The sequence below is a fragment of the Stenotrophomonas sp. YJH_SMC_4 genome, assembly GCF_059371575.1.
The window spans coordinates 1-56,650 of sequence record NZ_JCAFUR010000009.1 but is presented as its reverse complement, the minus strand read 5'-3'; the positions used below and the strand labels follow the sequence as shown (position 1 = coordinate 56,650).

At 67.1% G+C, this 56,650-nt stretch carries 49 protein-coding genes and 1 riboswitch (1 of these 50 cut by a window edge); of the genes, 20 read left to right on the top strand and 29 right to left on the bottom strand.

Features of this window, described 5'->3' with window-relative positions; genetic code table 11:
- Positions 1–443 carry the 5' end (the start) of a bifunctional biotin--[acetyl-CoA-carboxylase] ligase/biotin operon repressor BirA gene (birA, locus tag AC5P9F_RS14135; protein WP_043035430.1) on the bottom strand. It extends 523 nt beyond the left edge of the window, so only the first 443 of its 966 coding nucleotides appear in the window; it begins with the start codon at positions 441–443; the stop codon falls past the left edge of the window.
- A gap of 144 nt (positions 444–587) precedes the next feature.
- Between birA and AC5P9F_RS14130 the strand changes: the two genes are divergently transcribed.
- Positions 588–866, top strand: a complete 279-nt coding sequence (locus AC5P9F_RS14130) for a hypothetical protein (protein ID WP_005411956.1) — start codon at positions 588–590, stop codon at positions 864–866.
- Positions 833–1,624 (top strand): M90 family metallopeptidase, encoded by a 792-nt coding sequence (locus AC5P9F_RS14125; protein WP_164281618.1) that lies wholly within the window; start codon positions 833–835, stop codon positions 1,622–1,624. The genes AC5P9F_RS14130 and AC5P9F_RS14125 overlap by 34 nt, the downstream gene beginning before the upstream one ends.
- 85 nt (positions 1,625–1,709) lie before the next feature.
- Here AC5P9F_RS14125 and AC5P9F_RS14120 read toward each other — a convergent pair whose 3' ends face one another.
- From AC5P9F_RS14120 to dusA, 4 genes are all read right to left on the bottom strand, one after another.
- Complete coding sequence (locus tag AC5P9F_RS14120; RefSeq protein ID WP_032953760.1) at positions 1,710–3,134, bottom strand: ATP-binding protein; 1,425 nt, start codon at positions 3,132–3,134, stop codon at positions 1,710–1,712.
- A gap of 25 nt (positions 3,135–3,159) precedes the next feature.
- The gene (locus AC5P9F_RS14115; protein WP_004136763.1) at positions 3,160–3,843 is read right to left on the bottom strand and encodes a response regulator transcription factor; all 684 of its coding nucleotides are present in this window, start codon (positions 3,841–3,843) and stop codon (positions 3,160–3,162) included.
- Between the two features lie 73 nt (positions 3,844–3,916).
- Complete coding sequence (locus AC5P9F_RS14110; protein WP_043035428.1) at positions 3,917–4,291, bottom strand: hypothetical protein; 375 nt, start codon at positions 4,289–4,291, stop codon at positions 3,917–3,919.
- 213 nt (positions 4,292–4,504) lie between these two features.
- Entirely contained in the window at positions 4,505–5,536 is a 1,032-nt protein-coding gene (gene dusA / locus AC5P9F_RS14105) for a tRNA dihydrouridine(20/20a) synthase DusA (RefSeq protein ID WP_043035427.1), read from the bottom strand.
- A 217-nt stretch (positions 5,537–5,753) separates the two neighbouring features.
- On the opposite strand from dusA, the gene AC5P9F_RS14100 reads away from it, so the two are divergent.
- Together AC5P9F_RS14100 and AC5P9F_RS14095 are read left to right on the top strand one after the other, a co-directional pair.
- Entirely contained in the window at positions 5,754–6,173 is a 420-nt protein-coding gene (locus AC5P9F_RS14100) for a lysozyme inhibitor LprI family protein (RefSeq protein WP_219625293.1), read from the top strand.
- Between the two features lie 42 nt (positions 6,174–6,215).
- Positions 6,216–7,997 (top strand): peptidoglycan-binding domain-containing protein, encoded by a 1,782-nt coding sequence (locus AC5P9F_RS14095; protein ID WP_100438230.1) that lies wholly within the window; start codon positions 6,216–6,218, stop codon positions 7,995–7,997.
- A 293-nt stretch (positions 7,998–8,290) separates the two neighbouring features.
- On the opposite strand, the gene AC5P9F_RS14090 is transcribed toward AC5P9F_RS14095, so the two are convergent.
- Positions 8,291–8,479 carry a sulfate transporter gene (locus AC5P9F_RS14090; RefSeq protein WP_224119324.1) on the bottom strand — a complete coding sequence of 63 codons (189 nt, stop codon included), beginning with the start codon at positions 8,477–8,479 and terminating at the stop codon, positions 8,291–8,293.
- Positions 8,480–8,574: 95 nt separating this feature from the next.
- Here AC5P9F_RS14090 and AC5P9F_RS14085 point away from each other — a divergent pair, with 95 nt between their 5' ends.
- Together AC5P9F_RS14085 and AC5P9F_RS14080 are read left to right on the top strand one after the other, a co-directional pair.
- Positions 8,575–9,555, top strand: a complete 981-nt coding sequence (locus AC5P9F_RS14085) for a cation diffusion facilitator family transporter (protein ID WP_005407688.1) — start codon at positions 8,575–8,577, stop codon at positions 9,553–9,555.
- A 111-nt stretch (positions 9,556–9,666) separates the two neighbouring features.
- The gene (locus AC5P9F_RS14080; protein WP_014035621.1) at positions 9,667–10,092 is read left to right on the top strand and encodes an organic hydroperoxide resistance protein; all 426 of its coding nucleotides are present in this window, start codon (positions 9,667–9,669) and stop codon (positions 10,090–10,092) included.
- A gap of 148 nt (positions 10,093–10,240) precedes the next feature.
- On the opposite strand, the gene mmsB is transcribed toward AC5P9F_RS14080, so the two are convergent.
- Genes mmsB through AC5P9F_RS14055 form a run of 5 tightly spaced genes read right to left on the bottom strand, consistent with a single transcriptional unit; the run spans position 10,241 to position 15,780 of the window.
- Positions 10,241–11,131 carry a 3-hydroxyisobutyrate dehydrogenase gene (gene mmsB, locus AC5P9F_RS14075; protein WP_099484571.1) on the bottom strand — a complete coding sequence of 297 codons (891 nt, stop codon included), beginning with the start codon at positions 11,129–11,131 and terminating at the stop codon, positions 10,241–10,243.
- Positions 11,128–12,303 carry an enoyl-CoA hydratase/isomerase family protein gene (locus AC5P9F_RS14070; RefSeq protein WP_100438229.1) on the bottom strand — a complete coding sequence of 392 codons (1,176 nt, stop codon included), beginning with the start codon at positions 12,301–12,303 and terminating at the stop codon, positions 11,128–11,130. The genes mmsB and AC5P9F_RS14070 overlap by 4 nt, the downstream gene beginning before the upstream one ends.
- Positions 12,300–13,097, bottom strand: a complete 798-nt coding sequence (locus AC5P9F_RS14065; protein ID WP_100438228.1) for an enoyl-CoA hydratase — start codon at positions 13,095–13,097, stop codon at positions 12,300–12,302. The genes AC5P9F_RS14070 and AC5P9F_RS14065 overlap by 4 nt, the downstream gene beginning before the upstream one ends.
- Positions 13,094–14,260 (bottom strand): acyl-CoA dehydrogenase family protein, encoded by a 1,167-nt coding sequence (locus AC5P9F_RS14060; protein ID WP_033833499.1) that lies wholly within the window; start codon positions 14,258–14,260, stop codon positions 13,094–13,096. Before AC5P9F_RS14060 ends, AC5P9F_RS14065 begins: the two co-directional genes overlap by 4 nt.
- A 14-nt stretch (positions 14,261–14,274) precedes the next feature.
- A complete protein-coding gene (locus AC5P9F_RS14055; RefSeq protein ID WP_012478809.1) occupies positions 14,275–15,780 on the bottom strand; it encodes a CoA-acylating methylmalonate-semialdehyde dehydrogenase in 1,506 nt (501 codons plus the stop codon).
- A gap of 115 nt (positions 15,781–15,895) precedes the next feature.
- Between AC5P9F_RS14055 and AC5P9F_RS14050 the strand changes: the two genes are divergently transcribed.
- The gene (locus AC5P9F_RS14050) at positions 15,896–17,263 is read left to right on the top strand and encodes a helix-turn-helix domain-containing protein (protein ID WP_012478808.1); all 1,368 of its coding nucleotides are present in this window, start codon (positions 15,896–15,898) and stop codon (positions 17,261–17,263) included.
- Between the two features lie 328 nt (positions 17,264–17,591).
- Here the strand turns inward: AC5P9F_RS14050 and AC5P9F_RS14045 are convergent, their stop codons facing one another.
- Entirely contained in the window at positions 17,592–19,484 is a 1,893-nt protein-coding gene (locus AC5P9F_RS14045) for a patatin-like phospholipase family protein (protein ID WP_274850014.1), read from the bottom strand.
- 193 nt (positions 19,485–19,677) lie between these two features.
- Between AC5P9F_RS14045 and AC5P9F_RS14040 the strand changes: the two genes are divergently transcribed.
- The 4 genes from AC5P9F_RS14040 (at position 19,678) to pncA (ending at position 24,093) form a co-directional block, all read left to right on the top strand.
- Positions 19,678–20,727: a bifunctional nicotinamide-nucleotide adenylyltransferase/Nudix hydroxylase gene (locus AC5P9F_RS14040; protein ID WP_005411941.1), complete on the top strand. Its 1,050-nt coding sequence runs from the start codon at positions 19,678–19,680 to the stop codon at positions 20,725–20,727.
- Positions 20,728–20,791: 64 nt separating this feature from the next.
- The gene (locus tag AC5P9F_RS14035) at positions 20,792–22,201 is read left to right on the top strand and encodes a nicotinate phosphoribosyltransferase (RefSeq protein ID WP_308679652.1); all 1,410 of its coding nucleotides are present in this window, start codon (positions 20,792–20,794) and stop codon (positions 22,199–22,201) included.
- Between the two features lie 133 nt (positions 22,202–22,334).
- A riboswitch (cobalamin riboswitch) is annotated at positions 22,335–22,564 on the top strand.
- Positions 22,565–22,724: 160 nt separating this feature from the next.
- Positions 22,725–23,411, top strand: a complete 687-nt coding sequence (locus AC5P9F_RS14030; protein ID WP_005407678.1) for an epoxyqueuosine reductase QueH — start codon at positions 22,725–22,727, stop codon at positions 23,409–23,411.
- 55 nt (positions 23,412–23,466) lie between these two features.
- Complete coding sequence (gene pncA / locus AC5P9F_RS14025; RefSeq protein ID WP_060381061.1) at positions 23,467–24,093, top strand: bifunctional nicotinamidase/pyrazinamidase; 627 nt, start codon at positions 23,467–23,469, stop codon at positions 24,091–24,093.
- A gap of 287 nt (positions 24,094–24,380) precedes the next feature.
- On the opposite strand, the gene purU is transcribed toward pncA, so the two are convergent.
- Positions 24,381–25,232 carry a formyltetrahydrofolate deformylase gene (gene purU, locus AC5P9F_RS14020; protein ID WP_005411937.1) on the bottom strand — a complete coding sequence of 284 codons (852 nt, stop codon included), beginning with the start codon at positions 25,230–25,232 and terminating at the stop codon, positions 24,381–24,383.
- A 114-nt stretch (positions 25,233–25,346) separates the two neighbouring features.
- On the opposite strand from purU, the gene AC5P9F_RS14015 reads away from it, so the two are divergent.
- Complete coding sequence (locus tag AC5P9F_RS14015; protein ID WP_012478804.1) at positions 25,347–26,258, top strand: LysR family transcriptional regulator; 912 nt, start codon at positions 25,347–25,349, stop codon at positions 26,256–26,258.
- Between the two features lie 3 nt (positions 26,259–26,261).
- Here the strand turns inward: AC5P9F_RS14015 and AC5P9F_RS14010 are convergent, their stop codons facing one another.
- From AC5P9F_RS14010 to AC5P9F_RS14000, 3 genes are all read right to left on the bottom strand, one after another.
- Complete coding sequence (locus AC5P9F_RS14010) at positions 26,262–27,362, bottom strand: NADH:flavin oxidoreductase/NADH oxidase (protein ID WP_100438226.1); 1,101 nt, start codon at positions 27,360–27,362, stop codon at positions 26,262–26,264.
- Positions 27,363–27,483: 121 nt separating this feature from the next.
- Entirely contained in the window at positions 27,484–28,299 is an 816-nt protein-coding gene (locus AC5P9F_RS14005; protein ID WP_100438225.1) for an NAD-dependent protein deacetylase, read from the bottom strand.
- Between the two features lie 55 nt (positions 28,300–28,354).
- Positions 28,355–28,756, bottom strand: a complete 402-nt coding sequence (locus AC5P9F_RS14000; RefSeq protein ID WP_005407672.1) for an acyl-CoA thioesterase — start codon at positions 28,754–28,756, stop codon at positions 28,355–28,357.
- Between the two features lie 152 nt (positions 28,757–28,908).
- Here AC5P9F_RS14000 and AC5P9F_RS13995 point away from each other — a divergent pair, with 152 nt between their 5' ends.
- A complete protein-coding gene (locus AC5P9F_RS13995) occupies positions 28,909–29,544 on the top strand; it encodes a LysE family translocator (protein ID WP_005407671.1) in 636 nt (211 codons plus the stop codon).
- A 39-nt stretch (positions 29,545–29,583) separates the two neighbouring features.
- On the opposite strand, the gene AC5P9F_RS13990 is transcribed toward AC5P9F_RS13995, so the two are convergent.
- The 5 genes from AC5P9F_RS13990 to AC5P9F_RS13970 form a co-directional block, all read right to left on the bottom strand.
- Positions 29,584–29,841 carry a hypothetical protein gene (locus tag AC5P9F_RS13990; RefSeq protein WP_005411932.1) on the bottom strand — a complete coding sequence of 86 codons (258 nt, stop codon included), beginning with the start codon at positions 29,839–29,841 and terminating at the stop codon, positions 29,584–29,586.
- 363 nt (positions 29,842–30,204) lie between these two features.
- Entirely contained in the window at positions 30,205–31,224 is a 1,020-nt protein-coding gene (locus AC5P9F_RS13985) for a ribonucleotide-diphosphate reductase subunit beta (protein ID WP_005407669.1), read from the bottom strand.
- Between the two features lie 144 nt (positions 31,225–31,368).
- Positions 31,369–33,771 carry a ribonucleoside-diphosphate reductase subunit alpha gene (locus AC5P9F_RS13980; RefSeq protein WP_005407668.1) on the bottom strand — a complete coding sequence of 801 codons (2,403 nt, stop codon included), beginning with the start codon at positions 33,769–33,771 and terminating at the stop codon, positions 31,369–31,371.
- 632 nt (positions 33,772–34,403) lie between these two features.
- Positions 34,404–35,504: a cell division protein ZapE gene (gene zapE, locus AC5P9F_RS13975; protein ID WP_274850013.1), complete on the bottom strand. Its 1,101-nt coding sequence runs from the start codon at positions 35,502–35,504 to the stop codon at positions 34,404–34,406.
- The gene (locus AC5P9F_RS13970; RefSeq protein WP_060380667.1) at positions 35,501–36,172 is read right to left on the bottom strand and encodes an alpha/beta hydrolase; all 672 of its coding nucleotides are present in this window, start codon (positions 36,170–36,172) and stop codon (positions 35,501–35,503) included. The genes zapE and AC5P9F_RS13970 overlap by 4 nt, the downstream gene beginning before the upstream one ends.
- A gap of 43 nt (positions 36,173–36,215) precedes the next feature.
- Between AC5P9F_RS13970 and AC5P9F_RS13965 the strand changes: the two genes are divergently transcribed.
- The gene (locus AC5P9F_RS13965; protein ID WP_133050854.1) at positions 36,216–37,073 is read left to right on the top strand and encodes an EamA family transporter; all 858 of its coding nucleotides are present in this window, start codon (positions 36,216–36,218) and stop codon (positions 37,071–37,073) included.
- Between the two features lie 301 nt (positions 37,074–37,374).
- On the opposite strand, the gene AC5P9F_RS13960 is transcribed toward AC5P9F_RS13965, so the two are convergent.
- The 3 genes from AC5P9F_RS13960 to AC5P9F_RS13950 form a co-directional block, all read right to left on the bottom strand.
- Positions 37,375–38,820: an ExeM/NucH family extracellular endonuclease gene (locus AC5P9F_RS13960; RefSeq protein WP_049460116.1), complete on the bottom strand. Its 1,446-nt coding sequence runs from the start codon at positions 38,818–38,820 to the stop codon at positions 37,375–37,377.
- 382 nt (positions 38,821–39,202) lie between these two features.
- Complete coding sequence (locus AC5P9F_RS13955; RefSeq protein WP_005407662.1) at positions 39,203–39,721, bottom strand: c-type cytochrome; 519 nt, start codon at positions 39,719–39,721, stop codon at positions 39,203–39,205.
- A gap of 205 nt (positions 39,722–39,926) precedes the next feature.
- Positions 39,927–40,535, bottom strand: a complete 609-nt coding sequence (locus tag AC5P9F_RS13950; protein WP_005407661.1) for a TetR/AcrR family transcriptional regulator — start codon at positions 40,533–40,535, stop codon at positions 39,927–39,929.
- A 160-nt stretch (positions 40,536–40,695) separates the two neighbouring features.
- On the opposite strand from AC5P9F_RS13950, the gene AC5P9F_RS13945 reads away from it, so the two are divergent.
- From AC5P9F_RS13945 to AC5P9F_RS13935, 3 genes are read left to right on the top strand one after another with little or no spacing between them, the layout of a single operon-like run.
- On the top strand, positions 40,696–41,859 hold the full coding sequence (locus AC5P9F_RS13945; protein ID WP_005407660.1) for an isovaleryl-CoA dehydrogenase: 1,164 nt from the start codon (positions 40,696–40,698) through the stop codon (positions 41,857–41,859).
- Between the two features lie 10 nt (positions 41,860–41,869).
- Complete coding sequence (locus AC5P9F_RS13940) at positions 41,870–43,480, top strand: carboxyl transferase domain-containing protein (RefSeq protein WP_180872359.1); 1,611 nt, start codon at positions 41,870–41,872, stop codon at positions 43,478–43,480.
- 8 nt (positions 43,481–43,488) lie between these two features.
- Complete coding sequence (locus AC5P9F_RS13935) at positions 43,489–45,504, top strand: acetyl/propionyl/methylcrotonyl-CoA carboxylase subunit alpha (protein WP_414487302.1); 2,016 nt, start codon at positions 43,489–43,491, stop codon at positions 45,502–45,504.
- A gap of 21 nt (positions 45,505–45,525) precedes the next feature.
- Here AC5P9F_RS13935 and AC5P9F_RS13930 read toward each other — a convergent pair whose 3' ends face one another.
- Positions 45,526–46,695, bottom strand: a complete 1,170-nt coding sequence (locus tag AC5P9F_RS13930) for a putative peptide maturation dehydrogenase (protein WP_043035409.1) — start codon at positions 46,693–46,695, stop codon at positions 45,526–45,528.
- 143 nt (positions 46,696–46,838) lie between these two features.
- Between AC5P9F_RS13930 and AC5P9F_RS13925 the strand changes: the two genes are divergently transcribed.
- Complete coding sequence (locus AC5P9F_RS13925) at positions 46,839–47,144, top strand: NHLP-related RiPP peptide (protein ID WP_033833258.1); 306 nt, start codon at positions 46,839–46,841, stop codon at positions 47,142–47,144.
- Here the strand turns inward: AC5P9F_RS13925 and AC5P9F_RS13920 are convergent.
- The 4 genes from AC5P9F_RS13920 to aceB all read right to left on the bottom strand — a co-directional run bounded on the left by AC5P9F_RS13920 (position 47,117) and on the right by aceB (position 54,119).
- The gene (locus AC5P9F_RS13920) at positions 47,117–49,654 is read right to left on the bottom strand and encodes a putative peptide modification system cyclase (protein WP_062606038.1); all 2,538 of its coding nucleotides are present in this window, start codon (positions 49,652–49,654) and stop codon (positions 47,117–47,119) included. The genes AC5P9F_RS13925 and AC5P9F_RS13920 overlap by 28 nt on opposite strands.
- Positions 49,655–49,671: 17 nt before the next feature.
- Positions 49,672–50,712: a GGDEF domain-containing protein gene (locus AC5P9F_RS13915; RefSeq protein ID WP_024956231.1), complete on the bottom strand. Its 1,041-nt coding sequence runs from the start codon at positions 50,710–50,712 to the stop codon at positions 49,672–49,674.
- A 418-nt stretch (positions 50,713–51,130) separates the two neighbouring features.
- Complete coding sequence (gene aceA / locus AC5P9F_RS13910; RefSeq protein ID WP_005407653.1) at positions 51,131–52,432, bottom strand: isocitrate lyase; 1,302 nt, start codon at positions 52,430–52,432, stop codon at positions 51,131–51,133.
- Positions 52,433–52,496: 64 nt separating this feature from the next.
- Positions 52,497–54,119, bottom strand: coding sequence for a malate synthase A (gene aceB / locus AC5P9F_RS13905; protein ID WP_043035407.1), 1,623 nt, complete (start codon positions 54,117–54,119; stop codon positions 52,497–52,499).
- 110 nt (positions 54,120–54,229) lie between these two features.
- Between aceB and AC5P9F_RS13900 the strand changes: the two genes are divergently transcribed.
- Together AC5P9F_RS13900 and AC5P9F_RS13895 are read left to right on the top strand one after the other, a co-directional pair.
- The gene (locus AC5P9F_RS13900) at positions 54,230–55,198 is read left to right on the top strand and encodes a LysR family transcriptional regulator (RefSeq protein WP_005407651.1); all 969 of its coding nucleotides are present in this window, start codon (positions 54,230–54,232) and stop codon (positions 55,196–55,198) included.
- Between the two features lie 409 nt (positions 55,199–55,607).
- Complete coding sequence (locus AC5P9F_RS13895; protein ID WP_062606042.1) at positions 55,608–56,525, top strand: LysR family transcriptional regulator; 918 nt, start codon at positions 55,608–55,610, stop codon at positions 56,523–56,525.
- Positions 56,526–56,650 lie beyond the last annotated feature (125 nt).

The window sequence follows — 56,650 nt, the reverse complement described above, 5'->3', positions numbered from 1 at the left end:
GCCAGGCGACCGAGGCCACCGGAAAACAGCCGCAGCACCGACAGGTAGATATGCGCGGCCAGCGGCGACGCCCACGTACGGCCGCGACGGCCGCGGCCGCCGGTCTGGCGCTCGGCCAGCAGGACGCTCACCCCGCGCTGGGGCGCGCTGCAACGCAGCAATTCGGCGTTGGTCGAGTCCACTGTCCAGGCGACCTGCAGGTCGTGCAGCAGGGCTTGGACGCCGGCAGGCAGGCCGGCACGGATCGCGTCCGGGTCCAGTAGGTCGACCGGGCGGGTCAGGCCATAGCCCTCACCTGCACGCCCCTCGATGTCTACACCGGCGGCTCTAAGTCCTTGAATACGCTTCCAAATGGCCGCCCGGGTCTGGCCCAGCTCACGGGCCAGGGCGTCGCCGGAGAGGCGACCGGCAGCGAGTTTGGCCAGCAATTGGCGGTCGTCCACGGCAGCTTCCACGAAGTCAGGAAGGAATTATGCGGGAAAGCCGCCAGCGGCGCCCGCCACGCTGGGTTCCGCGGGGGCTTCCAACGGGGCGCCGGGTTCGGGCTAGAATCGGGAACTCACCTTCCCTTAACGTGGATGTCGTCAATGCGCCGTTATGCCCATTGCCTGATCCTGCTGACGATGCCCTTCGCGGCGTCTGCGACGGCAGCGCTGGACGACAGCCGCGGCGCCTGCGTGTCCTCCAACGGCGATGCCGCTTCGCAGCGTGCACCGACCGCGACCGCTTCGGCCGCCACCACCAAGCCGGCACCGGTCCGCCCGGCAGCCAACACCAGCACGGGCGGCGGTGGCAGCGATGACGACGTGCTGCAGCGCATCCGCGCACCGAAGTGGCACAGCTACCTGCCGGGAATGTTCCGCTGATCAAGTCGCTGCTGCAGTGGCTGCGGCCTGCGCCGCGGCCGATCGACGATGTACTGTGGAATGAGGCCTGCCGCCGCGCCGCCTGGCTGCACGGTCTGGACGACGAACGCCGCGCGCGATTGCGCCTGCTGGCCACGCGCTTCCTGCACGAGAAGACCATTACCCCGATCAGCGAGCTGCAGCTGCATGCCGGCGATGGCGTGCTGCTGGCGGCACTGTGCTGCCTGCCGCTGCTGGAGTTCGGCAAGGTGGGTCTGGAAGGCTGGTCGCAGCTGATCGTCTACCCCGATGCATTCCGCGTACATCGCAGCCACATGGATGCGGCCGGCGTACTGCATGAGTGGGATGACGAACTGATTGGCGAGTCGTGGGACAGCGGTCCGTTGATCCTGTCGTGGGCCGATGTGCAGGCCGACCTGGCGACGCCGCACGAGGGCTACTGCGTGGCGGTGCACGAGATGGTGCACAAGCTGGATGCGCTGGATGGCGCGATGGACGGCACGCCGCCACTGCCGCGCGAGTGGCAGCGCGAGTGGGCAGCCACCTTCCAGCGTTCCTACGACGCCTTCTGCGCGCAGGTGGATGCCGGCGAGGAGACGTTGATCGACCCGTACGCGGCCGAGGCGCCGGAAGAGTTCTTCGCGGTGGCCAGCGAGTATCACTTCTCGGCACCGGATCTGCTGCAGCAGGCGTTGCCGGAGGTCGCCGCGCAGCTGCGGCGGTTCTACGGCGAGCCGCCAAAGATCGAAACACGGTAGTGCCGGCCGCTGGCCGGCAACCTGGCAATGCCACCGAAGATCATGAGGGTGCCGGCCAGCGGCCGGCACTACCGATTGCGAAGGTTTACGGCCCCGGCGGCAAACGCACTTCGAAACGGGCGCCGCCCAGTTCGCTGGAACGGCCGACGGCCAGTTCGCCGCGGTAATCCTTGATCAGGTCCTGCACGATCGACAGGCCGATGCCGTGGCCCTGCACGCGCTCGTCGCCACGCACGCCACGCTGCAGCACCTTGCCGATGTCGTCCGGGGCAATGCCCGGGCCATCGTCGTCCACCGCCAGCAGCAGGCCTGCGCGGCGCGCGTTCGGTGCAGGCAGCGGCTGCGCGGTCAGCAGCACGCGGCGGTTGGCCCATTTGAAGGCGTTTTCCAGCAGGTTGCCGAGCAGTTCCTGCAGGTCGCCCGGTTCGCCGTGGAAGCGCGCGGCCGGATCGATGTCGAACTCGCACAGCACGCCCTTGGAGGCGTAGACCTTCTCCAGGCCACGTACGATTTCCTCAGCGTTGGACTCGATCGGCAGCGGCGCGGAGAACAGCTTGTGGCCCGACGACGCAGCACGTGCCAGCTGGTACGAAACCAGGTTGTTCATGCGCTGCAGCTGCACGTCCAGCTCCTCGCGCAGCGCGCCATCGCCCGCGCCGCTGTCCATCTGCGTGCGCAGCACCGCAATGGGCGTCTTCAGGCTGTGTGCCAGGTCGGCCAGGGTATTGCGCTGACGCTCGAGGTTCTCGCGCTCGCTTTCAATGAAGGCGTTGATGCTGTCGGTCAGCGGTTCCAGCTCGCGCGGGTGGCGCTCGCTCATGCGCTCGGTCTCGCCGCGCTGCACCTTGGTCAGCTCGGTGATCACCCGACGCAGCGGACGCAGGCTCCACTGCAGGATGACGGTCTGCAGCAGCAGCAGGATCAGGCCGATGCCGCCCAGGTAGAACCAGACACGGCCGCGGAACACGCGCAGCTGCGCACCCAGCGCGCGCGAGTCTTCCATCACATAGATGGTGTACGGGAATTCGGTGGCCGGGTCGGCGTCGGCGTCCCACACCAGGCCCAGGCCATAGCGGTACACCGAGCCCTGGCTGCCGTCGATCTGGATCATCGGCAGCGGGCCTTCGAACACTTCCTGGCGTGGCGCCAGCAGGCCGCCGCCGACGGTGGGCAGCATCGGGCCTTCGGCGGACATCGAATTGCCCTTGCCGTGCGGCATCACTACCTGCAGGTACAGGCCACTGCCCGGCACGTCGAAGCGCGAATCCGGCGGCTGCTCGCGGATGTACAGCGAGCGGTCGCGGGTGAAGTCGATGCCGGCCGCGTACGCGGTGGCGTAGTTCTTCAGGCGCTCACGCAGGTTCGCCTTCGCCGTATCGGCGAAGGCGGCGTCGAGTGCGTAACCGGCCAGGGCCAGGAACGCGACCAGGCCCACGGACGCGGCAAGCATCTGGCGCGCCTGCAGGGAGCGCGGCCGCCAGCGTCGGAAGAACCACAGACGGCCGGACATCATGGTCTCGCCAGGCTGAGCCGGCTCAGCCCTCGTTGCGCGGAATCGCGAAACGGTAGCCGCGGCCGCGCACGGTCTCGATCGGCTTCAGTTCGCCATCCGGGTCCAGCTTCTTGCGCAGGCGGCCGATGAACACTTCCAGCACGTTCGAGTCGCGGTCGAAGTCCTGCTGGTAGATGTGCTCGGTGAGGTCGGCCTTGGAGACCAGTTCACCGGCGTGCATCATCAGGTACTCCAGCACCTTGTATTCGTAGCTGGTCAGGTCGACATTGCTGCCGGCCACGCTGACGGTCTGCGCAGCCAGGTCCAGGGCGACCGGGCCGCATTCCAGGGTCGGCTTGCTCCAGCCGGCAGCGCGGCGCAGCAGCGCGTTGACGCGGGCCAGCAGCTCTTCGACGTGGAACGGCTTGACCAGGTAGTCGTCGGCGCCCTGCTTCAGGCCTTCGACCTTGTCCTGCCAGCTCGAACGCGCGGTCAGGATCAGCACCGGGAACTTCTTGCCTTCGTCACGCAGGGCCTTGATCAGCTCCATGCCCGACATCTTGGGCAGGCCGAGGTCGATGATGCCGACATCGAACGGAACTTCGCGCCCCATGTAGAGGCCTTCCTCGCCGTCCTGCGCAGCATCGACGGCAAAGCCTTCGCGCTTGAGCCGGGCTGCCAGGGTCTCACGCAGCGGGGCTTCGTCTTCGACCAGAAGGATACGCATGAACTCTCCCTAGTGTCCTGGGTGTGGCCCGGAGGCCTGTGGGGTACGGGTTGATAGCGACAACTATCCCTGTTCAGGGGTTATCGCCGCGTAGTGATGACATATCCGACCGCGGCGTGCGCGGCTGTGAACGCGACGGTGCGGGGTCGTCCATGTAGCGGACCCGGCCCCGGTCGTCCATGTACTTCACCCGGTTGATGTCACGCCCATCGAACGGCACGCGCTCGGCGCCGAGGATGTGGCCGCCGGTGGTGCGCTGCACGCGGCGCACGGCATCGGACAGCGAGCGCTCGTCGCCACGGCCACCGCGCTCGCCCCGCTCCATCATCTCCGCGCGCCCCTGATCGCCACGCGGCGGCTGTTGCGCCAGCGCCGAAGACAGCGGCGCAGCCGCCAGCACCACGCAGGTGGCCAGGGCAATGCGGCGATGGAGGGGAGCGGAAGACATCGATGCGATCCTAGCCGAGCACGGCGATTCGTTCAAAAGTCGTAAATCCGGGAGCCGGGTTCGGGACCCGGCGCTTTACAAATCCTTTGCAAATTCTTGGTTTGGGGCAGTGAATCCGGTCTGAACTTTTCCGGCCCTGCGCTCGCGTCGTTCATCTAGGTGAACATTCGGGACGAATCGCCGCCCCTTGTCAAGTCAGGACTGTGACCGACGTCACGCTGCGGTGCGATCAGCTTCGCGTTCGGTGACCGCCAAGGCCTGTTCGATCAGGCTCCAGCCGGCGCCCGGGCGGTGTGCGCCCTCGCTCAGCACCTGGCGGAATGCGCGACCACCGGGCTGGCCATGGAACAGGCCGAGCAGATGGCGGGTGATGTGCTTCAGCGCCAGGCCTTCGCCCAGCCGCGCCTCGATGTAGGGGCGCATCGCGCGCAGCAGGTCACCACGTGCCTGTAGCGGGGCGCCGGTGTGCAGCGCCTCCAGCTGATGCAGCAGATAGGGGTCGTGATAGGCCGCCCGGCCCAGCATCACGCCATCGACGTGCGCGGCCTGCGCCTGTACCGCCTCGATGCTGGCCAGGCCACCGTTGATCACCACCGGCAGTGCCGGGCGCTCCTGCTTCAGGCGGTAGGCCCAGTCGTACTTCAGCGGCGGAACCTCGCGGTTCTCCTTCGGCGACAGGCCCTTCAGCCACGCGTTGCGGGCATGCACCACCACCATCGCCGCACCAGCGGCGACCTGGCGGTCGACGAAGCTGGCAAACACGTCGTAGTCGTTGTCCTCGTCCACGCCCAGGCGGCACTTCACCGTTACCGGGATGTCGACCGCATCGACCATGGCCGCCACGCACTCGGCCACCAGTACCGGCTCGCGCATCAGGCAGGCGCCGAAACGCCCGGCCTGCACGCGGTCGGACGGGCAGCCGCAGTTGAGGTTGACCTCGTCGTATCCCCACTCGGCGGCAATGCGCGCAGCCTGCGCCAGCAGGGCCGGATCGCTGCCGCCCAGCTGCAGCGCCAGCGGCTGTTCGCTGCGGTCGAAGCCGAGCAGGCGCTCGCGGTCGCCGTGGATGACCGCGTTGGCGTGCACCATCTCCGTGTACAGGCGTGCACCCGGCGCCAGCACGCGATGGAACACGCGGCAATGGCGGTCGGTCCAGTCCATCATCGGGGCAACGGACAGGCGCAGGGAATCAGCGTAACGGGCGGTGGCGGACGTCATCGGGGTGTTGATCGTGGAGACTAGCATTGCCAGTGAGATCAATAGTTTACACCGCCCGGCTGAATGGCGGCGGCTGGCGCCCGGATAGCGGGGCGCCCGGGCCCGAGGGCCGTCCGCAAGCCGGGCGGCGCCACCCCACAATGACGGGCAACCGGTCACAGTTGTCGCGATTCGTTGACGACGACGAAATATTGACGCCGTTATAGTCCGTCGCTCGCAATGGATTAGACGTGTGGAGCAGATGATGCAGCACAAGCGTTTGAGCAGGACCCTCGCCACCGCGCTGGCGGTCGCCGTACTGGCCATCGGCACGGCAACCGCAGCACCGGCTGCCACCGGGCTGAGCCCGGCCTTCACCACCTGCCGTGACAAGGCACAGGGTGCGATCGAGCAGGCCGCCTGCCTGACCTCGGAAAGCGCACGCCAGGACCAGCGCCTGAACCAGGCCTACCGCCAGCTGCAGGCAAAGCTGACTGGCGCAAAGAAGACCAAGCTGGTGAATGCCCAGCGCGCGTGGCTGCAGTCGCGCAGCCGCGATGGCGAACTGGATACCGCGCTGTACGACGATTCGCAGCCCGGCAACCTGCAGGGCGAGCTGAACGATGTGATGCGCCTGAGCGCGCGTGCCGACCAGCTGCAGAAGTATCTGCAGCTGCTGGACTGACCCTTGAGGGGCAGACCCTCTGACTGCACAAGGATGTAAGACATGCCAACCAACATCGATACCCATGATCTCGATGCCACCTCCGGCGCCGTGTATTTCGCCGTCGGCCGTGGTACCGAAGGTGGCCCCGCCTCCTATCATCTGGCCATCGCCGGCATCACCCAGGGCGTGACCGAACCGCACTGGGGCACGGTGAACAAAGTCGCGCAGAACAGCGGTTACAGCCTGGGCGCGATCCAGGTCGACTTCGGCCAGCGCGGCGAGTGGGCGCTGGGCGCCATCGACGGCCACGCACTGAAGGCGGGCGAGACGACCTATGTCGACGCCGTGATCGATCAGGCCAGCACCTATGCCAAGGCGCACAACCTGCCCTTCACCCAGGACCACGCCGACCTGCGCCGCGACCTGCTCAGCCACGGCAATGGCCTGAGCGGGCGCAGCTCGATCCAGTTCATCGATACCAACACGCGCGACAGCATCAACGCCTGGGCCGGTTCGGCCGAGGGCAAGCAGTGGATCCACGCGAACATCGACTACCCGCAGGTGCGCAACGCCACACGGATCGGCATGGCGATGGTGGACGCACACGGCAGCGGCATCGCCGAGGAAAACCGCTTCGAAGCGATCAGCCTGATCGCCAAGACCGCCAACCAGTTGCCCAGCCAGCTGCCCAAGCTGCAGAAGGTGCTGGAAGAAGGCGGTGACTACGAGGCGCTGCGCGCGAAGGCCGGGCAGATCCGCGAGACCTACCAGTACTTCGACGCGCCCAAGGCCGGCGACATCGCCGTGCGCTACGAAAATGCCTATGCCAACAACAAGGACGCAATGGACCGCGCCCATGCCAAGGTCAGCAGCCGCGACTACTCGCCCGCTGGTGAGCACAATGATGCGGACATCAAGGTGGCGCTGGACCAGATCGGCGCACCGCGCCAGCAGGCCGGTTCGCAGACGTTGAAGGAAGGGTCCAGCGGCCGTGACGTGCTGAAGCTGGAGAGCAATCTGGTCACGTTGGGCTATGCCAGTGCTGGCGGCCAGCAGACGCTGAATCCGGACCGGCGCTTCGATGCCACCACCCGCAAGGCGGTGGAAGACTTCCAGCGCGCACACAACCTGGACCCGGTGGACGGCAAGGCCGGGCCAGCCACGCTGGCCGCGATCGACCGCGACGCGCGCGAACTCCAGGGCAACCTGGCCGCGCTGGGGCTGACCGACGCCAAGGGCCAGGCCATCGGTAGCGATGGCTATCTGGGCGGTGGCAGCCGCCATGCGATCAACGCTTTCCAGCAGCAGCATGGCCTGCCTGCGACCGGCATTGCCGATGCGGAAACCCGCCAGGCGCTGGCCAATGAAGTGCAGCAGCGTGCGCAGGCGCAGGGCAACACCCCGGAACAGCAGGCAGCGGACGAGCCTGCACGCGAGACGGTGTACCCGATGTCCGACCCGCGCAGCCCGCAGAACTGGCTGTACACCGAGACCCTGGTGCAGGTGAAGTTCGCCGAGGAAGCGCGTGGCCTGCCCTCCGGCGAGCACAGCGAGAAGCTGGCTGCTGCGCTTACCGTGGAAGCTGCACGTGCCGGCCTGTACCGGGTTGATCGCGTTGAGCTGAACCAGGATGGCTCGATGGCGCGCGCGGTGCAGGCCAATGCACTGCACGACGAAAGCGCGTTGAACCGCAATACCGCGCCGGTATCGACGGCGGACGCGATGCGCCAGAGCGTGCAGGAAAACAGCGAGCGGGCATTGCAGGTGAGCGATCAGCAGCGCGAGCAGCAGAAGATCGACCAGCAGACCCAGCAGCACGGCCCGCGGGCCATGATGGCGTAAGAGAGCGGGCCCACGGGCCTGCGAGTGCCATTGCCTTGCTCACCCCTCGTCGGCTTGAGGCCGACGAGGGCGTTGGTTGAGGTGCGTCGAGGATTGTCGCAAATGCGAGGTCTTGCGCCCCGGAGCGTGCCCACGCTTCGAGGGAGTCGGTCTCGAGGTGTAGCCGATCCGGTTTGATCGCGTCGGCGCTTTGACGACAGATAAGTCCGTCCGTAGCTTTTCCTAAGTGATCAGTACCCGCCATCCATAGGCGGTCTGCTTCTTGAAACACTGCCGCCTCAGGCGGTCAGGTCTCACGGGTGGGCGTCGCGCAGATCAATCTGTACCTTCGGCGTCACGTGCTGGTAATCGAACACCGTACCCAGAGGGCCGGCCGAGGCAAGGAACACCTGCCCACGCACGCGGTAGACCTGCGTGTCACCGGCATCGTAGCGCTGCATATCCAGCATGCGGCCGAGGAATTCGATGACCAGGTTGGCCATGCCCTGGGCGACGCATTCGCGATCACGCTCGCTGGGCGTCTCGGCGATGTCCTCGACGTTCTGCGACGATGCCGGACAGCGGAAGGCAGCGAAGCATGCCGCCGCTCTACAATCGGGCCATGGCCACCCACCGCCCGCAGTTCTTCGACCCCGCAACCGAACAGGGCGTGCTGCGCCTGTCGATCGCCGCCTCGCTGCTGCTGGCCGCCGCCGCAGTGGTATTCGGCCTGCTGGCCAATTCCTCGCTGATCATCTTCGACGGCATCTACGGCCTGATCGATGTGGTCATGACCTGGCTGTCGCTGCTGGTGGCACGCCTGATCGCGCTGTCCACCCAGACCGATGCGTTGCAGTCGAGGCTCAACCAGCGCTTCACCATGGGCTTCTGGCACCTGGAACCGATCGTGCTGGGGGTCAGCGGCACGCTGATGATCGGTGCGGCACTGTATGCCCTGGTCAATGCGGTGGATGCGTTGATGTCCGGTGGCCGCCACATCGCACTGGGCCCGGCCATCGCCTTCGCCGGGCTGTCCATCGTCGGCGAAGGCGCACTGGCCTGGTTCATCCTGCGCGCCAACCGCCGCATCGGCTCGGAGTTCATCGCACTGGATGCGAAGAACTGGGTGATCGCGGCCAGCATGTCGGCATGCTACCTGCTGGCCTTCCTCGGCGGCGTGCTGGTGCAAGGCACGTCCTGGGCCTGGGTCGGGCCGTACATCGACCCGGCCATCCTTGCCTTCGTCTGCGTGCTGGTGATGATCGCCCCGCTCGGCACCGTGCGCCGGGCGCTGGCCGGCATCCTGCTGGTCACCCCGCCGGAGCTGCAGGCGCACGTGGATGCCGTGGCACGCGCGATCGTGGCCAAGCATGGCTTCGTCGAGCACCGCAGCTACGTGGCGCAGGTGGGGCGAGGTGAGCAGATCGAGCTGTTCTTCGTGGTGCCGGAAAACGACCCACCGCGGCCGCTGGTGGAATGGGACCAGCTGCGCGACGAGATCGGCGACGCGCTGGGCGAGGCCTCGCCGGACCGCTGGCTGACCATCATGTTCACCACCGATCGCGAGTGGACGATCTAGGCCGACAGGACGATCTATCAAGTTTTTCGTACGCCCTGCAACCCAACGTACGCGGAAAGCGGGCAAAGTAGGCTCCAACGCAACACCCACCCACCGACCAGGAGCATCCCGATGTCCATCGAAAAGGTTCTGTACACCGCCCAGGCCACCTCCACCGGCGGCCGTGAAGGCCGTTCCGTCTCCTCCGACAACGTGCTGGACATCCAGCTGTCGACCCCGCGCGAGCTGGGCGGCGCCGGTGGCCCGGGCACCAACCCGGAACAGCTGTTCGCCGCCGGCTACTCGGCCTGCTTCCTGGGCGCGCTGAAGTTCGTGGCCGGCCAGGCCAAGGTCGCGCTGCCGGCCGACACCACCGTCACCGGCAAGGTCGGCATCGGCCAGATCCCGACCGGCTTCGGCATCGAAGCCGAGCTGACCATCAGCGCTCCGGGCGTACCGCGCGAGCAGCTGGAAGAGCTGGTGCAGAAGGCGCACATCGTGTGCCCGTACTCCAACGCCACCCGCGGCAACATCGACGTGACGCTGATCGTTGCCTGATGGGGTGCTGCCGGCCAGCGGCCGGCACTACCAACGTGAAGAGCAAAAAAATGGGCGGATGCCGGTCGAAACCGAACATCCGCCCATCCCACCTTCGTTGTCCCACAGGGGGGCATGAGGTTGCCGGCCAGCGGCCGGCACTACCAGGTCACTTCTCGCTCGTGATGAGCTGCACGACGCTGGAGAAATCCAGCTTGCCGCGGCCGGCCTGGTGGTTCATCGAGTACAGGTTGCGGGCTACTTCGCCCAGCGGAATCGAGGCGCCGACACTCATCGCCGCTTCCACTGCCAGGCCCATGTCCTTCAGCATCAGATCGCTGCCGAAGCCACCGCTGTAACCGCGCGAGGCCGGCGCGTTTTCCAGCACGCCCGGCCAGGGGTTGCACACTTCGGTGGCCCAGCTGCGGCCGGTGCTGACCGCCATCATCTGCGACAGCACCTTCGGGTCCAAGCCGTGCGCCACGCCGAGTGCGATGGCTTCACCGGTCACCGCCATGATCACGCCCAGCGCCATGTTGTTGCACAGCTTGGCGACCTGGCCAGCGCCGCTGGCGCCGACGTGGAAGGTGTTCTTGCCCATCGCCTGCAGCACCGGGCGTGCGCGTTCCAGCGCGTCTTCCTCGCCGCCGACGATGAAGGTCAGGGTGCCGGCCTGGGCGCCGGCGGTACCGCCGGACACCGGTGCGTCGATCATCTGCAGGCCACGTGCGGCGGCCGCTTCCGAGACCTTGCGGGCGCTGGCCGGTGCGATCGTGCTGCAGTCGATGACCAGTGCGCCGGCCGGAATCGCGGCAAGAATGCCGTCGTCGCCCAGATACACGCCTTCGACGTGGCGGCTGGCCGGCAGCATCGAGATCACCACCTCGGCATCGGTCAGGGTGTCGCGCGCCGACGACGCAGCACTGGCACCGGCGTCAACGGCGGCCTGCACCGCGGCCGGGACCAGATCGAACACGCGCACGCTGTGGCCGTTCTTGACCAGATTGGCGGCCATCGGGCCACCCATGTTGCCCAACCCGATGAATGCAATGCGGCTCATGCAAGGCTCCTTTCAACAAGGGGAGTGCCCAGGTCGGCCAGCGGATGCGCGGCATCGGCCCAGGGGGAAGCGAAGAAGGTGTCGGCCCACGCGCCGGTGGCCTCGGCCAGGGTGGCCGGGTTCCACTGCGGATTGCGGTCCTTGTCGACCAGCAACGCGCGGATGCCTTCGGCGAAATCACCGTGGGCGGCGCAGTGCAGGGCGACGATGTACTCCAGGCGATAGATCGCGGCCAGGTCCTGGCCGGCACTGCGGCGCTGCAGTTCGTACGCCAACCGTGCCGAACCGGGTGCACCGGCGGCCAGGGTCTTCTGTGCCGCCTGCAGCCAGGCATCGTCGGTCTGCAGCGTGCTGATGCGATCGATGATCGCGGGCAGGTCATCGCCCTCGCACAGCGCCTCGACCTGCGCGGCATTGGCCAGCAGCGGGCCGGTGGCGGCATCGCTGGCATGCGACTGCAGCAGATGGGTCAGGCGTTCGTGGTTGTGTGCGGAATCACTGGACCAGGCCACCTGCAGCAGCGCATCGAACACCGCGCTGCGGCGTTCTTCGGCCACGTGCACGTCGGCCAGGCCGGCGTAGATGGCGTCGCCCGGGTTGAGCAGCGCGCCGGTCAGCGCCAGGAACAGGCCGCCCTTGCCCGGTACGCGCGGCAGCAGCCAGCTGCCACCGACATCGGGGAACAGGCCGACGGTGATTTCCGGGAATGCCAGCTTGGAGCGCTCGCTGACCACGCGGTGGCTGGCGCCGGACATCAGGCCGATGCCGCCGCCCATCACGATGCCATGGCCCCAGCACAGGATCGGCTTGGCGTAGGTGTGGATGAGATGATCGACGCGGTATTCGACGTCGAAGAACTCGGCGGCGTAGTCGTTCTCGCGGATGTCGCTGCAGCCGGCCTCGCGGAAGGCGACCATGCTCTTGTACAGGCTGTGCAGGTCGCCGCCGGCGCAGAACGCCTTCTCACCGGCACCCTGCAGCACCACCATGGCGATGCCGTCGTCATCGGCCCAGGCCTTCAGCTGCTTCAGCAGCAGGTGCGCCATCGGCAGCGAGAAACCATTGAGCGTGCGCGGCGCGTTGAGCGTGGCGATGCCGATGCGCGTGCCGTTGCCGGCCACGCGCTCCTCGAACAGCACCGGTGCGTCGTCGGCAGCGGTGTCGATGCTCATGCGTTCTTCCACTGCGCGGTGCGCTTTTCCAGGAAGGCGGTCACGCCCTCGACCTGGTCGGCGGTGTCGAACAGGTCGACGAAGGCTTCACGCTCGGCCACCAGCGCCGAGGCGTGGGTGCCGGTGCGGGTGGACTGCACCAGGGTCTTGCAGGCGGCGATGCTGGTCGGGCTCTGCTTGCCGGCCTTCTTCGCCCATTCCAGGGCCAGTGCCTTGGCTTCGCCCTTGCCGACCTTTTCTTCGGCCAGGCCAATGCGCAGTGCGGTCTCGGCATTGATGCGCTCGCCCAGCAGGATCATGCGCTTGGCCCAGCCCTCCCCGACCAGGCGCGGCAGGTTCTGGGTGCCACCGGCACACGGCAACAGGCCGACGGTGGCCTCCGGCAGCGCCACCTGGGCGTGGTCTTCGATGATGCGCAGGTCGCAGGCCAGTGCGCATTCCAGGCCACCGCCCATGGCGTAGCCGTTGATCGCGGCGATCGACACGCCGCGGAAACCGGACAGCGCTTCGAAGGCTTCACCGAAGCGGCGCGCGGCCTCGCGTGCAGCGGCCTTGTCGCCGGAGGCGAACTGGTTGAGGTCGGCACCGGCGGAGAAGAACTTCTCGCCGTCACCGGTGATCACCAGCGCGTAGATGTCGCGGTCTGCGTTGAGCGCACCCACCACGTCGCGCAGCGCCGACAGGCTGTGCACGGTCCAGGTGTGCGCCGGCGGGTTGTTCAGGGTGACCACGGCGGTGTGGCCATCCACCTCCACCTTCAGGCCCACGTGCTCCTGGGTACGCCAATCCTTCATCGCAGTTCCTCTTCGGTGTTGAGCAGGTGACGGGCAACGATCACCCGCATGATCTCGTTGGTGCCTTCCAGGATCTGGTGCACGCGGCAGTCACGCAGCAGGCGCTCGATCGGGTATTCGCGGATGTAGCCGTAGCCGCCGTGGATCTGCAGCGCTTCGTTGCAGACGTTGAAACCGGCATCGGTGGCGAAGCGCTTGGCCATCGCGCACCACACGTTGGCGTCGCTGGCACCGGCATCGAGCTTGCGCGCGGCGGTGTGCACCATCTGCCGGGCGGCGACCAGCTGGGTGACCATGTCGGCCAGCTTGAACTGCAGCGCCTGGAACTCGGCCAGCGCCTTGCCGAACTGGCGGCGCTCGCCCATGTAGCGGCGTGCGGCATCCAGCGCACCCTGCGCGGCACCCAGCGAGCAGGCGGCGATGTTGATGCGGCCGCCGTCCAGACCCTTCATCGCCAGCTTGAAGCCGCCGCCTTCCTCTCCCAGAAGGTGGCTGACCGGCACGCGGACGTTTTCGAAGGTGATGCCACGGGTGGGCTGGCTGTTCCAGCCCATCTTCTCTTCCTTGCGGCCGAAGCTGATGCCCGGCAGGTCCGACGGCACCGCAATGGCGCTGACACCGCCGGCACCGGGGCCACCGGTGCGCGCCATCACCACCAGCAGCTCGGTGGCACCGGCGCCGGAAATGAAGGCCTTGGAGCCATTCAGCACATAGAAGTCGCCATCGCGCACGGCGGTGGTCTTCAGCGACGCCGCATCGGAACCCGCACCCGGTTCGGTCAGGCAGTACGAGGCCAGCTTGCTGCCCGAGGACAGATCGGCGCCCCACGCATCGCGCAGGGCCGGCTGGCCCCACTTGGACACCATCCACGAGGCCATGTTGTGGATGCTGATGTACGCCGCGGTCGACGGATCGACGTTGGCGAGCTCCTCGATGACGACGGCGGCGTCCAGTCGGCTCAGGCCGCTGCCGCCCACTTCCGGGTCCATGTACAGGCCGCAGAAGCCCAGTTCACCGGCCTTGGCGATCGCCTCGCGCGGAAAGATGCCCTCCGCATCCCATCGCGCGGCGTGCGGCGCCAGTTCGGCCTGTGCGAAGTCGCGCGCCGCCTCGCGGTACGCCTGCTGTGCTTCTTCCAGTTCCGTCGTCATCGAGTGGCTCATGGCTGCTCCTGCCGTTACTTCAGGCTGATCGTGGTGTTGACGCCGTGGCTCAGCGTCTCGTCATCGAACCAGCGCGCGGTGACCGTCTTGGTCTGGGTATAGAACAGCACCACCTGCTTGCCGTACGGGCCCAGGTCACCCAGCTTGGAGGCGCGCGAACCGGTGAACGAGAACAGCGGCACCGGCACCGGGATCGGCACGTTGATGCCGACCTGGCCGACGTCGATGTCTTCCTGGAACTTGCGCGCGGCCGCGCCGGACTGGGTGAACAGTGCGGTGCCGTTGCCGTTCGGGTTGCTGTTGACCATCGCGATGGCGTCTTCCAGCGTTTCTGCTTCGAGGATGACCAGCACCGGCCCGAAGATTTCTTCCTGGTAGATGCGCATGTCGGTGGTGACACCGGCAAAGATGGTCGGGCCGACGAAGTTGCCCTTCTCGAAACCATCGACCTGCGGCTTGCGGCCATCCAGCACCAGCTTGGCGCCCTGCTCCACGCCCGAGGCGATCAGGCCTTCCACGCGCTCGCGGGCGCTGCAGGAAATGACCGGGCCGACGTCGGTACCGGACACGGTGCCGGCGCTGACCTTCAACGTCTTGGCCTTTTCGACCAGGTCCTGCACCCAGTTGCGCGCCTCACCGACCAGCACCAGGGTGGAAGCGGCCATGCAGCGCTGGCCCGCAGCACCAAAGGCGGCACCGACCATCGCGTTGAGGGTCTGTTCCTTGTTGGCGTCCGGCAGCACCACGGCGTGGTTCTTGGCGCCCATCATGCACTGCACGCGCTTGCCGGCCAGCGAGGCACGATTGTAGACGTGGGTGCCGACGCGGGTGGAACCGACGAACGACACGGCCTTGATGTCCGGGTGGTCGCAGATCGCGTTGACCACTTCCTCGCCGCCGTGGACGACGTTCAGAACGCCCTTCGGAATGCCGGCTTCCAGGGCAAGCTCGACCAGGCGCATGGTGACCATCGGGTCCTGCTCGGACGGCTTGAGGATGAAGGTGTTGCCCGTTGCAATCGCCATCGGGAACATCCACAGCGGGATCATCGCCGGGAAGTTGAACGGGGTGATGCCAGCGCACACGCCCAGCGGCTGCATGATCGTGTAGGTGTCCACGCCATTGGCCACGTTGTTGGCCAGCTCGCCCAGCTGCAGGTTGCCGATGGCGGCAGCGTGCTCGACCACTTCCAGGCCACGGAACACATCACCTTCGGCGTCCGGCAGGGTCTTGCCCTGTTCGGCGGTGAGGATGTGGGCCAGCTCGCTCATGTTCTCGCGGATCAGCTGCTGGTACTTCAGGAAGATGCGCGCGCGGGTACCGATCGGGGTCTTGCGCCAGGTCTTGAAGGCTTCCTTGGCGGCGGCGACGGCGGCGTCCACTTCGCCGGTGGTGGCGAACGGCACCTTGGCCAGCACGTCCTGGGTGGCCGGATTGATCACGTCCTGCCAGTGGGAGGTGGCCGATTCAACGAACTGGCCATCGATCAGCATGCGGATACGGGGCGCTGCAACAGTCATGACGACAATCCCACGGGGTGCGAAAGATGCTTGGCATTATTCACAGCACCCGTCTCGATTTCCGGGCTGAATCCGCTTAATCTGGCCAACACGCCAGACGATTCATGTTAATTTTGTGAATTATTCAGCCACCCAGCGGCAGCTTGGCCTGCGCTTGCTACGGCTGCGCGAGCAGCGCGGCTACAGCCAGGTGGACCTGGCCCGCGCCTTGGGCCTGTCGGCCAGTTACCTGAACCAGATCGAGCGCAACAAACGCCCACTCACCCCGGCCGTGCAGAAGAAGCTGGGCGAGGTATTGGGCGATGTTTCCTCACTGTTCGACGAAGATGAGCCCGCTGCCCTGCAGGAAGCCCTGGGCGAGACCCTGCGCGACCTCGGCTTGGCCGAAGTCAGCGCGACCGAGCTGCGCGCCCTGGCCGGCAACCTGCCGCAGGTCAGCCGCGCGCTGCTGGACCTGCACCGCCGCCACCTGGCGCTGCGCGAGCATGCCGCCGCGCTGGAGTTCCAGCTGGGCGAGCCCGGCGCCGGCAGCACCCTGCCCGCCGGTGACCAGGTGCGCGAGTTCTTCAATCGCATGCACAACCACATCCCCGAACTGGACGAGCTGGCCGAGCAGCTGTTCGCCGAATGGGGGCTGTCGCCCGGGCATGTGGCACCGCGGCTGCGCCAGCTGCTGGCCGACCGCCATGGCGTGCTGGTGGAAGTGGCTGCACTGCAGGCCGGGCGCGAGAAACGGCAATACGATGCCGGTGCGCGGCGGCTGTGGCTGCCCGATTACCTGGAGCCCGGCCAGCAGGCGTTCCAGATGGCGGCCGAGCTGGCCCTTCACGGCTATCTGCCGCAGATCGATGCGGTAGTGGCGCGCGCTGGCTTTACCGATGAGGCACGCATCGCGCAGGCGCGGATTGGCTTGTCGAATTACTTCGCCGGTGCGTTGGTGATGCCGTACATGCGTTTCCTGCGTGCGGCCGAGGCCAGCAGTTACGACATCGAGCTGCTGGCGCACCAGTTCGGCGTGGGCTTTGAAGCGGTCTGTCATCGGCTGAGCACGTTGGCGCGGCGCAGCGCGCCCGGGCTGCCGTTCTTCTTCATCCGCGTGGACCGTGCCGGCAACGTGTCCAAACGCCATTCGGCCACCGATTTCCATTTCTCGCAGGTGGGAGGGTCGTGCCCGCTGTGGATCGTCTACGAGGCGTTCAACCAGCCCGGCCGCATCCTCACCCAGACCGCGCGCATGCCCGATGGCCGCCGTCATTTCTGGCTGGCGCGGCAGGTCAGCAGCGGGCCGGTGGGCCATGGCCAGCCACGCAAGACGTTCGCGGTGGCGTTGGGCTGCGACCTGCAGCATGCCGAACGCCTGGTGTATTCGCTGGGGCTGGATGTACAGAGCCCGGGGAACTCGGTGTCGATCGGGCCGGGTTGCCGGGTGTGCCCGCGCGAGGACTGCATGCAGCGCGCGTTCGCGCAGTTGCCGGGGCGATAGGGTTGGTTCGGCAGGGCTGCGCCCTGCACCTGCGGTAGTGCCGGCCGCTGGCCGGCAACCTCAAAAGCAACAGCGGGCTTTCCGTGGGATGGCGGGGCGGTGTCGGATTGCGGGGACGCCGTGAACCCGTCCCTGAAGTGACCCCCGGCATCCATGCCGCGGACACCCCGCAATCCGACACCACCCCGCCTTCGACAGTTTCCTCCTGCTGCTGGAACCTGATGCTGATGGTGATGCTGATGCTGCTGATGGTGGGTGCCGACCGTTGGTCGGCACGCTCTCGCCCTGCGCGAAATGCATCCACGCATGGCGTGGATCTACTGCCGGCTCAGTAGATCGGCGTGACCTTCATCTGCGGCAGCGGACGCGGTGCGCCGTCGGTAAGGTCCGGGCCGAGGTCTTCCCAGGTACGCCCCTGCTCGACCATCAACCCCCACAACTGCTGCGAGGCCAGCCGCTTGTCTTCCGAGCCCAGCCTGTACGACGGCGGTGCCGGTTCCCCGCGGGCAACCATCGCGTACGCCGCGCGGTAGGCCAGTACCTGCTGCGCCGGATCATCGGTGCGTGCCACTTCCAGCGTGTAGCGCTGGTAGGCCGAGGCCAGGTTGCGCCAGCGGATCCAGTAGTGGTTCTCGAACGAGAACGAACAGAAGCGCGCACCGGCGAGGCTGCCCTTGTCGGCGATGCGGGTCAGCACCTCCTGCGGCATGTCCAGGTTCATGCCGCCCTCGTCGCCCTGCAGGCTGACGTGCACGATGCGGTCGCGGTAACCCGGCGCGCGCGCCTGCAGCAGATCGCGCCAGTTCTGCATGGTCGCCACCACCGCGAACAGGAAGCGGCCCAGCTCGGCGGCCGCCAGCGGTGTGGCGATCGACTGGTAGGTGCGCTGCCAGCCGTGCCGGTTCTCGGTGGGCAGGAACACCGCGTGCTCCAGCGACTGGCGGCCACTGCTGCCGTGGTTCACCTCTTCGGCGTGCTGCGGGTAGACCAGATTGATGGCGAAGGTAGGCCAGCGCGGCAACGCGGCATCGAACAGATGGATCGGGAAATTGCTACTGATGCCACCATCGGAGAACCAGCAGATGCGGAAGGCGGTGATCACCGGGCCGCAAGCCTGCCCGGCGCTGGTCAGCCCTTCCATGCTGTCGGCCACGTTGTGCTCGGGGTCGGCCGCCGGCGCGGTCGGCTCGCAGCGTCGTTCGCGGCGTGAGGGTTCATGCAGCGGCACCGCGCTGATCAGCAGCGGGAAGCTCAGGCTCATGCGCGTGGCCACCAGCACCGGCAGCTTCGGGCCCGGCGGCAGGTGGTAGTACTGCCGACCTTCCACCTCCAGCGGCGGGCCGGCCTGCGTCACCAGCCACTGCACCACGCTGGCCGGGAACAGCTGCTCGAATTCCTCGCGCAGGAACCAGAACTGCGCGCCGCCCAGCGGCAGCGTGCGCGGCTCGTTGTGCGACACGCAGGTGGTGATCATCTGCAGGCTGATCGCATGCGGGCTGTCCGGCTCGCCGGCATAGCGCGGCGCGTCGTGCAGGTCGGCGAAGGTGAGCGGTGCATCCAGCGGCCTGCCGGACAACTGCTGCAGGCATTCGTGCAGCCACTCGGTCAGTGCCGGCGTGCGTGCATCGCGGCCGAGGCCGCTGCACAGGCCCAGCAGATTGCGTCGCGCCACGCGTGCCACACGAAGCGCGGCACCGGCCACACCCGCACCGTACGCGCACAGCAGCGACGGCAGCAGCGTGGCCGCCACCCCGCTCCAACCACCGCCCCACCAGCCCAGGCCGAGCAGCAGCGCCAGCGACACCAGCACTTCCAGCGGCGCGATCTCGAACACGGCAACGGCCAGGCACAGCAGTTTGTGCGGCAGGCTGGCATTGCCGGTCAGCACCACCAGCAGGCGATAGGCCGCGCGTGCCCCGCGTGCGGGCTGGAACAGGCTGTAGATGAAGCCGCGCCGCGACAGCTGCGCCGACACCGCCGACAACCCGCCATAGCCTGCATCGCCGGGCAGGTGCTCGCCGGCCTGCTGACGACGATCACCGCAGGCCGCCGCAGCCGCCACGGCGGCGGCGATGGCGCCGGCCGAAGTGCCGCCGATGCTCTTGAAGCGATACTCGCGCGCCAGCGCCAGTACCGCATTGGGGTACACGATGCCGCTGGTGATGCCGCCTTTCATGACCAGATCGCAGTACTTGTCCGCCACTGTCTTGCCCCCGAGCATGCCGTCCGCCGCGTGGGTGCCAGTATGGCGCAGAGGCTTCTCAGGGCCTGAGAACAACGGCGCAGTCCGCGCACGCGATGCGCCGTTCAGCAGAAAGCACGGCTGCAGGCTTGACCCGCCCCGCCATCGGCGTAGCATCTGCAGCAAGCCAAGGGACAGACCCGCGGCTGCCACAACGACATGAGGGATTCTCATGGAATTCGACTATCTCGTCTTCATCGGGCGATTCGAGCCCTTCCACAACGGCCACGCCGCCGTTGCCCGCCTGGCCCTGAGCCGGGCCCGCAAGCTGATCTTCCTGGTCGGCTCTGCCGATACCCCCCGCAGCCTGCGCAATCCCTGGACCGTGGCCGAACGTGCCGTGATGATCCAGGCCGCCCTCGATGGCCACACCGACCGCCTGCTGATCCGCCCGCTGCGTGACCACCTGTACAACGAAGCGCAGTGGATCGCCAACGTGCAGCGCCAGGTGGCTGAAGCCCTGCGCAACGACGGCGCCGCCGCCGATGCGAAGGTAGGCCTGATCGGCATGGACAAGGACGCGTCCAGCTACTACCTGCGCGAGTTCCCGCAGTGGCCGCTGGTGGACGTGCAGCACACCGCCACCCTGTCGGCCACCGAGCTGCGGCGCTACCTGTTCGAAGCCGGCGACGTCGACTTCCACGGCGCGCTGCTGATGCTGCGTGGCAATGTGCCGGCGCCGGTGTACGACATGCTCGAAGCGTTCCGCAAAAGCGCGCCTGCCTATGGCCAGCTGGTGGCCGAGTACCGCTTCATCGAACAGTACAAGGCCGCGTGGAAGGATGCGCCCTACGCGCCCACCTTCGTCACCACCGATGCGGTGGTGGTGCATTCAGGCCACGTGCTGCTGGTGCGTCGCCGCTCGGAACCCGGCAAGGGGCTGTGGGCACTGCCCGGCGGCTTCGTCGGCCAGGAACAGAGCCTGCTCGACAGCTGCCTGCGCGAACTGCGCGAGGAAACCCGGCTGAAGATTCCGCTGCCGGTGCTGAAGGGTTCGCTGAAGGGCCAGCAGGTCTTCGACCACCCCGACCGCAGCCAGCGCGGCCGCACCATCACCCACGGCTTCCACTTCGAGTTTCCGGCCGGTGACCTGCCGCCGGTGCGCGGCGGCGATGACGCCGACAAGGCGCGCTGGATACCGGTGAGTGAAGCCCTGGACATGGGCCCGCAGCTGTTCGAAGACCACCTGCACATCCTGGAGTATTTCCTCGGCCGCGGCTGACAGGCCCGGCCTTCCCACTGGCGGACAGACCGCTGGTGTCACTCGACGCGAAGGAGCTTCCGTCATGCACTACCTCGATAATCTTCTCCTCAACACCGACAGCTACAAGGCCAGCCATTGGCTGCAGTATCCGCCGGGTACCGATGCCACGTTCTTCTACGTCGAATCACGTGGCGGCCTGCACGATCGCACGGTGTTCTTCGGCCTGCAGGCGATCCTCAAGGACGCGCTGGCACGACCGGTCACCCACGCCGACATCGACGACGCTGCTGCGGTATTCGCCGCGCACGGCGAACCGTTCAACGAGGCCGGCTGGCGCGATATCGTCGACCGGCTTGGCGGCCACCTGCCGGTGCGCATCCGCGCCGTTCCCGAGGGCAGCGTGGTGCCCACCCACCAGGCACTGATGACCATCGAGTCGACCGATCCGGCTGCGTTCTGGGTGCCGTCGTATCTGGAAACGCTGCTGCTGCGCGTGTGGTATCCGGTCACCGTGGCCACCATCAGCTGGCACGCACGGCAGACCATCGCCGCGTTCCTGCAGCAGACCAGCGACGACCCGCAGGGGCAGCTGCCGTTCAAGCTGCACGACTTCGGCGCGCGCGGTGTATCGAGCCTGGAATCGGCCGCGTTGGGCGGTGCCGCGCACCTGGTCAACTTCCTCGGCACCGATACCGTGTCGGCGCTGTGCCTGGCACGCGCGCACTACCACGCGCCGATGGCCGGCTATTCGATTCCGGCCGCCGAGCACAGCACCATCACCAGTTGGGGCCGCGAACGCGAGGTGGACGCCTATCGCAACATGCTGCGCCAGTTCGGCAAGCCCGGTTCGATCGTGGCGGTGGTGTCGGACAGCTATGACATCTACCGCGCGATCAGCGAACACTGGGGCACCACCCTGCGCGATGACGTGATCGCGTCGGGCGCCACCCTGGTCATCCGTCCCGACTCGGGTGACCCGGTGGAGGTGGTGGCCGAAAGCCTGCGCCAGCTGGATGAAGCCTTCGGCCACAGCCTCAACGGCAAGGGCTATCGCGTGCTCAACCACGTGCGGGTGATCCAGGGCGATGGCATCAATCCGGACACCATCCGCGCGATCCTGCAGCGCACCACCGACGACGGCTACGCTGCCGACAACGTGGCCTTCGGCATGGGCGGTGCACTGCTGCAGCGGCTGGACCGCGATACGCAGAAGTTCGCGCTGAAGTGCTCGGCGGCACGGGTCGAGGGTGAGTGGATCGACGTCTACAAGGATCCGGTCACCGACGCCGGCAAGGCCAGCAAGCGTGGCCGCATGCGCCTGCTGCGCCGCCTGGACGATGGCAGCCTGCATACGGTGCCACTGCCGGCCAACGGCGACGACACCCTGCCGGACGGCTTCGAGGACGCAATGGTGACCGTGTGGGAGAACGGCCGCCTGCTGCACGACCAGCGGCTGGACGACATCCGCACGCGGGCGGCCGTGGGGCATTGAAGGCGCATCCCGACCGGGGTCAGAGCCCGCTGCGTGGCAGCGGGATCCGACCCCTTCCTTCCGCTGGGGTCGGATCCCGTTGCAGCGCAGCGGGTTCTGACCCCTGCGCTCTTGACCGGCGCCACCAACAGGTCCACCTTGCACACGCCGAAGGTATCCCTCCCATCGCTGCGGCGCGGGGAGGGATTTAAACGGGAATCCGGTGAAGGCGCCTCGCGCGTCCATTCCGGAGCTGCCCCGCAGCGGTGAATGGAAACGAATCCCGCCAACAGCACTGGGCTCGCGCCTGGGAAGCGGCGGGTAGTAGGTGGGCTGCGGCCCGTGTCCATCAGCCCGAATACCGGCCCCGGCCGGGGGACACGACCGTCCCCTGACTCGACCTGGAATCTCCGCGGGGAGGTTGCCGGGGCCGTCGTCGTCCTGCGCGTGCAGGCGGCGTGGCCGCGCGCGTCCTGTTCACGGTATCCGGCCAGACCCGTTCACCCACGCGCTGAGCATGGGCCACCGCCGTTGCCGGCGGTCCATGCGGTACCTGACGATGACCGAGCTCCAACGCCCCACCCTGACCCTGCCCGCCGACGGCAAGCGCCTGCTGCTGCATTCGTGCTGCGCGCCCTGTTCCGGCGAAGTGATGGAGGCGATCACCGCCTCCGGGATCGACTACGCGATCTTCTTCTACAACCCCAACATCCACCCGGTGAAGGAGTACGAGCTGCGCAAGCAGGAGAACATCCGCTTCGCCGAGCAGCACGGCATTCCTTTCATCGACTGCGACTACGACACCGACAACTGGTTCAGCCGTGCACGCGGCATGGAAAACGAGCCCGAACGCGGTATCCGCTGCACGATGTGCTTCGACATGCGCTTCGAGCGCACTGCGCTGTACGCGCACGAGCACGGCTACGACACCATCAGTTCTTCGCTGGGCATCTCGCGCTGGAAGAACATGGCGCAGATCAACGACTGCGGCATCCGCGCCGCCTCGCGCTATGAAGGCCTGCAGTACTGGGACTACAACTGGCGCAAGGGCGGCGGTGCCAGCCGCATGATCGAGATCAGCAAGCGCGAGCAGTTCTACCAGCAGGAATACTGCGGCTGCGTGTACTCGCTGCGCGATGCCAACCGCCATCGCCGCGAGAATGGCCGCGAGCGGATCAAGATCGGCCTGCTTTACTACGGGCAGGACGCTGGGACGCCGCAGGACGATTGACGTGCAGGCATGGGGCGGCCACGCTGGTCGCCCCTTCTGTTGTACCGGAACTGCCATGACCGCCCTGCCCGCCGATGTCGCCCTGCTGGTGATCGACCTGCAGCCGGACTTCATGCCCGGTGGCGCCCTGGCCTGCGACCAGGGCGATGCGCTGGTGGCACCCATTGCCGATCTGCTGGTGCAGCGCCGCTACCGCACCGTGGTGGCAACACAGGACTGGCACCCGGCCGACCATGCCTCGTTCGCCAGCCAGCACCCCGGCCAACGCCCGTTCGAGACCATCCTGCTGCACGCGCAGCCGCAGACCCTGTGGCCGGACCACTGCGTGCAGGGCAGCGCCGGTGCCGCCCTGCACCCGGGCGTGGACTGGACCGTGGCCGACCTGATCCTGCGCAAGGGCACGCGCCAACAGGTGGATTCGTACAGCGCCTTCCGCGAGAACCACGGCCCCGATGGCGAGCGCCCGGCCACCGGCCTGGCCGGCTGGCTGCATGAACGCCGCATCCGCGAAGTGCACGTATGCGGCCTGGCCCGTGACTACTGCGTGCTGTGGAGCGCGCAGGACGCGGTGAAGTCCGGCTTCCGGGTGAAGTTCCTGTGGGAGCTGACCAAGCCGGTGACCGAAGCCAATGACGCGATGGTGCGCGAGGCGCTGGGCAAGGCGGGAATCGCGATCGTCTGAGGCGTGACCGCCGGGCATGGCCCGGCGCTACCGCGCACGTCGCTTATGCCGCCTGCGCGCTCCTGCCCACAAAAACACAATCGATTCATCCAGCCCCCCAACTACGCCCCCCTACAGATCGCGGGACGGCCGAACCGGGGGCTTTTCATTGGATGAAACCAGGATTCGGTAGTGCCGGCCGCTGGCCGGCAACCTCGGGACCTCTGCAGTTACCGGCCAGCGGCCGGCACTACCGGATAGCACCCGTGGTAGCGCCGGGCCATGCCCGGCGGACGCGGGATGGGCGATTACCGGAACACCACCGTGCGATGCCCATTGAGCAGGATGCGGTGCTCCACATGGCGGCGAACCGCGCGTGCCAGCACCAGCGATTCGGTATCGCTGCCCAGCCGCACCAGTTCACGCGGTGCCATCGCATGGTCCACGCGGGCCACGTCCTGTTCGATGATCGGGCCTTCGTCCAGGTCCTCGGTGACGTAGTGCGCGGTGGCGCCGATGATCTTGACCCCACGCGCGTGTGCCTGGTGGTACGGCTGCGCGCCCTTGAAGCTGGGCAGGAAGCTGTGGTGGATGTTGATGGCACGGCCGGCCAGCGCGCGGCACAGCGTGGGTGACAGGATCTGCATGTAGCGCGCCAGCACCACCAGGTCGATGCGTTCGCGCTCGACCAGGTCGATGATCTGCTGCTCCTGCACCGCGCGTGTATCGGCGGTCACCGGCAGGTGGTGGAACGGCACCTGGTAGGACGCCGCCAGCGGCGCAAAGTCGGCGTGGTTGGACGCCACTGCTGCGATGTCCACCTTCAGCTGGCCGCTGTGGGCGCGGAACAGCAGGTCGTTGAGGCAATGCCCCTGTTTGCTGACCAGCACCAGCAGCCGCGCGCGGCGTCGGCCATCGTGCAGCTGCCAGTCCATGCCGAAGCCTTCGGCAAGCGTGGCCATGGCCGCGTGCACGGTCTCCAGCGGCAGGCCGGCATCGCGATCGAAGTGCACGCGCAGGAAGAAGCGGCCACTCTCCTCATCGCCGAACTGCTGGGCGTCGAGGATGTTGCAGCCGTGGTCGAACAGCAGGCCGGACACGCGGTAGACGATGCCGGTGCGGTCGGGGCAGGACAGGGTAAGAATGGAATCGGGGCGCATCGCTACAGTGTAGGGCAGCGCCCTGCCCAGCGGCCGGATGATCACGGGTGCAACCGACCTGCTTGGTTCAGTACCAAGCGATACTTGGACCTTCCCGTGGCAAGCTGGTCGGTCATGAACCTGTTGCAACTGATCCGCAGCTTCACCCGCACCGCAGAGACCGGCAGCATTGCCGCCGCGGCCCGCATCCTTGGCATCAGCGCCACCGCGGTCGGCCAGAACATCAACCGGCTGGAGGCCCATCTGGGCGTACGGTTGCTGAACCGGAGTACGCGGCAGCTGGCCCTCAGCGAGGCCGGCGCGCTGTACCTGGCGCAGGTGCGCCACATCGAAGCCGACCTGGCGCGCGCGCAGGCGATGGTCACCGCCGGTGACATCGAACCGGCCGGGCCGCTGCGCATCGCCAGCAGCAGCGCCTTCGGTCGCCACGTGCTTGCCCCCTTGTTGCCTTCACTGCAGCAGCGCTACCCACAACTGCAGCTGGAGCTGCGCCTGACCGACCGCGCCGTGCAGCATGGGCCGGAAGCGGTGGATGCCAGCATCCGCATCGGGGCGCAGCTGGAGGATGGGGTGGTCGCGCGGCAGCTGGCGCGTGTTCCGTTCGTGTTCTGTGCCTCGCCGGCCTACCTGAAGGCGCACGGCGTCCCGCAACAGCCTTCCGATCTGGGCGGTCATCGCGGGTTGCTGCACCGCTTCCCCACCGATGGCCGGCCATTGCGCTGGGGCCTGCTGAAGGACGGCCAGCGCGTGGACGCCGCGCTGCCACCGAGCATGGTCTGCGATGACATCGATGCGCTGGCGACGCTGGCGGCGGCCGGTGCCGGCATCACCCGGCTGGCCGCATTCGTGGCCGAGCCGTACCTGCGCGATGGCCGCCTGCAGGCGGTGTTCGGCGCCGACACCGCGTGGCGCCCGGAACCGATGGAGGTCTACTTCTGCGTCAGCGACCGCCGCGATTTCACCGCCAAGATCCGCGCGCTGTTCGAACACCTTCAGGCCGGCATCGCGCCGGCCTGGCGGGTGTGAGCCTCAGCGCGTCTTGAACACGCCGCGCGCATCGCGCGGCTCGCAGCGCAGGTACTGTGGCGCCGGTTCCACGCTGTCGCGCAGTGCGGCAGCGGCATGCCACGGCCAGCGCGGGTCGTAGAGGACGCCGCGCGCCAGGGCCACGGCATCGGCGTGGCGATGGCGCAGGATCGATTCGGCCTGCTCGGGCTCGGTGATCATGCCCACGGCGATGACCGGCATGCGCACCTTGGCCTTGATCGCTGCCGCGAACGGCACCTGGTAGCCCGGACCGACGGTGATCTTCTGGCGTTCGTCCAGGCCACCGCTGGAGACATGCAGGAAATTGCAGCCGCGCGCGTCCAGCACCTGGGCCAGCGCTTCGCTCTGCACCAGATCCCAGCCGCCATCGACCCAGTCGCTGGCGGAGATGCGCACGCCCACGGCGACCTTGTCCGATACCGCCGCACGCACGGCGTCGAACACTTCCACCAGCAGGCGCAGGCGGTTCGGCAATGAGCCACCGTAGCCATCAGTGCGACGGTTGCTCAGCGGCGACAGGAACTGGTGCAGCAGGTAGCCGTGGGCGGCATGCAGCTCGATCAGCTCGAAGCCGAGGCGCTCGGCACGCACCGCACTGGCGGCGAAGGCGGCGATGACCTCGGCGATGCCGGCCTCGTCCAGTTCCTGCGGTGCCGGATCGGCGGCGTGGAACGGCAGCGGCGACGGCGCCACGGTGGCCCAGCCACGCGCATCGTCGGCCGGCAGCTGGCCACCGCCGTCCCAAGGGCGGTTCACCGAGGCCTTGCGACCGGCATGGCCGAGCTGGATGCCCAGCGGCATCGGCGACCAGCGGCGGACGCTGGCCAGTACCTGTGCCAACGCGGCCTCGGTGCCGTCATCCCAAAGGCCCAGGTCGGCCCAGCTGATGCGGCCACGCGGCTCGACTGCGGTGGCTTCCAGGATCAGCAGGCCGGCGCCGGATTGCGCCAGGTTGCCCAGGTGCATGGCATGCCAGTCGCTGGCGCGGCCGTCTTCGGCGGAGTACTGGCACATCGGCGCGACGACGATGCGGTTGGACAGGGTCAGGGGGCCGAACGAGATCGGCGAAAACAGCTGGCTCAAGACAGTGATGGACGACGTAGGGGATGCGTATTGCACCGCCGCACGGCTCCGGGATCAACCATCTGGATGGATCGCTGTTTCGCGGCGGCGGGTGGCCTGTAGAGTCGACTGACAGTCGACTCTACCCAGCCGATGGTTCGATAACCGACGCCAGCGCCTCAGCACAATCGCGTTCATCCTTGAACTGCAGCAGGTCGTCTGCACGGGTGCGGCCACGGTTCAGCGCCGCCACCGGCAGTCCTGCTTTGGCCGCCGCCTGCACGAAGCGGAAGCCGGAATAGACCATCAGCGACGAGCCCACCACCAGCACGGCGTCGGCCTGCTGCAGGTGCTCGTGCACCGCCTCCACCCGCTCGCGGGGCACGTTTTCGCCGAAAAACACCACGTCCGGCTTCAACACCCCGCCGCAGTGCGGGCACCCGGGTACCACGAAGCTGGAGAAATCGGTCTCCAGATCGGCGTCGCCATCAGGCGCGACGCCGGCCTCCAGCGCGTCCCAGCCGGGGTTGGCGTCCAGCAGGCGCTGCTGGAAGTCCTCGCGGCCACTGCGGCGCTCGCAGCCCATGCAGCGCACCAGGTCCAGGCGGCCATGCAGGTCGATCACGTTACGGCTGCCGGCGCGCTGGTGCAGACCGTCCACGTTCTGGGTCAGCAGCACCTGCAGCTTGCCACGGCTTTCCAGTGCGGCCAGGGCCTGGTGGGTACCGTTGGGCCGGGCCAGGCCGAAGCGCGGCCAGCCCAGCAGGCTGCGCGCCCAGTAGCGCTGGCGGGTAGCCGTCTCGCTCATGAAGGCCTGGTAGGTCACCGGTGGCGTGCGTTTCCACTGGCCGTCGCTATCGCGGTAATCGGGAATGCCCGAGGCGGTGCTGCAGCCGGCGCCGGTCAGCACGAACAGGCGCTGGGCGCGGTCGATGAAGTCGGTCAGTGGCGGGGTCATGGCTGCCAGATGGGGGCGCCGCAGCGCCCCTGCAAGCGCCGGTCGGTTGTCCGGGTCAGGCCGCCGGCAGCGGCGGCACCGCGATCGGGTGGCCTTCCTCGTCCAGCGCGATCATCACGAAGTGGCCGCGGGTGCACAGCTTGCGCTCGCCGCTGTGCAGGTCTTCGGCGACCAGTTCCACCTCCACCTTCATCGAGCTGCGGCCGACTTCAACGATGCGGCCGATGGTTTCCACCATCTGGCCGATGCGGATCGGCAGTTTGAAGTCGACCTGGTCGCTGCGCGCGGTCACCACGGTACGGCGCGAGTAGCGGGCGGCGGCCAGGAATGCGGCCTTGTCCATCCACGCCAGTGCCTGGCCACCGAACAGGGTGCCAAGGTGGTTGGTATGGTTGGGGAAGACGATTTCGGCCATGCGCACTTCGATGGGCGGCACGGTCTCGGGGATCGGGGTCATGGGGGAGCTTCAGTGTGGGGTGCTGCGGATTCTAAGCGACCGGCGTGACGGCCATCGGAATGCACGTGCAACGGTCACCCGGCAGCGGTGCCTGCGCAGGTCGCGCCTGCAGCAGGCGTTACACTGCGCCACGCCCACTGCCAGGACCTCCCATGCCCGCCACTTCCGACCTGCTGGCCTTTGCGCTGGTTTCGCTGGCCATGGTGCTCACGCCCGGGCCGAACATGATCTACGTCATCTCGCGCTCGATCTGCCAGGGGCCGATGGCGGGACTGATCTCGCTGGGCGGGGTGGCACTGGGCTTCGTGTTCTACATGCTGTGCGCGGCATTGGGCATCACCGCCCTGCTGATGACCGTACCGTTCGCCTACGACGCGCTGCGCATCGGTGGCGCGCTGTACCTGCTGTACCTGGCCTGGCAGGCGCTCAAGCCCGGTGGCCGTTCGCCGTTCGCGGTGCGCGAACTGCCGCAGGACAGCCCGCGCAAGCTGTTCACGATGGGATTCCTGACCAATCTGCTGAACCCGAAAGTGGCGGTGATGTACCTGTCGCTGCTGCCGCAGTTCCTGCACCCGGACAGCGAAGGCAGCGTGCTGATGCAGTCGATCGTGCTGGGCTCCACCCAGATCCTGGTCAGCGTCAGCGTGAACGGCATGATCGCGCTGACCGCCGGCAGCATCGCCGGCTTCCTGGCCGCACGCCCCACCTGGCAGATGGTGCAGCGCTGGCTGATGGGCACGGTGCTGGCCGGACTGGCGGTGCGCATGGCGGTGGAAGGGCGGCGCTGATCGCGGCGTGCCCTCCAGGCGATACGCCCGGCCCCGTAGTCAGAACAGTTCAGCGTGGTAGAAGCTCGGTTGTGCCGACCAGGCCTTGATATCGCCACATTGCGGCACGCTGGTGTAGTACAGGCGGATGGGTATGGCGGAGACCTTCGCACTCATCAGCATGGCGTAGGTTGCCTTGCAGACCTCGGGCGGCATGCTGAAGTCGCCTTTGCTGACGATGTTGCAGACCGCGTGGATGGGCGAGACGGTGGTCGCCACGAACACCTTGCCGCTGGCATCGATGGAAACGTTGGTCACCTTGGAATCGCAGTTCGTGCCATGGGCGAGGGGCGGACAGGCGACCAGGACGGCGAACAGTCCCCCCATCCACCCACGAAACACGGTCCTGCGGGTTGCTGTTCCAGGCACTGCAGTCTCCATTGCGACCTCCGGGGTCCATTCAGTTGCGCCACCATGGCAGGACCACGCGCACGGAAACCCGGCGCTGGGATTGTCCACGCGTCATTCCTGCAGTCGCTTTCCCTTTTCCTCCAGGCCCGGCAGGGGTACGACGCACTGCCGCCACTGGTGTCCAGCGAGAATAGCTCATCCTTCTGATGCGCAACGAAAAACCCCGGCATTGGCCGGGGTTCTTCGTTGCGACAGGCCGGGCCGGTTCGATCAGAAGTTCATGTCGAAGGCGACTTCGCCCTGCACGCCGACCTGGTAGGCCGAGACGCGGCGTTCGAAGAAGTTGGTCAGCTCCTGCACGTCCTGCAGTTCCATGAACGGCAGCGGGTTGCGCACGTTGTACTTCTTTTCCATGCCCAGCTTGGCGAAGTGCTGGTCGGCACAGTGCTGCAGGTACTGGCGCATGTCGCGGGTGGAGATGCCGGCCACGCCGCCGGACAGCACGTCCTCGGCGAACTGCACTTCGCATTCGATGGCTTCGGCCAGCATGTCGTAGACCTGCTGCTTCATCTCTTCGTCGAACAGGTCCGGTTCTTCCTCACGCACCACGCGCACCGACTCGAACGCGAACTCCATGTGCGCGCTCTCGTCGCGGAACACCCAGTTGGTGCCCGAGGCCAGGCCCGGCAGCAGGCCGCGCGAACGGAAGTAGTACACGTAGGCAAAGGCCGCGAAGAAGAACAGGCCTTCGATGCAGGCGGCGAAGCAGATCTGGTTGAGCAGGAACTGGCGGCGCTGTTCGCGGGTCTCGATGCGGGTCAGGCTCTGGATCGAGTCGATCCACTTGAAGCAGAAATCGGCCTTCTTCTTGATCGAGTCGATGTTCTCCACCGCCGAGAACGCCTTGGCGCGCTCTTCCGGATCCGGCAGGTAGTTGTCGAGCAGGGTCAGGTAGAACTGCACGTGCAGCGCTTCTTCATACAGCTGGCGCGACAGGTACATGCGCGCTTCCGGCGCATTGAGATGCTGGTACAGGTTCAGCACCAGGTTGTTGGAGACGATCGAGTCGCCGGTGGCGAAAAACGCGACCAGGCGGTGGATCAGGTGGCGCTCGCCCGGCGACATCTTGCTGTGCAGGTCGGTGATGTCGATCTGGAAGTTGATCTCTTCCACCGTCCAGGTGTTCTTGATCGCGTTCCGGTACATGTCATAGAACTGCGGGTAGCGCATCGGGCGCAGGGTCAGTTCAAAACCGGGATCGAGCAGCATCTGCTTGGGCTTGTCGGCCATGGGTGTTTCCTTGAATTCCTGGGTGAGCCGCCGGGCGTGGCCCGGCGCTACCGTGGGTGTTTTTCCGCAGCCGAGCATGGCTCGGCTCTACAGGTGCGAGGTGTTCGAGTGCCGACCAACGGTCGGCACCCACCGCGCGGTGTGTTACTGGCAGGCCTCGCAGGCTTCCGGGTTTTCCAGCGAGCAGGCGATGGCTTCGTCCGGGCTGAATACCTTGGCCGGGGCCGCAGCGCTCACCGTGGTCTTGGCGATCTTGGTGGCCGGGCGCGAACGCAGGTAGTAGGTGGTCTTGATGCCCTGCTTCCAGGCGTACATGTACATGGAGGACATCGCGCCGATGTTCGGGCTTTCCATGAACAGGTTGAGCGAGGCCGACTGGTCGATGAAGGCGCCACGCTCGGCGGCCATGTCGATCAGCGAACGCATCGGCAGTTCCCACGCGGTGCGGTAGACCTCGCGCAGCGTTTCCGGAATCTGCGCCACGCCGGCGATGGAACCTTCGGCCAGCTTGATGGCATCGCGCATTTCCGGCGTCCACAGGCCCAGCTTCTTCAGCTCGTTCACCAGGTAACGGTTGACCTGCAGGAAGTCACCGGACAGGGTTTCGCGCTTGAACAGGTTGGACACCTGCGGCTCGACGCACTCGTAGCAGCCGGCGATCGAGGCGATGGTCGCGGTCGGCGCAATCGCGATCATCAGCGAATTGCGCAGGCCGTGTTCCTTGATGCGGGCGCGCAGGGCGTCCCAGCGTGCGGTGTCTTCCGGCACCACGTTCCAGGCGTCGAACTGCAGTTCGCCACTGGCGGCGCGGGTGTCGTTGAACGACGGGTGCTTGCCACGTTCCTGGGCCAGCTCGCAGGAGGTTTCCAGCGCGTGGAAGTAGATCGCTTCGGCAATCTTCTTCGACAGGGCGCGGGCTTCGGCGCTGTCGAACGGCAGGCGCTTGCGGAAGAACACGTCCTGCAGGCCCATGCAGCCCAGGCCGACCGGACGCCAGCGCAGGTTGGCGCGGCGGGCGGTTTCGATCGGGTAGAAGTTCAGGTCGATGACGCGGTCGAGCTGGCGCACGGCCAGGCGCACGGTCTCGGCCAGCTTCTCGAAATCGAACTCGTTGTGCTCGTCGAAGTGGTTGCCCAGGTTGATCGAACCCAGGTTGCACACCGCGGTTTCATCGTTGGAGGTGACTTCCAGGATTTCCGTGCACAGGTTGGACAGGTGGATCACGTTGCCTGGACGCAGGGTCTGGTTGCTGGCGCGGTTGCACTTGTCCTTGAAGGTCATCCAGCCGTTGCCGGTCTCGGCCAGCGTACGCATCATGCGGGCGTACAGCTTGCGGGCGGAGATGGTGCGGTTGGCCTTGCCCTGGGCTTCGGCCTGCAGGTAGGCGGCCTCGAAGGCTTCGCCGAACAGGTCGGTGAACTCCGGCACGACGCGCGGATCGAACAGCGACCATTCCTGGTCGGCTTCGACACGCTTCATGAACAGGTCCGGCACCCAGTTGGCCAGGTTCAGGTTGTGCGCGCGGCGGGCTTCGTCACCGGTGTTGTCACGCAGCTCGAGGAAGTCCTCGATGTCGGCGTGCCAGGTTTCCAGGTACACGCAGGCCGCGCCCTTGCGCTTGCCACCCTGGTTCACTGCGGCCACGGACGAATCCATGGTCTTCAGCCACGGCACGATGCCGTTGGAGTGGCCGTTGGTCGACTTGATGAGCGAACCACGCGAACGCACGCGGGTGTAGCTGACGCCGATGCCGCCGGAGAACTTCGACAGCTGGGCGATGTCGCCGTACTTGGAGTAGATCGACTCCAGCGAGTCCTGCGGCGAGTCCAGCAGGAAGCACGAGGACAGCTGCTCGTGGGTGGTGCCGGAATTGAACAGGGTCGGGCTGGACGGCAGGTAGTCCAGGTTGCCCATGCGCTTGTACAGCGCCAGGGTCTCGGACACGTCCTCACTCAGCGCGCTGGCGATGCGCAGGAAGAACTGCTGCGGGGTCTCGATCACCTTGCGGGTGTGCGGGTGGCGCAGCAGGTAACGGTCGTACAGGGTACGCAGGCCGAAGTAATCGAAGTTCAGGTCCAGCGAGATGTCGATGGCATCGTTGAGCTTGCGCGCGTTGGTCTGCACGAAGTTCAGCAGGCGGTCGTTGATCAGACCGACTTCATGGCCACGGCTGACCGACTGCGAGAAGGCGTAGATTTCCTGGCCCGAGACTTCCTTGGCAATGTAGTTGGCCAGAAGGCGCGCAGCCAGGCGGCCGTACTCGGGCTCTTCACCGATCAGCAGGGCGGCGGTGCGGATGGACAGTTCGTCCAGCTCGCGGGTGGTGGCGCCGTTGTACAGGCCGGAAATGGTGCGGGTGGCCACGCGCATCGGATCGACGGCGTGCAGGCCTTCGGAGGAACGCTGCACCGCGCGCACGATCTTGTTCAGGTCCACCAGTTCGGTCGTGCCATTGCGCTTGGTCACACTCATCGCGTTGGCCGTCGGCGGCGACGTCAACAGGAATTCGCTTTCCTTCTCGATGGTGGCGCTGGATTCGGTGGTCACGGCGTGTGTCCTCTTGGCGTGATTGGTGGGTGCTCGATGCATCGGGTGACGCAGCCCGGGACATGACAGCCCAGGATGGCAGGACGGCGTCGCAGCGGATGAGACCCTGCGCCTGCCACTGCCGTTGACGATCGCGGATGGGTACCCGGGCATCCCTGAAATTGGGGTTGCTGCGACCGACGGCCACAAGATAGTGGGGGTGATGGGGCCCGTCAACGCCAAATGTAGTGAAATTCGGCAATCCCTTGCGCCGCAAGGATCGTGCCGCCGGCGTCCGGATCAGACGCTTCAGACCTGCCGGAACGGGCTGCGCAGTCAAGCCCGAAAGGCGTCATTGCGGTGGTACAACGCACCGCGAAAACGGAACAATGACAGCTTCACATGACAGTGATGAAACTGGCTAGGGACAACCCTGTGGATAGGTGGTGGGCAGCCGGTGGGAATCCGGTGGACGCCGGGACCGCCCGCCGGGCAGCGACCCGAGGCTGCATGTGTCGGCCAGGCCGGAGCAGCGGCCGCAGGGAAACGCCGTTGCACCCTTCCCCCGATCATTGCCGGCCAGCGGCCGGCACTACCGGAATCCCAGGGGGGTCGTGCCGGCCGCTGGCCGGCAACGTACGCCCGCAGGCCCCTCACGCCCGGTGCGGGGTACCCAGGTACTCGGCGCTCTGCATTTCGATCAGGCGCGAGGCGGTGCGTTCGAAAGCGCCCTGCAGGCGCTGGCCGGTGTACAGCTCGATCGGCGAGGTGCTGGCGGTGCAGACCAGGTTGACGTGGCGGTCGTACAGCTCGTCGATCAGGTTGACGAAGCGGCGCGCGGCATCTTCGTTCAGGCGGTCGAAGGCGGGAATGCCGCCCAGCAGCACCGTGTTGAACTCGTGCGCGATCTCGATGTAATCCGAGGGCCCGCGCGGGCCTTCGCACAGCGCGGCGAAATCGAACCAGGCGATGCTCTTGCCGCGGCCGCGGACCGGGATCTTACGGCCCTCGATCTCGATGTTGCCGGTCTTGGCCGGCTGGCCACCACTCAGTTCGTTCCAGCGCGTGGCCAGCCATTGATCGCTGTCGGCAGCCAGCGGTGCGCGGTACACCGGCGAGCGGGTCAGCGCGCGCATGCGGTAATCCTCGGTACCTTCGGCGTACAGCTCGACGCAGAAGCGCTGCAGCAGGCCAATGGCCGGCAGGAAGCTCTCGCGCTGCAGGCCGTTGAGGTACAGGTTCTCCACTGCGGTGTTGGAGGTGGTGACCAGGGTCACGCCCTCGGCAAACAGGCGCTCCAGCAGCCGCGCCAGCAGCATCGCATCGCCGATGTCGGTGACGAAGAATTCGTCCAGCACCAGCACGCGCAGGTTGCTGCGCCATTCCTGGGCGATCTTCGCCAGCGGGTCGCTCTGGCCCTGGTGCTCGCGCAGGCGCTCATGGACGCTGCGCATGAAGCGGTGGAAATGGGTGCGGTACTTCTGCTTGATCGGCAGCCCGTCGTAGAACAGATCAACCAGGAAGGTCTTGCCGCGGCCGACGCCGCCCCAGAAGTACAGGCCCTTGACCGGCTCGGGCTTCTTCCAGAACGAGGACAGGCGGTCCAGCCAACCGTCCTCGGCACTGTCCAGCAGGCCCAGGTGGATGCGGTCCAGCTCGGCCAGCGCCGCATGCTGGGCCGGGTCGTTCTGCCAGTCGCCACGGGCAACCCCTTCCGCGTACCGCTGCGACGGGATCAGCTCGGTTGCACTCATGCCGCCGCGCCCAGCCAGTGCTTCACGCCGTGGGTCAGCGCGCCGCGCAGGTCGATCAGCTTGCGGTGGAAGAAGTGGCTGGTCTCGGGCATGCGCACCAGCTCATGCGGGAAATCCAGCGAGTCCAGCCACTGGTAGACAGCCTGCGGGTCGACGATCTCGTCCTGCTCGCCCTGGATCACCAGCCAACGGGCCGGCGGGGCGATGCCATCGAAGTCCCAGCGGCCGGCCGGCGGCGCGATCGAGATCAGCGCTTCCGGCTGCAACTCGGCCGCGGCCTTCAGTGAAACGAACGCGCCAAAGCTGAAACCGGCCAGCCACAGGCGGTCGTCCGGACGCTGGCTGCGCACCCAGGCGGCGACGGCCTTCAGGTCGTGCTGCTCGCCCACGCCATGGTCGAACTCACCGGCCGAACCACCCACGCTGCGGAAGTTGAAGCGCACCGTGGCGATGCCCAGCTCGCGCAGGGTGGTGGCGGTCATGGTGACCACCTTGTTGTGCAGGGTGCCGCCTTCGGTGGACAGCGGATGGCAGATGATGGCCACGATCGGCTGCACCGGCACATCGGCCTTGGGCAGGTCGACGACCACTTCCAGCGGGCCGGCCGGGCCGTCCAGTTCGAGGCAGGCGGTTTCGCCGGGGGCGACGGGGAACGAGTGCTTGTGCATGGCACCATGATACCGTCCCCCGCCCCTGCCCTGTGCCCGTCCCATGCTCTACCTGTCTTTGGCCGTGATCTGCAGCGTGCTGGTTTCGGTGTTGTTGAAGGTGGCCGGACGCCGCCAGCTGGATGTTTCGCAGATGGTCACCTGGAACTATCTGGTGGCGGCAACGCTCACCGCCGTGGTGCTGCAGCCGCCGCTGGATTCGCTGCGCGCGCCGCACGCGCCGTGGCTGTCATTGCTGGCGCTGGCGGTGGTGCTGCCCTCGATTTTCCTGGTGCTGGGCCGCGCGGTGGCGGTGGCCGGCATCGTCCGCAGCGACGTGGCGCAGCGGCTGTCGCTGCTGCTGTCATTGGCGGCCGCCTTCCTGTTCTTCGGCCAGACTGCCACGCCGTGGAAGCTGGCCGGGCTCGGCCTGGGCCTGCTGGCGATGGTGGCGATCAGCCTGCGCCCACGCGGGCCGGTGGTCGCGTCCTCGCCCGGCGGCTGGGGCTGGCTGCTGGGGGTATGGGCTGGGTTTGCGGTGGTGGACGTGCTGCTCAAGCAGGTGGCGCTGTCCGGCACGCCGTCGATGGCGGCGGTGCTCGCCAGCTTCAGCGTGGCCTTCGTGCTGATGCTGGCGCTGCAGCTGTGGCGGCATGCGCGTGGCCGCAGCCGGCTGGCCTGGCGCAACCTGGGCGCGGGCGCGCTGCTGGGCCTGCTCAATGGCGGCAACATTCTCTTCTATGTGCACGCGCACCAGTCGATGCCGGACAGCCCGGCCACCGTGTTCGCCGGCATGAACATCGGCGTGGTGGTGCTGGGCGCGCTGGTGGGCGTGTTCGCCTTCGGCGAGGCCACCACGAAGTGGAACCGCGCCGGCCTGGCGCTGGCGGTGCTGGCGATCGGACTGATCGCCTGGGGGTGAGCGTTGGTTGCGGCGGGCCATTTCCGCGCCCGCGGTGGGATGTCACTTTTCTTTTCGCGCGAAAAGAAAAGTAACCAAAAGAAACGCGCCGCCAGCCGCGAGCCGGTGCTGTGCACCGGTTCCCTGCGCTTCTCGGTGAATCAGGGGACAGCGCCGAACTCGCTGCGCTCAAACATCGGCGCCTCTTCGCCCCTGATTCACCTGCGATGCTCGGCTCGCTTGAAGGCGGACTGATAGATCAAAAGCAACGGCAGCATCCGTGCCGATCAAGGTCCCTCCCAGAGCAGATCCCCGCCGAACCTTATCTGTCGAAACCCAACAACAGCGGGTCGTGGTCGGAGCTGCGCCACGGGCCCTGCACGTTGCGGCCCTGGTAGCCGCTGGCATCCTGCTCGTCGGCGTTGCTGTGCCACTCGGCGGCACCGCGCAGGCGCTTGGCCATGCCCGGGCTCAGCAGCGCGTGGTCGAGGCGGCCGGTATAGCCGTTGTAGACGTAGCTGTAGGGATGCTCGACCTTGGCGACCTTGAACGCGTCCTGCCAGCCCAGGTCATGCAGGGTGCGGATCGGGTCTTCCATCGCGTAGGCATTGAAATCGCCGAGCAGCACCGCGTCCTTTGCACCGGTACCGGTCGGGTCGGTCTGCAGCCAGGCGTGCAGCTGCTGCGCCGAGGTCACGCGGGTGGCGTTCCAGCAGCCCTGGTTGTCGTTGTGGTCGGCGTCAGCACCGGCGGCGTCGCGGCAGCCCTTTGACTTGAAGTGGTTGGCCACCACCACGAACGACGCGCCCTGCTTGCCCTGGAAGGCCTGCGCCAGCGGCACGCGGCTGTGCTCGACGAACGGGCCGCCGGTCAGTGTGGCCGGCTTGCCCAGCGGTTGCAGGCGCGCGCTGCGGTAGATGATGCCGACCCGGATCGGGTTGTCACCGGGGCCGTTGCCCGCGTCGACAAAGCGCCAGTCGCCCTGCGCGCCACGGTCGCGGTTGAGCGCATCGACCAGTTCGGCAATGGCCGACTGCGGGCCGTAGCCGTCGTTCTCCAGCTCCATCAGCGCGGCGACATCGGCGCCCAGCGCGTTGACCGTGGTGACCAGCTTGGCCACCTGCGCCTTGTGTTCCTCCAGCGTGCGTGCGCCGCGCAGGGTCGGGAAGCCACCGCCCTGGCCGTCGCCGTTGAAGAAGTTCTCCAGGTTGAAGGCCGCCACATGCAGGCTGCCCGACACGGTCGGCACCGCCGGGCGCTTCAGCTCCGGCAGCTTCAGCGCGCCTTCGACCTGCAGGCGCGGATGACCCTGCGCGTCCATGCGCACGATGCCCTGCACATCGCGCAGCTGCATGCCGGTGCGCAGCACCGGGTTGCCCGGCAGGTAAGCCACGCTGGCCGGGTCGCGGGCATCGCTGCCATCTTCCAGCACCAGGCGGCGGCGCTGGTTGTCGGCCATCACCTGCTCATAGCCGGCAGTGCCCGGCGTGGCCACTTCGGTCGGCTGCCAGAGGCGGCCATCGAAGGCCACGGTGAGCTGGCCGAAGCGCTCCAGGCCGTCGGTACCGGCCAGGGTCAGCGGTGCGGCGATGCGCACGCGCTGGCCATCCAGTGCACGCCAGTCGGCCGGCGCGGCGGTCAGCACCACGGTGGCGCTGCTGCGCGCAGCGGAGGGCGACGCGGCCGGTGCGGCCTGCGGCTGGGCCTGGGCAAAGGCGCCGGCCGGCAGCAGCAGGGACAGGGCAAGGGCGAGGGAACGGCGGCGCATCGACGGGCGACTCCATGGAAGAGGCGCACAGACTAACCCTGAAATGCGAAACCCCAGCGACGCGCGCGGTTTTGGCCTTGGCCGGCAAAGCCGCCGGCGGCAGACGGAGAACGACCGCGGCGATTGGGGCGACCGGCGGGTAGAGTCGACTGTTAGTCGACTATCGCGCGCAGCGCGGGCTTTTTCGGTGGCGTTGGGAAGATCAGTCGACTAACAGTCGACTCTACCCCCGTTCCGCGGTTCCGCCATCCCATTCGGCCGTTCCATGTTCCGCGGTTCCGCCATCCCGTTCGGCCGTTCCATGCTCCGCGGTTCCGCCATCCCGTTTGGCCGTTCCATGTTCCAACGTTTCCGCCGTTTCGCGGTTTGGCCGTTCCGGCGCCTACTTCAGGTTGCCCAGCATCCAGTCCACGGTGGCGTGGATCTGTTCCTCGGTCAGCGCCGGGTTGCCACCCTTGGGCGGCATGATGCCGCCATCCGGGCCGGTGTAGCCCTCGATGGCGTGCTTGTAGAGGGTGTCCTTGCCCTGCGCGATGCGCTTGTCCCAGTGCGAATGGTCCAGCGTCGGCGCCATGCCCACGCCGGTGGTGTGGCAGGCGGTGCACAGGTTGTCGAAGATGACCTTGCCGTCCTTGGTGCCGCCGTAGGCCACCTGCGAGGCGGCCTTGGCCAGCGCGGCGGCCTTGGCCGCTGCCTGCGCGGCGGCGCCGGTGCTGCCGGCATAGACCGCGCCGGTGGGCGAAATGCGCTGTTCGGTGCGCTTGGCCGCCGTCGGCGACACCTCGGGTGGAATCCGGGTGTGGATGTAGGCGGCTAGGAGGATGAGGCCGAGGGTGATGGTCGCCAGCAGCGCGATCACCATGGAGAAGCGTTTCAGGAACTCCAGATCGTAATTCCGCACTCTTCGTTACCCCTGGCTGATAGTCGTTGGACCACGGCTGAGCGACTGCGTGATGGACCGAGTATAGAACGCGCTTTGCGTGCGACAACAGGCGTCACTGCTGGTGCGGCGCAACATGCCGGCCCGGTAGTGCCGGCCGCTGGCCGGCATCGCCATCCCGCCGGATGGATCGTGCAGAAGCCGGCCAGCGGCCGGCTCTACCTCGTTACCGGGCGCCGATCGCGCGCAGGCAGAAGCTGCAGATCGCATCCACCAGCGCGTCTTCGTCGCGGTGCGCTTCGCGGCTGGGTGCGGTCGGGCCGACCATCGCCTCGGTGAAGGCGCCGACCAGGCAGGCGGCGGCCACATGCGCGTCCTGCGCCGGCAGCTCACCGGCGGCCACGCCCTCCTCCACCAGCCGCAGGAACACGTCGCCGAAGGCGCGACGACCACGCATGCGCTCAGCCTCCACGTCCGGATCGACCGGTTCGACGATGAAGGCATGCGCCAGCCCCGGCCCGGCCAGGGCGCGGCGAACGAAGGCGGTGATCGCCAGCCGCAGGCGCTCGCTGGCCACCTCCGGACCACTGGCGATGCGCTCCATGATCGCGACCTCGTGGGCCACCGCGGCGTTGAGCACCTCCACGAACAGCTCGGCCTTGGACGGGAAATGGCGATAGATCAGGCCGGTGGATACCCCCGCCTGGGTCGCCACGGCGGTCACCGGGGCGTTGCGCCAGCCGCCGGTGGCGACCAGCTCACGGGTGGCCAGCAGGATCCGTTCACGGGCCCCGGCCAGGCGTTCTTCCATCAGTGCAGAGCGTTTGTAGGCCATGTTTTGATTCTGGTTTCAATTTTTGAATTTGTATTCACTTCTTATCCGAACCCCGCTACGCTGGGTCCAATCGCCCGTGCGGGCAGCGGTCCTGCAGACCGCCGCCCGCTCCCCCGCCGGGTGCGTCCATTTCCTGCCATCCCGTCGTGGAGCCACCACAATGCACGTGCCATCCCTGAACTTCGACCTTGGCGAAGACATCGACCTGCTGCGCCAGAGCGTGGCCCATTTTGCCGCCGCCGAGGTCGCACCGCTGGCCGCCGAGGCCGATGCCAGCAACCAGTTCCCGCTGGCCCTGTGGCCGAAGCTGGGCGAACAGGGCCTGCTCGGCCTCACCGTGGAAGAAGCATACGGCGGCACCGGCATGGGCTACCTGGCCCACGTGGTGGCGATGGAAGAAATCTCGCGTGCCTCCGGCGGCATCGGCCTGTCCTATGGCGCGCACTCCAACCTGTGCGTGAACCAGCTGCGCAAGAACGGCAACGAAGAACAGAAGCAGCGCTTCCTGCCCGGCCTGTGCGACGGCAGCCTGGTCGGCGCGCTGGCAATGAGCGAGCCGGGTGCCGGTTCGGACGTAGTGTCGATGAAGCTGCGCGCCGACAAGCGCGGCGACCGCTACGTGCTCAACGGCAACAAGATGTGGATCACCAACGGCCCGGATGCCGACGTGCTGGTGGTCTATGCCAAGACCGACATGGACGCCGGCGCCAAGGGCATCACCGCGTTCCTGGTCGAGAAGGGCATGAAGGGCTTCTCCACCGCGCAGAAGCTGGACAAGCTGGGCATGCGCTCCTCGCCCACCTGCGAGCTGGTGTTCCAGGACTGCGAAGTGCCGGAAGAAAACGTGCTGGGCCAGGTTGGCGGTGGCGTGCGCGTGCTGATGTCCGGCCTGGACTACGAGCGCGTGGTGCTGTCCGGCGGCCCGCTGGGCCTGATGGCCGCGGCGATGGACGTGGTGATGCCGTACGTGCACGAGCGCCACCAGTTCGGTGAGGCGATCGGCAGCTTCCAGCTGATCCAGGCCAAGATCGCCGACATGTACGTCGGCCTGGGCGCCTGCCGCGCCTATGTCTATGCCGTGGCGCGCGCCTGCGACCAGGGCCGCACCACCCGCCAGGACGCCGCCGGTGCCATCCTGTACGCCGCCGAGAAGGCGACCTGGCTGACCGGCCAGGCGATCCAGATCCTGGGCGGCAACGGCTACATCAACGAATACCCGACCGGCCGCTTGTGGCGCGACGCCAAGCTGTATGAAATCGGCGCCGGCACCTCGGAGATCCGCCGCATGCTGATCGGCCGCGAACTGTTCCAGCGCACCCTGTAAGGCCACCGCGATGACCGTCCTGAACAGCCAGCTGCAACCGGGCAGCGATACCTTTGAAGCCAACCGCGCGGCCATGCAGGCCGTGGTTGACGATCTGCACGCCACCCTGGCGCGCACCGCGCTGGGTGGCAGCGAGGCCGCGCGCGCCAAACACACCGCACGCGGCAAGCTGCTGGTGCGTGACCGCATCGACGCCCTGCTCGACCCCGGCAGCGCCTTCCTCGAAATCGCGCCGCTGGCCGCGCATGGCATGTACGAAGACGCCGTGCCGGCCGCCGGCGTGGTGGCCGGCATCGGCCGGGTGAGCGGCGTGGAGTGCGTGATCGTGGCCAACGATGCCACGGTCAAGGGCGGCACCTACTATCCCATGACGGTGAAGAAGCACCTGCGCGCGCAGGAGATTGCCGAACAGAACCACCTGCCGTGCATCTACCTGGTCGATTCCGGTGGCGCGTTCCTGCCGCTGCAGGACGAAGTCTTCCCCGACCGCGACCATTTCGGCCGCATCTTCTACAACCAGGCCAACCTGTCGGCGCAGGGCATTCCGCAGATCGCCTGCGTGATGGGCAGCTGCACCGCTGGTGGCGCCTACGTGCCGGCGATGAGCGACGAGACGGTGATCGTGCGCGAACAGGGCACGATCTTCCTCGGCGGCCCGCCGCTGGTGAAGGCGGCCACCGGTGAAGTAGTGACCGCCGAGGAACTGGGCGGCGCCGACGTGCACACCAGCATATCCGGCGTGGCCGACCACATGGCTGACAACGATCTGCAGGCACTGGCACGGGTGCGTGCGATCATCGCGCAGCTGAACTGGCGCAAGCCGGAACCGGCGATGGCGGTGCAGGCCAGCGAAGAACCGCTGCTGCCGGCACACGAACTGTACGGCGTGATCCCGGCTGATACGCGCAAGCCCTACGACGTACGCGAGGTGATCGCGCGCCTGGTCGATGGCTCGCGCTTCGACGAATTCAAGCCGCGCTATGGCGCGACGCTGGTGACCGGCTTCGCCCATCTGAACGGCTACCCGATCGGCATCATCGCCAACAACGGCATCCTGTTCTCCGAGTCGGCGCTGAAGGGCGCGCACTTCATCGAGCTGTGCACCCAGCGCAACATTCCGCTGGTGTTCCTGCAGAACATCACCGGCTTCATGGTCGGCCGCAAGTACGAACAGGGCGGCATCGCCAAGGACGGCGCCAAGCTGGTGATGGCGGTGGCCTGCGCCAGGGTTCCCAAGTTCACCGTGGTGATCGGCGGTTCGTTCGGCGCCGGCAACTACGGCATGTGCGGCCGCGCGTACTCGCCGAACTTCCTGTGGATGTGGCCGAACGCACGCATCGGCGTGATGGGCGGCGAGCAGGCCGCCAGCGTGCTGGCCACGGTCAAGCGCGATGGCATCGAAGCCAAGGGCGGCCAGTGGCCGGCTGCGGAGGAAGACGCGTTCAAGGCGCCGATCCGCGACCAGTTCGAGCAGCAGGGCCACCCGTACTACGCCAGCGCGCGCCTGTGGGACGACGGCGTGATCGATCCGGCCGACACTCGCCGGGTGCTGGCCCTGGCGCTGTCGGCCAGCCTCAACGCCGCCCCGCAGCAGACGCGCTTCGGCGTGTTCCGCATGTAATCCATGCCATGACCGAGCACGCTCCCATGAAGCCCGTTGCCATGTTCACCAAAGTCCTGATCGCCAACCGTGGCGAAATCGCCTGTCGCGTCATCGCCACCTGCCGCCGCCTCGGCATCGCCACCGTGGCGGTGTATTCCGATGCCGACCGCAACGCGCGCCACGTGCGCCTGGCCGACGAAGCCATCCACATTGGTCCGGCCGCCGCGCGTGAGAGCTACCTGCGCGGCGATGCGCTGCTCGACGCGGCACGCGCGACCGGCGCGCAGGCCATCCACCCCGGCTACGGCTTCCTGTCCGAGAATGCCGACTTCGCCGATGCCTGCGCCGCCGCCGGCATCACCTTCATCGGGCCGCCGGCCAGCGCCATCCGCGCGATGGGCGACAAGAGCGCGGCCAAGGCGCTGATGGCCAAGGCGGGTGTACCGCTGACCCCGGGCTACCACGGCGACCAGCAGGCACCGGACTTCCTGCGCACGCAGGCCGACGCCATCGGCTACCCGGTACTGATCAAGGCCAGCGCCGGTGGCGGTGGCAAGGGCATGCGCAAGGTCGAGCGCAGCGAGGACTTCGTCGATGCGCTGGCCAGCTGCCAGCGCGAGGCGGCCTCGGCGTTCGGCAACGACCACGTGCTGGTCGAGAAGTATGTCGAGCGCCCGCGCCATATCGAGATCCAGGTATTCGGCGACAGCCACGGTGACGCGGTGTACCTGTTCGAGCGCGACTGCTCGGTGCAGCGCCGCCACCAGAAGGTGCTGGAAGAAGCGCCGGCCCCGGGCATGAGCGCGGAACGTCGTGCTGCGATGGGCAAGGCGGCGGTCGATGCCGCGCGCGCGGTGGGCTATGAAGGTGCGGGCACGGTGGAGTTCATCGCCGGCCCGGACGGCGATTTCTACTTCATGGAAATGAACACCCGCCTGCAGGTCGAGCACCCGGTCACCGAGTACATCACCGGTACCGACCTGGTGGAATGGCAGCTGCGCGTGGCCTCGGGCCAGCCGCTGCCGCTGCGCCAGGAGCAGCTGGCCATCCACGGCCACGCGATCGAAGCGCGCCTGTATGCCGAAGATGCCGACCGTGGCTTCCTGCCCTCCACCGGCACCCTGCGCCGCCTGCGCCTGCCGGCCCCGTCGGCCCATGTGCGCGTGGATACCGGCGTGGAGGAAGGCGACAGCATCACCCCGTACTACGACCCGATGATTGCCAAGCTGATCGTCTGGGACGTGGACCGCGATGCCGCGCTGCGCCGCATGAGCCAGGCGCTGGCCGACTGCCAGGTGGTAGGCGTGACCACCAATGCCGGCTTCCTGCGCCGGCTGGTGAATACCGATTCGTTCGCGCACGCCAGGCTGGATACCGCGCTGATCGAACGCGAACAGGCGGCATTGAGCGCAGTGGGCGACACGGATGATGCCCTGTGGCAGCTGGCCGCCGTGGCCGCTGTTGCAAGCACTGCCGGTGCCACCACCGATGCCCGTGACCCGCATTCGCCATGGCAGGCACAGGACGGCTGGCGCCTCGGCGCGTCTGCGCCGCGCGTGCTGCCGCTGCAGCAGGGCGAGCGCCGGCACACGCTGAAGGTCTGGACGCAGGCCGGTGGCTGGCGCGTGCAATGCGATGACGCGGCACCGATGCGGGTGACCGGCACGGCCGATGCACAGGGGCTGGCGGTACAGCTGGGCGAGCGCCGCTGGACTCTGCAGCTGCTGCGCGACGGTGACCAGCTGTATCTGTTCGGCGCCGATGGCCAGCACCGTTTCACCCTGCATGATCCCGTGGGCGAATCAGACCACGCCGTGGCCGATGCCGGCAGCCTGCTGGCGCCGATGCCGGGCAGGATCGTCGCCACGCTGGTCGCCGCCGGTACCGAGGTCAAGCGCGGCACGCCGCTGGTGGTGCTGGAAGCGATGAAGATGGAGCACACCCTGCAGGCACCGGCCGATGGCACGGTGAAGGGCTATCGCGCCAAGGCCGGCGACCAGGTGGGTGATGGCGCGGTGCTGGTGGACTTCGACGCGGCGTGATGCAGCAGAGGCCGCGCGGGGTCAGCCCGCGCGGTCTTCAAGGTTCCAGATCACGCCTGCCGGGTCCAGTTCGCTGGTCGTCATCCGTGATGCACGCCATCCGAAACCGCAGACCGCGAGTACCCCCTCGTTGATCGTGTCCAGGCCCAGGGCACGTTCGATGGGCTTTTCGTTGATCGCTGCAGTAATGAATGCTCCCAGGCCGGCATCCGTGGCCGCCAGGTACAGCGTCTGGGATAGATGTCCCGCCTCCATCGCGACAACCCGATAGCTTTTCCCATGCTGGCGATACTTCCAGTACGTCCTGTTGAAACGCGGGGCCAGGACCACCAGCACGTGCGCATCCGCGAACCAGTGCTGCTGCCCGACCATGGACATCACGAAGTCGCGATCGATGGCCACGGGGCACTCAACCGGCATCAGTCCGTGGCCCTGCGCTCGATAGAGGTACATGCCCGCGGCAAGTCCATCGACATTGCGCACCAGCACGTAGGCTTCCACAGGATGCAGTCCGCCGCCCGAAGGTACGTTCTTCTTCAGGAACACCAGATCATCGCCTTCGCGCTGGCAGCTGCTGCTGCCGAATGCCCGTTGCAGCATCTGGCTCAGCAGGGACAGCGGCAGTGATCGGGTGACATCGAAGTTCCGGCAGGTGACGCGCCGCGCCAGCAGTGCGTCGAAATCGTTGGACTGCTGAGGCGGCAGTGGTACCAACCCAGCGTCGGCAGCGGCAGCGTGCGGTGGCGGCGGTCCCAACGTCCTGCGCATCTGCGAGGCCGTTTCGATCTGTGATTCACGCATGTTGCGAACGGCGTCAACATCCTCCCAGCGTGAGAAGGCATGCATGACCGCAGCCAGGGGGTGCCAATGCGTTGCACGCAGCCGCTCGTCACGAGCGGCAACATCGTCATCCTGTCCGCGGATCAACACCAGGCCACTGGCGATCAGCAGGTCCATCGCGGGTGAACAGGCCTCCCCTGCCTCAAGCGTGGTCCATGCACTTGGGCTCAGACTTCCCAGCAGTGCCTGTGCCGCAGCGTCCAGCACCACCGGTCCATCCAGGTGGGGGGCGAGTGCCTCCCAGGCAAGCGTGCGCACCAGCCCATCACCACCGCGCAGCAGGCCCTCAAACTCAAACCGGATCTGCTCGGTGGGCTGTACCACTACGATCGCGCAGCGCCTGACATCCATCGGATCAGCCCTTCCTTCATCGTGAATCCACGTTATCGAACCGCGACCCGATTCCTTTACATCTCCCGCTCTACCCTCTCAAGAACCGCTTTGCCAAGCCGACATCACCACTGCCCCTCGACACTCCATGGATGCAGGACACAATGCCCACGTTGACGCTCTCGCTGCCGGTCGCAAGGACGCTGGTTCAGCGCCTCGCCACCGATGACACCTTCCGCCAGCTCTTCGCCACCGACACGGCTGCCGCGATACTGCTGGCTGGACACGTTCCATCCAACCCGGCTGACCTTCAGCAGTTCGTCCAGGATTGCTGCAAGAACATCTGCCTGGCGGAGAAAGACGTCATCGCACAGGCCGAAGACCAGATCATCGCCATGCTGACCAGTGGTACCGGCTACTCCGTGCCGATGCTGGAGGACGGTTACGGCTCGCCGCGCACGCTGCGCTGAGGCATCGAGGCCATGGTGTCGGCGGCCTCGATTGCCGGCGCCGCCATGAGCCTCCGCACATCCACTACGTTAAGCGCCTGCAGGCAGAAGCTGCATTGCGCTTCTGCATATGCAAATCCGGGGCGATCACGCAGCCAACGCGTCTGCTCCTGGGCAACATCCTTCAGGCCCGCCTCCAGCGCCAGGTCACGCACTGCCAGCCGCACCTGCAGGCGTGGCTGCTTCTTCAACAGCGGTACGAGCAGGTCCAGCCCGGCCTGGGGCCGGCCCTCATGCTGCATCATCCGCCCGGCCAACAGGGTGACGTACTGGCGCAACACGCTGCTGTCAGGGAGATCCTGAAGCGCGTTCATCCGGGCCTGGACCGCCTTGGCCGGTGCGGCATCGCCCAGTCTCAGTGCCAGCAAGGCTGCCGCGTGTGCTGCAACCAGGCGATCCACTACCTCCACCGCGGGTTCGCCGCTCAGCTCTGCGAACGGCGCGGTCGCGGCCACGCGCGCCACCATCAGCGCCTTCGACCTTCTGCCGGCCATCATGTAGGCGACGGCCAGGGGCATGTCGAAGTTGTACCGATCCATGCCCTGGCGCTGTCCGGCAAGCATCCTTCCCTGTTCGGCGAGCTTGATGGCGCCCTCGACATCGCCTTGGTCAAGCGCAATCGTGGTAGCGAAATTGCCAGCATGGAAGTTGCCTGGATCGATCCGCGCAAGCAGCGCATTGGCCTTCTCGAACTCGGAACGCGCTGCCGCCACCGTCGCCTGGCGCATCAATGCACCTTCCCAACCATTGCCGGCGGCACGACTGAACGCGATGTCAGCCTCTGCGTAGCGCTCGCTGGCCAGCAAGGCGCGGCCGTACTGGTCCTGCGCGATCTCAGGCAGCTCGACCCTGCTTTGTGCAACACGCCTGGAAAGCGCCAGGGCCTCGGCAAGGCGGTTCTCGTGGAAAAGATTCAGACCGGCGTTGTAGCTTGCAGGCATGTAATCCGGATACAGCTCCGCCATGCGCGCCCAGCCATCGGTGGCGCGATCCGGATCACTGATCTGCAGCGCCCAGTTCTGCACGTACAGGCGCTCGCGTGGCGTAAGGTGCCCTGATCGACGATCAGCCTCTGCCAGCAGACGCCGGGCATCGCGGTAATTCATCATGGCGAAGCGACAGCGGGCTTGGCCCAGCCATGCCAGGGCGAACTCAGGATCGACCTCGATCGCCTGCCCGAAGAATGCCATCGCGCCGTTGAAATCTCCTCGGCTGTAGCGCTTCTGGCCCAAGGCAAACGCACGCAACGCATCCATGCTGCCCGTGGTCACCTCCGGCAGGGATTGGCTGTCGCGCTGGATCAATGCGGGCTCTTCGCCCAGGCGATCGCGCAGCTGGCGCGAAACATCGTCCACCGCCGCCAGTACCGCACCCGCCTTCGCATCGGCGGATACCACGGCCAGGGTGCGCAGCGTCGACGGCTCGACCACCTCCACGCTGAAGCGGGTTCGGCCGCCGACATCGGTCGCCGATGGCACGAACACCAGGCGGGCGCCCGTGCGCACCGCCACAGCGGCGGCATCGCCACGTTCACGGACACCGCGATCCGGCGGTTTCCGCATCATCTCAAGGGTGCGGCCGACGCGGTCGTCACTGACGACGTTGACGTAGCGGGACTGCTCGAGACTGATCCGGAACGCCTGGTCCAGGGCGTCATCGAGCAGTCGATTGCCGGTGAGGTTATGCAGCCCGCCGAGCACCACCCAGTCGCGTTCGGCGAACGCGATGGCCGGCTGTGGCCGGGTCAGCAACCAGACGCCAAGCACCGCGGCCAGCAGCACGGCGGCCTGCGCCGCCATCGCCAGCGGACGGCGCCACAACGGAAGATCACGCCGGGCCTTGGCCGTGTGCCGCAGCCGCCCCGGCGTGGGCATGCCCGCCGCCTGCACGCCGTAGACTTCGGCTGGCTGGCTCACGCCCTTGAAGCGCCATCGCCCGAACGACCGCCATTGCAGGCCTTCAGCCATCGCGCCCAGCGACCCACTGGAGCGACGCACGATGGATTCGGCCACCGCCGAAAGCAGGATCTGGCCCGGGCGTGCCAACTGCATCAGGCGCGCCGCCGTCGGCTTGGCCAGGCCTTCGACTTCAATCGCCTTGGCGCCAGCCCGCACTGCCTCGGCGCTGTTCTCCCAGGTCAGCACATCGCCCACATGCAGACCAGCCCGCGCCTGCAGATGGATCTCGTGTCTCTGCCCCAGCGGCTGCAGCCCACGCTGGTAATCCAATGCAAAGCCAAGCGCGTCGATCGGGCGCTCGAACAGCATGAACAGTCCGTCGGAGCGATCGATCAGCTGGCCGTTCCAGCGCTGCTGCAGCGCCAGCACCAGCCGGTCGTGTTCCTGGAACAGTTCGGCGGCAGCGACATCGCCGATGCGTTCGACCAGCAGCAGCGAGTCACACAGGTCGGTGAACAGCAGGGCGCGCAGTTGCTGGTTGTGCGGCGCCGACGTTCCGTTGTCGCCATTCATCGCCTCTGTCTCCCGATCTAGGGTGAGTCCACTGCGTCTGCCCAACGCAGGCAGTTGCCACCATCACGCTTGGCCTGGTACAGCGCACGATCCGCGCTGGCGTACCACTCGCTCCAGCCCGCATCCGGGTCCAGCAGGCTGGCGCCGATGCTGACCAGGCTGACGTGCGGCGTGCCGTGGCTGCGCTCGAGCAGGCCGTGTACCGCGCTGAGGATGAACTCTGCCGCGTGCTGCACGATCTCGTGGTTGCCACGACGCAGGATCAGGCAGAACTCGTCACCGCCGAGCCGGCAGGCCAGGTCCTGCTCACCGGCCATCGAGCGTAGGATGTTGCCCATGCTCTGCAGCACGCGATCGCCGGCCTGGTGGCCATGGCGGTCATTGATCTGCTTGAAGCGGTCGCAGTCGATGAGCAGCAGCGCCTGCGGCAGCCCACTGCCATCGGCGCGGCATTCCTGCAGGTAAAGGGTGAGGCCACGGCGGTTGTGCAGCCCGGTCAGTTCATCGGTACGCACCAGTTCACGGGTGTGGGTCAGCTGGTGGGTAGTGATGTACAGGTTGTCCAGCGCGGTTTCCAGATCATGGTTGCGCCGGCGCAGCTGGCTGATCAGCGCCTGTTCGTTGGTCAGCACGCGCATGATCGTGCGGCGCAGGAAGTAGGCGACCAGGCCCGGATCGGATTCCACCAGACGATGGAAGTCGGCGGGCCCCAGCTCAAGCACCTCGCAGTCCACCAGGGCGCGCGCACTGGCGCTGCGCGGGTGATCACCCACCAGCAGGCCCAGCTCACCGAAGAACTCCTGCTGCCCGAGGGTCTTGATCACCAGGTCCTCGCCGAAATCCAGTTCGATCTGGCCTTCCAGGATCACGTACATGCGCTCGCCACGGTGGCCACGCTGGAACAGCCACTGCCCGGCATGAAGCTTGCGTGGACGGGCAAATCTGGCGAACAATGCGACCTCGGCATCGGACAGCAGCGCATGCACGATCTCGGCCATCGCCACCCGGGCGATACCTGACGTCACATCACTGTTCTCGGCCGCACCCCTGCCGGTCATTCCCTGCACCCGCCGCCAGCGTCCCCTGGTGAGCCGCGGAGCATAGCACCGCTTTAAAATGTGCGCCCTATCTCATTTTGAGCCTTGTGGTCCGCTTTCCCGATGTGAAGGCGCACGGTGGCCGTTCTGCCCGCCACGGTCCAGGGAAAAGTCGTTCCGGATCAATCTGATGGCCACCTTCACAGGGTTTCGGCCAAGTTGCCGGACTGTGGGGTGCGCTGGATTGACGCTGCATGCGTTCATCGCGTTTCCATCGATACAACAACGCCGGCAGGTCCCCCGACCGGCCGGCGTTGCCTGGCCCTTCCCTGGCCACCCTGATCGGATTCGCGACCCCGGTAGAGCCGGCCGCTGGCCGGCTTCTCCGTAGTGCCCGAAGGCGCACGTGGGTGCCGGCCAGCGGCCGGGCACTACCGCATCACGCAGCGCGTTCGCTGCGCCCGCCGTGGAACTGCTCTTCTTCGGTCGAGCCGGTCAACGCGGTGGTCGAGGACTGGCCCTGCTGGATCGCCTGGGTCACGGCATCGAAGTAGCCGGTGCCAACCTCGCGCTGGTGCTTGACCGCGGTGAAGCCGCGCTCGGCGGCTTCGAACTCGGCTTCCTGCAGTTCCACGAACGCGCTCATCTGGCGGCGTGCGTAGCCGTGGGCCAGATTGAACATGCCGTAGTTCAGCGCGTGGAAGCCGGCCAGGGTGATGAACTGGAACTTGTAGCCATAGCTGCCCAGCTCACGCTGGAACTTGGCGATGGTGGCGTCGTCCAGGTTCTTCTTCCAGTTGAAGCTGGGCGAGCAGTTGTAGGCCAGCAGCTTGCCCGGGAACTTCGCATGGATCGCCTCGGCGAACCTGCGTGCGAATTCCAGGTCCGGCTTGCCGGTCTCGCACCACACCAGGTCGGCGTAGGGCGCGTAGGCCAGGCCACGGCTGATCGCCTGGTCCAGGCCATTGCGGGTCTTGTAGAAGCCCTCGACGGTGCGCTCGCCGGTGGTGAACGGGCGGTCGTTGCCGTCGATGTCACTGGTCAGCAGATCCGCGGCCTCGGCATCGGTGCGCGCGACCAGCAGGGTCGGCACGCCCAGCACGTCGGCGGCCAGGCGTGCGGCGTTGAGCTTCTCGATGGCCTCGCGGGTCGGCACCAGCACCTTGCCGCCCATGTGGCCGCACTTCTTCACCGACGCCAGCTGGTCTTCGAAATGCACGCCGGCGGCGCCGGCCTCGATCATCGCCTTCATCAGTTCGAAGGCGTTGAGTACGCCGCCGAAACCGGCTTCGGCGTCGGCCACGATGGGCTGCAGGAAGTCGATGTCATCCTTGCCTTCGGCGTGGTGCAGCTGGTCGGCACGCAGCAGCGTGTTGTTGATGCGCTTGACCACCGCCGGCACCGAATCGGCCGGGTACAGCGACTGGTCCGGATACATCTGGCCGGCCAGGTTGGCGTCGGCCGCCACCTGCCAGCCGGACAGGTAGATCGCCTTCAGCCCGGCCTTGACCTGCTGCATGGCCTGGTTGCCGGTCAGTGCACCCAGCGCGTTGACGAACTCGCGCTCATGCAGCGATGCCCACAGCTTCTCCGCACCCAGGCGGGCCAGCGAATGCTCGATGTGGACGGTGCCGCGCAGGCGCACCACGTCGGCGGCGCTGTAGTTGCGCTGGATGCCTTCCCAACGCGGGTTGGTATCCCAGTCGTGCTGGATCTGTTCGGCAGTGGGCAGCTTGCTCATGTCTTTCTCCAGTTCGGTTCGTGCGTGCAACGGGGAGGGAAACGGCGGGTTTGCGGGCAGTCGGTCAGTCGATGCGCGCGTAGGCCGGCAGGGTCAGGAAATCGGTCAGTTCGTCGCTGCGGCTCAGTTCGCCGAGCAGGGCGATGGCCTCGCCGATGCGTGCGCCACCGGGCAGCGCGGCGGTATCGCCCAGCCGTGCCGGCAGCTGCGAGAGGGTGGAATCCAGCAGCGCGAGGTCGATCGCGGTGCCGTCGTCCAGCTGCTGGTCCGGCGTGTGCAGCCACTGCCACAGCTGGCTGCGACTGATCTCGGCGGTGGCCGCATCCTCCATCAGGTGGTGGATCGGCACGCAGCCGTTGCCATCCAGCCAAGCGGCCAAGTAGCGCACGCAGACTTCCACGTTGCCTTCGAAACCGGCGCGGGTGATGGTGCCCGGCGGCCGTGCGATCAGTTCGTCGCGGCCGACGCGCACGTCCTGGCGCAGCACGCTGTGCTGGTTCGCACCGGGCATGTGTTCGTCGAAGATCGCCATCGCCACCGGAATCAGCGCCGGGTGCGCAACCCAGGTGCCGTCATGGCCGGCGGTGACTTCGCGCAGCTTGTCGGCGCGCACGCGGGCCATCGCCTGTTCGTTGGCGGCGGCATCGTTGTTGATCGGAATCTGCGCGGCCATGCCGCCCATCGCATGCGCACCGCGGCGGTGGCAGGTCTGGATCAGCAGCTCCGAATAGGCCTTCAGGAACGGCTGGGTCATGGTCACCTGGCCGCGCTCGGGCAGCACGCGATCGGCGTGGCGGCGGAAGGTCTTCAGGTACGAGAAGATGTAGTCCCAGCGCCCGCAGTTCAGGCCGACGATGCGGTCACGCAGCGCGTGCAGGATCTCGTCCATCTCGAACACCGCCGGCAGCGTTTCGATCAGCACCGTCACCTTGATCTGGCCATGCGGCAGGCCGAGCATGCCTTCGATGTGCGACAGCGCGGTCTCCCACAGCGCCGCCTCTTCCATGCTCTGCAGCTTGGGCAGGTAGAAGTACGGGCCGCGGTCCTTCGCCTGCAGGGTGCGGGCGTTGTGGAAGGCGAACACCGCCGCGTCGAACAGGCCACCGGCCAGCGGCTGGCCGTCGATGGCCACGTGCTTTTCGTCCAGGTGCCAGCCGCGCGGGCGCACGATCAGCACCGCCTGCTCGTCGTACGGGCGCAGGCTGTAGTGCTTGCCATTTGCAGCGGTGAATTGCAGGTCACCGCGCACCGCCGCCGCCAGCGACTGCTGGCCGGCCAGCAGGTTGCGCCAGGTCGGCGAGGTCGAATCCTCGAAGTCGGCCATGAACACCTTGGCGCCGGAGTTCAGCGCGTTGATGACCATCTTCGGGTCGGTCGGGCCGGTGATCTCGACGCGGCGGTCCTGCAGCGCGGCCGGCAGCGGGGCAACGCGCCAGTCGCCGTTGCGGATCGCGGTGGTGTCTTCGCGGAAGTCCGGCAGGCCGCCCTGGTCGAAGAACGCCTGGCGCTCGCGGCGGGCCTGCAGCCGTGCCTGCCGGTCCGGTTCCACCGCACGGTGCAGCGACACCAGCAGGGCCAGCAGCGGCGCCGGCAGCACGGTGTCCTGGCCGGCCACGCGGGTCGCCAGGGCGATGCCGGGGGTAGCCTTGCTGGCAGGGGTGGGAACAGCGGAAGCGACGGCGGACATGGGGCGACTCCAGCGGTGGGGGAACGTCTCCACGGTGCCGCTGGGCCGGAGTATTTGGCAAAACAGTTTTTGCAATGTTCTACATAAGTTGTGCTAATACTCGTGACACGATGAGCACACGCACCCCGCCAAGTCCGCGTTTTTCCTACAAATCCGACCGGCTGAAGCCGCTGCGCGCGTTCTGCCAGACCGTGCGCCTGGGTTCGGTCTCACGGGCGGCTGAGGCACTTTTCGTCAGCCAGCCGGCGATTAGCCTTCAGTTGCAGGCGCTGGAACGGGAGCTGGGGGTGCCGCTGTTCGAGCGCAGCGGGCGGCGCCTGGTGCCCAGCCGCGAGGGCCAGCTGCTGTATGAAATGGCGCAGCCACTGGTGGAAAACCTGGACGGGCTGGAGGCGCGCTTCCGCGACAAGGTGCGCGGACTGGATGCGGGCGAACTGAACATCGCCGCCAACAGTTCCACCATCCTCTACCTGCTGCCGAAGATCGTCGAACGCTTCCGCCTGCATCACCCGGACGTGCGCCTGACCCTGCACAACGCGATCAGCGCCGACGGCACCGACCTGCTGCGCGAGGATGCCGCCGACCTGGCGATCGGTTCGATGACCGATGTGCCGGCCGACCTGAGCTACGCCCCGGCCTACCGCTTCGAGCAGGTGCTGATCGCACCGCACGATCATCCGCTGGCCAGTGGCGGCGAGTTGGAGCTGGCCGACATCGCGCGCTATCCGCTGGTACTGCCGCCGAAGCGGCAGATCACCTATCGCCTGGTGGACCAGGTGTTCCAGCGCCACCGCATCGCCTACACCGTGGCACTGGAGGTCGGCGGCTGGGAAGTGATCAAGCAGTACGTGGCGATGGGCATGGGCATTTCGATCGTGCCGGCGCTGTGCCTGAACGAGGCCGACCGCGAGCGGTTGGCGGCGCGGTCGATGAAGCGCTGGTTCCCGGAACGCAGTTACGGGGTGATCGTGCGCCGGGGCAAGGCGCTGTCGGCGCAGGCGCGGGCGTTCATCGAGCTGATCCAGCCGGAGTTGTTCAGCCCACGCGATTACGACCAGAGCGGGCATTCGGAGCGGTGAGGGGTGTTCTGGTTTGCAGGGCTGCCGCCCTGCACCTGCAGAGGCCGAAGCAACGGCAACGTCAACGGCAACAGCGGGCATTCCGTGGGATGGCGGGGTGGGTCCGGTTGCGGGGGACGCCGTAAACCCCGCTCCGCGGTCCGGCCCAGCCGCTGGCGGCTGTGCGTTCGGGCGCTTGCGAAGCAATGCTTCGCAAGCAAAGCGCCCTCACCCTTGGGGGCTTGGTCGCGGCATCCATGCCGCTCACACCCCCGCAACCGGACCCACCCCGCCTTCGACAGTTGGTTGCTGCTGTTGGTGCCAGCTGCTGTTGGTGCCAGCTGCTGTTGGTGGGTGCCGACCGTTGGTCGGCACGGGATCGGATCCCATCTCTGATTCATTTCCGGCTGACGATGAATAAACTGGCCCCATGTCCATCGAACTCCGCCACCTGCGTTACTTCCTCGCTGTTGCCGATACGCTGCACTTCGGCCAGGCGGCGGAGCGGCTGGGCATGTCGCAGCCGCCGCTCAGCCAGCAGATCCGCCAGCTGGAGGACCTGATCGGTGCGCGCCTGTTCGTGCGCAGCCATCGTCGTGTGCAGCTGACGCCTGCGGGCGAGCTGCTGCAGGAACGTGCACGCGCCATCGTGCAGCAGGTGGAAACGGCGGTGGACGAGGTACAGCGCGCGCAGCGCGGTGAGCAGGGTGAACTGCACATCGGCCTGACCCGCGCCACGCCGCTGTCGCCGCAGATTCCGCGTTCGATCCTGCATTACCGCCAGCAGTATCCGCAGGTGCGGCTGCAGCTGAGCGAGATGAACACCCTGCAGCAGATCGACGCGCTGCTCGACGGCTCACTGGACGTGGGCATCATCCGCAAGCGTGCGCTGCCGCCGGAACTGGTGGCGCACAGCCTGTTCGTCGATCCGCTGGCGTTGATCGTGCATGCCGACCATCCTGCCCTGCGCAGACTGTCGAAGCAGGGCACGCTGTCGCTGCGCGACTTCGCGCAGGAGCCATTCGTGGCGTTCCGCCGCAGTGCCGGTGCCGGCATCCATGACCACATGATCGCGTTGTGCGCGGCTGCCGGATTCACGCCGCGCATCGTGCAGGAGGCGGGTGAAGCCTCGACGCTGATCAGCCTGGCCGCCGCAGGCCTGGGCGCCGCGATCCTGCCGTCTTCGTGCGATCACATCCGGGTGGAAGGATCGCGCTTCGTGGCGCTGGCCGATGCCGGTGCCCATTCGGAAGTGCAGCTGGCGTGGCATCGCGAACGGGTAACCCCGTTGATCCGCAATTTCGCCACGCTGCTGCGCGGGGCATTCGCCGATAGAGTCGACTGTTAGTTGTGATCTCTCTGTACGTTGTTCATCCGGGACATCTTTGGAAAATGGTGGTTACCACACCTCTCCAGACCCCAAAGAGCCCGGATGAACCACCATAAAAATGCCCGTTTGACCGTCCATAGTCG

Coding starts and splice junctions, on each gene's coding strand:
- AC5P9F_RS14130 (WP_005411956.1), top strand. CDS start 588: ATGCGCCGTTATGCCCATTGCCTGATCCTGCTGACGATGCCCTTCGCG.
- AC5P9F_RS14120 (WP_032953760.1), bottom strand. CDS start 3,134: ATGTCCGGCCGTCTGTGGTTCTTCCGACGCTGGCGGCCGCGCTCCCTG.
- AC5P9F_RS14115 (WP_004136763.1), bottom strand. CDS start 3,843: ATGCGTATCCTTCTGGTCGAAGACGAAGCCCCGCTGCGTGAGACCCTG.
- AC5P9F_RS14110 (WP_043035428.1), bottom strand. CDS start 4,291: ATGTCTTCCGCTCCCCTCCATCGCCGCATTGCCCTGGCCACCTGCGTG.
- dusA (WP_043035427.1), bottom strand. CDS start 5,536: ATGCTAGTCTCCACGATCAACACCCCGATGACGTCCGCCACCGCCCGT.
- AC5P9F_RS14100 (WP_219625293.1), top strand. CDS start 5,754: ATGCAGCACAAGCGTTTGAGCAGGACCCTCGCCACCGCGCTGGCGGTC.
- AC5P9F_RS14095 (WP_100438230.1), top strand. CDS start 6,216: ATGCCAACCAACATCGATACCCATGATCTCGATGCCACCTCCGGCGCC.
- AC5P9F_RS14090 (WP_224119324.1), bottom strand. CDS start 8,479: ATGGCCAACCTGGTCATCGAATTCCTCGGCCGCATGCTGGATATGCAG.
- AC5P9F_RS14085 (WP_005407688.1), top strand. CDS start 8,575: ATGCCGCCGCTCTACAATCGGGCCATGGCCACCCACCGCCCGCAGTTC.
- AC5P9F_RS14080 (WP_014035621.1), top strand. CDS start 9,667: ATGTCCATCGAAAAGGTTCTGTACACCGCCCAGGCCACCTCCACCGGC.
- mmsB (WP_099484571.1), bottom strand. CDS start 11,131: ATGAGCCGCATTGCATTCATCGGGTTGGGCAACATGGGTGGCCCGATG.
- AC5P9F_RS14070 (WP_100438229.1), bottom strand. CDS start 12,303: ATGAGCATCGACACCGCTGCCGACGACGCACCGGTGCTGTTCGAGGAG.
- AC5P9F_RS14065 (WP_100438228.1), bottom strand. CDS start 13,097: ATGAAGGATTGGCGTACCCAGGAGCACGTGGGCCTGAAGGTGGAGGTG.
- AC5P9F_RS14060 (WP_033833499.1), bottom strand. CDS start 14,260: ATGAGCCACTCGATGACGACGGAACTGGAAGAAGCACAGCAGGCGTAC.
- AC5P9F_RS14055 (WP_012478809.1), bottom strand. CDS start 15,780: ATGACTGTTGCAGCGCCCCGTATCCGCATGCTGATCGATGGCCAGTTC.
- AC5P9F_RS14045 (WP_274850014.1), bottom strand. CDS start 19,484: ATGCTCGGGGGCAAGACAGTGGCGGACAAGTACTGCGATCTGGTCATG.
- AC5P9F_RS14040 (WP_005411941.1), top strand. CDS start 19,678: ATGGAATTCGACTATCTCGTCTTCATCGGGCGATTCGAGCCCTTCCAC.
- AC5P9F_RS14035 (WP_308679652.1), top strand. CDS start 20,792: ATGCACTACCTCGATAATCTTCTCCTCAACACCGACAGCTACAAGGCC.
- AC5P9F_RS14030 (WP_005407678.1), top strand. CDS start 22,725: ATGCGGTACCTGACGATGACCGAGCTCCAACGCCCCACCCTGACCCTG.
- pncA (WP_060381061.1), top strand. CDS start 23,467: ATGACCGCCCTGCCCGCCGATGTCGCCCTGCTGGTGATCGACCTGCAG.
- purU (WP_005411937.1), bottom strand. CDS start 25,232: ATGCGCCCCGATTCCATTCTTACCCTGTCCTGCCCCGACCGCACCGGC.
- AC5P9F_RS14015 (WP_012478804.1), top strand. CDS start 25,347: ATGAACCTGTTGCAACTGATCCGCAGCTTCACCCGCACCGCAGAGACC.
- AC5P9F_RS14005 (WP_100438225.1), bottom strand. CDS start 28,299: ATGACCCCGCCACTGACCGACTTCATCGACCGCGCCCAGCGCCTGTTC.
- AC5P9F_RS14000 (WP_005407672.1), bottom strand. CDS start 28,756: ATGACCCCGATCCCCGAGACCGTGCCGCCCATCGAAGTGCGCATGGCC.
- AC5P9F_RS13995 (WP_005407671.1), top strand. CDS start 28,909: ATGCCCGCCACTTCCGACCTGCTGGCCTTTGCGCTGGTTTCGCTGGCC.
- AC5P9F_RS13985 (WP_005407669.1), bottom strand. CDS start 31,224: ATGGCCGACAAGCCCAAGCAGATGCTGCTCGATCCCGGTTTTGAACTG.
- zapE (WP_274850013.1), bottom strand. CDS start 35,504: ATGAGTGCAACCGAGCTGATCCCGTCGCAGCGGTACGCGGAAGGGGTT.
- AC5P9F_RS13970 (WP_060380667.1), bottom strand. CDS start 36,172: ATGCACAAGCACTCGTTCCCCGTCGCCCCCGGCGAAACCGCCTGCCTC.
- AC5P9F_RS13965 (WP_133050854.1), top strand. CDS start 36,216: ATGCTCTACCTGTCTTTGGCCGTGATCTGCAGCGTGCTGGTTTCGGTG.
- AC5P9F_RS13960 (WP_049460116.1), bottom strand. CDS start 38,820: ATGCGCCGCCGTTCCCTCGCCCTTGCCCTGTCCCTGCTGCTGCCGGCC.
- AC5P9F_RS13950 (WP_005407661.1), bottom strand. CDS start 40,535: ATGGCCTACAAACGCTCTGCACTGATGGAAGAACGCCTGGCCGGGGCC.
- AC5P9F_RS13945 (WP_005407660.1), top strand. CDS start 40,696: ATGCACGTGCCATCCCTGAACTTCGACCTTGGCGAAGACATCGACCTG.
- AC5P9F_RS13940 (WP_180872359.1), top strand. CDS start 41,870: ATGACCGTCCTGAACAGCCAGCTGCAACCGGGCAGCGATACCTTTGAA.
- AC5P9F_RS13935 (WP_414487302.1), top strand. CDS start 43,489: ATGACCGAGCACGCTCCCATGAAGCCCGTTGCCATGTTCACCAAAGTC.
- AC5P9F_RS13930 (WP_043035409.1), bottom strand. CDS start 46,695: ATGGATGTCAGGCGCTGCGCGATCGTAGTGGTACAGCCCACCGAGCAG.
- AC5P9F_RS13925 (WP_033833258.1), top strand. CDS start 46,839: ATGCCCACGTTGACGCTCTCGCTGCCGGTCGCAAGGACGCTGGTTCAG.
- AC5P9F_RS13920 (WP_062606038.1), bottom strand. CDS start 49,654: ATGAATGGCGACAACGGAACGTCGGCGCCGCACAACCAGCAACTGCGC.
- AC5P9F_RS13915 (WP_024956231.1), bottom strand. CDS start 50,712: ATGACCGGCAGGGGTGCGGCCGAGAACAGTGATGTGACGTCAGGTATC.
- aceA (WP_005407653.1), bottom strand. CDS start 52,432: ATGAGCAAGCTGCCCACTGCCGAACAGATCCAGCACGACTGGGATACC.
- aceB (WP_043035407.1), bottom strand. CDS start 54,119: ATGTCCGCCGTCGCTTCCGCTGTTCCCACCCCTGCCAGCAAGGCTACC.
- AC5P9F_RS13900 (WP_005407651.1), top strand. CDS start 54,230: ATGAGCACACGCACCCCGCCAAGTCCGCGTTTTTCCTACAAATCCGAC.
- AC5P9F_RS13895 (WP_062606042.1), top strand. CDS start 55,608: ATGTCCATCGAACTCCGCCACCTGCGTTACTTCCTCGCTGTTGCCGAT.